48 protein-coding genes are annotated in these 54,423 nt (G+C 70.9%); 21 read left to right on the forward strand and 27 right to left on the reverse strand.

The genetic code is table 11. The annotated features are described in order from the left end of the window. Nucleotides 1-537: DUF3515 domain-containing protein (locus tag ACWPOB_RS26345; RefSeq protein WP_455402631.1), on the forward strand; the 537-nt coding region annotated here is incomplete at its 5' end. A 27-nt stretch (nt 538-564) separates the two neighbouring features. Here the strand turns inward: ACWPOB_RS26345 and ACWPOB_RS26350 are convergent. Beyond that, nucleotides 565-2,118 (reverse strand): acetyl-CoA hydrolase/transferase family protein, encoded by a 1,554-nt coding sequence (locus tag ACWPOB_RS26350; RefSeq protein WP_029543155.1) that lies wholly within the window; start codon nt 2,116-2,118, stop codon nt 565-567. A gap of 465 nt (nt 2,119-2,583) precedes the next feature. Between ACWPOB_RS26350 and ACWPOB_RS26355 the strand changes: the two genes are divergently transcribed. From ACWPOB_RS26355 to ACWPOB_RS26380, 6 genes are all read left to right on the forward strand, one after another. Then, nucleotides 2,584-4,686, forward strand: coding sequence for a RecQ family ATP-dependent DNA helicase (locus ACWPOB_RS26355; protein WP_455402632.1), 2,103 nt, complete (start codon nt 2,584-2,586; stop codon nt 4,684-4,686). A gap of 249 nt (nt 4,687-4,935) precedes the next feature. Continuing rightward, nucleotides 4,936-5,367, forward strand: a complete 432-nt coding sequence (gene ectA / locus ACWPOB_RS26360) for a diaminobutyrate acetyltransferase (RefSeq protein ID WP_455402654.1) — start codon at nt 4,936-4,938, stop codon at nt 5,365-5,367. A gap of 43 nt (nt 5,368-5,410) precedes the next feature. Then, nucleotides 5,411-6,691 carry a diaminobutyrate--2-oxoglutarate transaminase gene (gene ectB / locus ACWPOB_RS26365; protein ID WP_455402633.1) on the forward strand — a complete coding sequence of 427 codons (1,281 nt, stop codon included), beginning with the start codon at nt 5,411-5,413 and terminating at the stop codon, nt 6,689-6,691. Nucleotides 6,692-6,746: 55 nt separating this feature from the next. After that, nucleotides 6,747-7,142, forward strand: coding sequence for an ectoine synthase (locus ACWPOB_RS26370; RefSeq protein WP_006937217.1), 396 nt, complete (start codon nt 6,747-6,749; stop codon nt 7,140-7,142). 49 nt (nt 7,143-7,191) lie between these two features. Next, the gene (locus tag ACWPOB_RS26375; protein WP_455402634.1) at nt 7,192-8,127 is read left to right on the forward strand and encodes a D-isomer specific 2-hydroxyacid dehydrogenase family protein; all 936 of its coding nucleotides are present in this window, start codon (nt 7,192-7,194) and stop codon (nt 8,125-8,127) included. 21 nt (nt 8,128-8,148) lie between these two features. After that, entirely contained in the window at nt 8,149-8,982 is an 834-nt protein-coding gene (locus tag ACWPOB_RS26380; protein ID WP_455402635.1) for an NAD-dependent protein deacetylase, read from the forward strand. A gap of 10 nt (nt 8,983-8,992) precedes the next feature. On the opposite strand, the gene proB is transcribed toward ACWPOB_RS26380, so the two are convergent. From proB to ACWPOB_RS26425, 9 genes are all read right to left on the reverse strand, one after another. Beyond that, nucleotides 8,993-10,093: a glutamate 5-kinase gene (gene proB, locus ACWPOB_RS26385; RefSeq protein ID WP_072635052.1), complete on the reverse strand. Its 1,101-nt coding sequence runs from the start codon at nt 10,091-10,093 to the stop codon at nt 8,993-8,995. 32 nt (nt 10,094-10,125) lie between these two features. Beyond that, a complete protein-coding gene (gene obgE / locus ACWPOB_RS26390) occupies nt 10,126-11,583 on the reverse strand; it encodes a GTPase ObgE (RefSeq protein ID WP_100058654.1) in 1,458 nt (485 codons plus the stop codon). A 199-nt stretch (nt 11,584-11,782) separates the two neighbouring features. Continuing rightward, nucleotides 11,783-12,046, reverse strand: a complete 264-nt coding sequence (rpmA, locus tag ACWPOB_RS26395) for a 50S ribosomal protein L27 (protein ID WP_006937229.1) — start codon at nt 12,044-12,046, stop codon at nt 11,783-11,785. 36 nt (nt 12,047-12,082) lie between these two features. Then, nucleotides 12,083-12,394, reverse strand: a complete 312-nt coding sequence (rplU, locus tag ACWPOB_RS26400; protein WP_006937230.1) for a 50S ribosomal protein L21 — start codon at nt 12,392-12,394, stop codon at nt 12,083-12,085. Nucleotides 12,395-12,599: 205 nt separating this feature from the next. After that, nucleotides 12,600-15,698 (reverse strand): translation initiation factor IF-2 N-terminal domain-containing protein, encoded by a 3,099-nt coding sequence (locus tag ACWPOB_RS26405; RefSeq protein ID WP_455402636.1) that lies wholly within the window; start codon nt 15,696-15,698, stop codon nt 12,600-12,602. A 385-nt stretch (nt 15,699-16,083) separates the two neighbouring features. Further along, nucleotides 16,084-16,503, reverse strand: coding sequence for a nucleoside-diphosphate kinase (gene ndk, locus ACWPOB_RS26410; protein WP_006937234.1), 420 nt, complete (start codon nt 16,501-16,503; stop codon nt 16,084-16,086). Between the two features lie 16 nt (nt 16,504-16,519). Further along, nucleotides 16,520-16,945, reverse strand: coding sequence for a DUF4233 domain-containing protein (locus tag ACWPOB_RS26415; protein ID WP_100058973.1), 426 nt, complete (start codon nt 16,943-16,945; stop codon nt 16,520-16,522). Further along, entirely contained in the window at nt 16,942-18,375 is a 1,434-nt protein-coding gene (folC, locus tag ACWPOB_RS26420) for a bifunctional tetrahydrofolate synthase/dihydrofolate synthase (protein ID WP_455402637.1), read from the reverse strand. The genes ACWPOB_RS26415 and folC overlap by 4 nt, the downstream gene beginning before the upstream one ends. Continuing rightward, nucleotides 18,372-21,047, reverse strand: a complete 2,676-nt coding sequence (locus tag ACWPOB_RS26425) for a valine--tRNA ligase (RefSeq protein WP_455402638.1) — start codon at nt 21,045-21,047, stop codon at nt 18,372-18,374. The genes folC and ACWPOB_RS26425 overlap by 4 nt, the downstream gene beginning before the upstream one ends. 101 nt (nt 21,048-21,148) lie before the next feature. Here ACWPOB_RS26425 and ACWPOB_RS26430 point away from each other — a divergent pair, with 101 nt between their 5' ends. Further along, the gene (locus ACWPOB_RS26430; protein ID WP_455402639.1) at nt 21,149-22,099 is read left to right on the forward strand and encodes a TIGR03621 family F420-dependent LLM class oxidoreductase; all 951 of its coding nucleotides are present in this window, start codon (nt 21,149-21,151) and stop codon (nt 22,097-22,099) included. Nucleotides 22,100-22,158: 59 nt separating this feature from the next. On the opposite strand, the gene ACWPOB_RS26435 is transcribed toward ACWPOB_RS26430, so the two are convergent. Both ACWPOB_RS26435 and ACWPOB_RS26440 read right to left on the reverse strand, forming a co-directional pair. Continuing rightward, on the reverse strand, nt 22,159-24,162 hold the full coding sequence (locus ACWPOB_RS26435; RefSeq protein ID WP_455402640.1) for a prolyl oligopeptidase family serine peptidase: 2,004 nt from the start codon (nt 24,160-24,162) through the stop codon (nt 22,159-22,161). 94 nt (nt 24,163-24,256) lie between these two features. Further along, entirely contained in the window at nt 24,257-24,619 is a 363-nt protein-coding gene (locus ACWPOB_RS26440) for a MarR family transcriptional regulator (RefSeq protein ID WP_100057406.1), read from the reverse strand. Nucleotides 24,620-24,625: 6 nt separating this feature from the next. Between ACWPOB_RS26440 and ACWPOB_RS26445 the strand changes: the two genes are divergently transcribed. Then, nucleotides 24,626-24,964 (forward strand): hypothetical protein, encoded by a 339-nt coding sequence (locus ACWPOB_RS26445; RefSeq protein ID WP_455402641.1) that lies wholly within the window; start codon nt 24,626-24,628, stop codon nt 24,962-24,964. Nucleotides 24,965-25,064: 100 nt separating this feature from the next. On the opposite strand, the gene ACWPOB_RS26450 is transcribed toward ACWPOB_RS26445, so the two are convergent. Then, on the reverse strand, nt 25,065-25,679 hold the full coding sequence (locus ACWPOB_RS26450) for a GNAT family N-acetyltransferase (RefSeq protein WP_455402642.1): 615 nt from the start codon (nt 25,677-25,679) through the stop codon (nt 25,065-25,067). Between the two features lie 150 nt (nt 25,680-25,829). Between ACWPOB_RS26450 and ACWPOB_RS26455 the strand changes: the two genes are divergently transcribed. Beyond that, the gene (locus tag ACWPOB_RS26455; protein WP_100057403.1) at nt 25,830-27,020 is read left to right on the forward strand and encodes an NAD(P)/FAD-dependent oxidoreductase; all 1,191 of its coding nucleotides are present in this window, start codon (nt 25,830-25,832) and stop codon (nt 27,018-27,020) included. Nucleotides 27,021-27,116: 96 nt separating this feature from the next. Continuing rightward, nucleotides 27,117-29,129, forward strand: coding sequence for a SpoIIE family protein phosphatase (locus ACWPOB_RS26460; RefSeq protein ID WP_455402643.1), 2,013 nt, complete (start codon nt 27,117-27,119; stop codon nt 29,127-29,129). A gap of 42 nt (nt 29,130-29,171) precedes the next feature. On the opposite strand, the gene ACWPOB_RS26465 is transcribed toward ACWPOB_RS26460, so the two are convergent. The 8 genes from ACWPOB_RS26465 to ACWPOB_RS26500 all read right to left on the reverse strand — a co-directional run bounded on the left by ACWPOB_RS26465 (nt 29,172) and on the right by ACWPOB_RS26500 (nt 35,770). Beyond that, nucleotides 29,172-29,411 (reverse strand): WhiB family transcriptional regulator, encoded by a 240-nt coding sequence (locus ACWPOB_RS26465; protein ID WP_044476011.1) that lies wholly within the window; start codon nt 29,409-29,411, stop codon nt 29,172-29,174. 723 nt (nt 29,412-30,134) lie between these two features. Next, on the reverse strand, nt 30,135-31,295 hold the full coding sequence (locus ACWPOB_RS26470; RefSeq protein ID WP_455402644.1) for a lycopene cyclase family protein: 1,161 nt from the start codon (nt 31,293-31,295) through the stop codon (nt 30,135-30,137). A gap of 70 nt (nt 31,296-31,365) precedes the next feature. Continuing rightward, nucleotides 31,366-32,373, reverse strand: a complete 1,008-nt coding sequence (locus ACWPOB_RS26475) for a heme-dependent oxidative N-demethylase family protein (RefSeq protein ID WP_100057405.1) — start codon at nt 32,371-32,373, stop codon at nt 31,366-31,368. A 24-nt stretch (nt 32,374-32,397) separates the two neighbouring features. Beyond that, nucleotides 32,398-32,874 (reverse strand): dimethylamine monooxygenase subunit DmmA family protein, encoded by a 477-nt coding sequence (locus tag ACWPOB_RS26480; protein WP_455402645.1) that lies wholly within the window; start codon nt 32,872-32,874, stop codon nt 32,398-32,400. Beyond that, a complete protein-coding gene (locus ACWPOB_RS26485) occupies nt 32,871-33,878 on the reverse strand; it encodes a heme-dependent oxidative N-demethylase family protein (RefSeq protein WP_100056513.1) in 1,008 nt (335 codons plus the stop codon). The genes ACWPOB_RS26480 and ACWPOB_RS26485 overlap by 4 nt, the downstream gene beginning before the upstream one ends. After that, entirely contained in the window at nt 33,875-34,870 is a 996-nt protein-coding gene (locus tag ACWPOB_RS26490; RefSeq protein ID WP_100056512.1) for a PDR/VanB family oxidoreductase, read from the reverse strand. Before ACWPOB_RS26490 ends, ACWPOB_RS26485 begins: the two co-directional genes overlap by 4 nt. Continuing rightward, nucleotides 34,870-35,382, reverse strand: coding sequence for a 50S ribosomal protein L32 (locus ACWPOB_RS26495; protein ID WP_455402646.1), 513 nt, complete (start codon nt 35,380-35,382; stop codon nt 34,870-34,872). Before ACWPOB_RS26495 ends, ACWPOB_RS26490 begins: the two co-directional genes overlap by 1 nt. Nucleotides 35,383-35,392: 10 nt before the next feature. Continuing rightward, the gene (locus ACWPOB_RS26500; protein ID WP_100056510.1) at nt 35,393-35,770 is read right to left on the reverse strand and encodes a cupin domain-containing protein; all 378 of its coding nucleotides are present in this window, start codon (nt 35,768-35,770) and stop codon (nt 35,393-35,395) included. Between the two features lie 301 nt (nt 35,771-36,071). Here ACWPOB_RS26500 and glnT point away from each other — a divergent pair, with 301 nt between their 5' ends. The 5 genes from glnT (at nt 36,072) to ACWPOB_RS26525 (ending at nt 41,307) form a co-directional block, all read left to right on the forward strand. Then, complete coding sequence (gene glnT, locus ACWPOB_RS26505; RefSeq protein ID WP_455402647.1) at nt 36,072-37,448, forward strand: type III glutamate--ammonia ligase; 1,377 nt, start codon at nt 36,072-36,074, stop codon at nt 37,446-37,448. Between the two features lie 56 nt (nt 37,449-37,504). Next, complete coding sequence (locus ACWPOB_RS26510; RefSeq protein WP_455402648.1) at nt 37,505-38,392, forward strand: glutamine amidotransferase; 888 nt, start codon at nt 37,505-37,507, stop codon at nt 38,390-38,392. A 44-nt stretch (nt 38,393-38,436) separates the two neighbouring features. Continuing rightward, entirely contained in the window at nt 38,437-39,165 is a 729-nt protein-coding gene (locus tag ACWPOB_RS26515) for a GltB/FmdC/FwdC-like GXGXG domain-containing protein (protein ID WP_100056514.1), read from the forward strand. 34 nt (nt 39,166-39,199) lie between these two features. Continuing rightward, the gene (locus ACWPOB_RS26520; protein ID WP_100056508.1) at nt 39,200-40,525 is read left to right on the forward strand and encodes an FMN-binding glutamate synthase family protein; all 1,326 of its coding nucleotides are present in this window, start codon (nt 39,200-39,202) and stop codon (nt 40,523-40,525) included. A 134-nt stretch (nt 40,526-40,659) separates the two neighbouring features. Beyond that, a complete protein-coding gene (locus ACWPOB_RS26525; protein ID WP_054374234.1) occupies nt 40,660-41,307 on the forward strand; it encodes a helix-turn-helix domain-containing protein in 648 nt (215 codons plus the stop codon). A gap of 166 nt (nt 41,308-41,473) precedes the next feature. Here the strand turns inward: ACWPOB_RS26525 and ACWPOB_RS26530 are convergent, their stop codons facing one another. Then, entirely contained in the window at nt 41,474-42,826 is a 1,353-nt protein-coding gene (locus ACWPOB_RS26530) for an ammonium transporter (RefSeq protein ID WP_455402649.1), read from the reverse strand. A gap of 239 nt (nt 42,827-43,065) precedes the next feature. Here ACWPOB_RS26530 and ACWPOB_RS26535 point away from each other — a divergent pair, with 239 nt between their 5' ends. Beyond that, nucleotides 43,066-45,375: an FdhF/YdeP family oxidoreductase gene (locus ACWPOB_RS26535; protein WP_100056507.1), complete on the forward strand. Its 2,310-nt coding sequence runs from the start codon at nt 43,066-43,068 to the stop codon at nt 45,373-45,375. Next, nucleotides 45,375-46,187 carry a formate dehydrogenase accessory sulfurtransferase FdhD gene (gene fdhD, locus ACWPOB_RS26540; RefSeq protein ID WP_100056506.1) on the forward strand — a complete coding sequence of 271 codons (813 nt, stop codon included), beginning with the start codon at nt 45,375-45,377 and terminating at the stop codon, nt 46,185-46,187. The genes ACWPOB_RS26535 and fdhD overlap by 1 nt, the downstream gene beginning before the upstream one ends. A gap of 19 nt (nt 46,188-46,206) precedes the next feature. On the opposite strand, the gene ACWPOB_RS26545 is transcribed toward fdhD, so the two are convergent. Beyond that, nucleotides 46,207-47,385, reverse strand: a complete 1,179-nt coding sequence (locus ACWPOB_RS26545; RefSeq protein WP_455402650.1) for an alpha/beta hydrolase family protein — start codon at nt 47,383-47,385, stop codon at nt 46,207-46,209. 62 nt (nt 47,386-47,447) lie between these two features. Here ACWPOB_RS26545 and ACWPOB_RS26550 point away from each other — a divergent pair, with 62 nt between their 5' ends. Next, on the forward strand, nt 47,448-48,089 hold the full coding sequence (locus tag ACWPOB_RS26550; protein WP_455402651.1) for a TetR/AcrR family transcriptional regulator: 642 nt from the start codon (nt 47,448-47,450) through the stop codon (nt 48,087-48,089). A gap of 83 nt (nt 48,090-48,172) precedes the next feature. Here the strand turns inward: ACWPOB_RS26550 and ACWPOB_RS26555 are convergent, their stop codons facing one another. Next, complete coding sequence (locus ACWPOB_RS26555) at nt 48,173-49,045, reverse strand: shikimate dehydrogenase (protein ID WP_455402652.1); 873 nt, start codon at nt 49,043-49,045, stop codon at nt 48,173-48,175. A 102-nt stretch (nt 49,046-49,147) separates the two neighbouring features. Here ACWPOB_RS26555 and ACWPOB_RS26560 point away from each other — a divergent pair, with 102 nt between their 5' ends. Further along, entirely contained in the window at nt 49,148-49,798 is a 651-nt protein-coding gene (locus ACWPOB_RS26560; RefSeq protein ID WP_100056229.1) for a TetR family transcriptional regulator, read from the forward strand. Nucleotides 49,799-49,964: 166 nt separating this feature from the next. After that, on the forward strand, nt 49,965-51,308 hold the full coding sequence (locus ACWPOB_RS26565) for an MFS transporter (RefSeq protein ID WP_455402653.1): 1,344 nt from the start codon (nt 49,965-49,967) through the stop codon (nt 51,306-51,308). Between the two features lie 200 nt (nt 51,309-51,508). On the opposite strand, the gene clpX is transcribed toward ACWPOB_RS26565, so the two are convergent. The 3 genes from clpX to ACWPOB_RS26580 all read right to left on the reverse strand — a co-directional run bounded on the left by clpX (nt 51,509) and on the right by ACWPOB_RS26580 (nt 54,353). Further along, on the reverse strand, nt 51,509-52,786 hold the full coding sequence (clpX, locus tag ACWPOB_RS26570; RefSeq protein WP_003938129.1) for an ATP-dependent Clp protease ATP-binding subunit ClpX: 1,278 nt from the start codon (nt 52,784-52,786) through the stop codon (nt 51,509-51,511). Nucleotides 52,787-53,014: 228 nt separating this feature from the next. Then, nucleotides 53,015-53,677 carry an ATP-dependent Clp protease proteolytic subunit gene (locus ACWPOB_RS26575; protein WP_100056228.1) on the reverse strand — a complete coding sequence of 221 codons (663 nt, stop codon included), beginning with the start codon at nt 53,675-53,677 and terminating at the stop codon, nt 53,015-53,017. 49 nt (nt 53,678-53,726) lie between these two features. Next, nucleotides 53,727-54,353: an ATP-dependent Clp protease proteolytic subunit gene (locus ACWPOB_RS26580; protein WP_003938127.1), complete on the reverse strand. Its 627-nt coding sequence runs from the start codon at nt 54,351-54,353 to the stop codon at nt 53,727-53,729. Between the last annotated feature and the right edge of the window lie 70 nt (nt 54,354-54,423).

The following is a 54,423-nucleotide window of genomic DNA, read 5'->3' on the forward strand; positions in this document are numbered from 1 at the left end:
CACCACCGCAGTCCCGCGCTGATCGCCACGGCCGTCGCGCTGCCGGTGGCGTTGCTGATCGGCATCGTGGTGGCGGCGGTGCTGGCGAACCGCACCCCGGAGCTGGCGCCCGTGGCGCTGGGGCCGGTGGTGGCGCCGCAGGCCGAGTCCCCGGAGTGCGCGGCGCTGCTGGGTGCGCTGCCCGAGGAGGTCGGCGACCTCCGCCGCGCGGAGCTGGCCGACCCGGCCCCGGTGGGGGCCGCGGCATGGCAGCCCGTCGAGGGTGAGCCGGTGGTGCTGCGGTGCGGGCTCGAGCGGCCGGCGGAGTTCGATCAGGCGGCGGCGCTGCAGGTGGTCGACGGCGTCCAGTGGTTCGAGGTGTCCGGCGCCGCGGAGGGCATCGATGCGAGCACCTGGTTCGTCGTGGACCGCCCGGTGTACGTGGCGCTGACAGTGCCGAACGGCTCGGGTCCGACTCCGCTGCAGACGATGTCGGCGGCGGTCACGCAGTCGCTCCCGCAGCAGCCGATCGACCCCGCGCCGGTCGCCGGCGGCTGACGGCGCCGGCCGGCGGCCCCTCGGAACTTACTGTGCCAGCATGGATCCCGACTCCAGGAAACGCTGGTGGAAGGACAGGGACTCGCCGAGCAGGTGCGGGGTGTGCCCGGCGTCGGGCACGGCCTCGGCCCGGTCGACGTAGTCGTGCAGCATGTCCCGGTAGTCCGGATGGGCGCAGTTGTCGACGACGACCCGGGACCGGCGCCGCGGCGACAACCCGCGCAGGTCCGCAAGTCCCTGCTCGGTGACGAGGACCTGCACGTCGTGCTCGGTGTGGTCCACGTGCGGCACCATCGGCACGATCGACGAGATGCTGCCGCCCTTCGCGGTGGACGGGCTCAGGAACATCGACAGGTAGCCGTTGCGGGCGAAGTCGCCGGATCCGCCGATCCCGTTCATGATCTTGGTGCCCATGACGTGAGTGGAGTTGACGTTGCCGTAGATGTCGGCCTCGAGCATGCCGTTCATCGCGATGATGCCGAGGCGGCGCACGATCTCGGGATGGTTGCTGATCTCCTGAGGGCGCAGCACGATGTGCTCGCGGTAGAAGTCGATGTTCGACACCAGCTCGTCGATTCCGGCCTCGCTCAGCGCCAGCGACGTGGCGGACGCGAAGCGGACCGTGCCGTGCTTGATCAGGTGCAGCATGCCGTCCTGGATGACCTCGGAGTAGCAGGTCAGACCCTTGTGGGGACCGGCATCGAGACCCTGGAGGACGGCGTTGGCCACGTTGCCGATGCCGGACTGCAGCGGCAGGAGCGTGTCCGCGGGCAGCCGGCCGCGGGAGATCTCGTGCTCGAAGAAGTCGAGCACGTGCGCGGCGATCGCCTGGCTCACCGCGTCCGGCGGGGTCAGCGGGCTGGCGCTGTCGCGGGCGTGGGTCTCGACGACGGCGACGACCTTGTCCGGGTCGACCCGGAACGTGCTCTGGCCGATGCGGTCCTCGACGTCCGTGAGCATGATCGGCTTGCGGTGCGGCGGCAGCGCGGTGCCGTAGTACACGTCGTGGATGCCCGTCATCGCGGCCGGAATCCACGAGTTGACCTCGAGGATCACCTTCTCGGCGACGTCGAGCCAGGTCTTGTTGTTGCCGATCGACGCGGACGGGATCAGTTCACCGGTCTCGGTGACGCCGGAGACCTCGACGACCGCGACGTCGACGTGCCCGTAGTAGCCCTCCCAGACCTGCTGGGCGACGTGGGACAGGTGGATGTCCACGTAGTCCATGCGGCCGTTGTTGATGTTGCGGCGGGCGGTGGGCTCGGCCTGGTACGGCATCCGCAGGGAGATGCCGGCCACCTCCGACAGCATCCGCTCGGTCTCGGCGGAGACCGACGCGCCCGTGAGGAGGTTGACCGTGAAGTCGGTGCCGGCGGCGCGCGCGGCCCCGATGCGTTCCGCGAGCGCCGGGGTGATCGCCTTCGGCGTGCCGGCACTGGCGAAACCGCTGATGGCGACGGTGTGGCCGGGCTGGATCCAGCGGACGGCTTCCTCCGCCGACACGACCTTCTGCCGGAACGCCGGATGGTCGATTCGGCTCGGAGAGGAGTCGGATGCGGGGCGGAGGAACTGCGTCTGCATAACGAACAGGGTACGAGCATGCCCGGCGGCCGACGACGCCTCCGTCACAGCGGCGGACCGGATGGGGCGCGGACCACTTCCCACGCCCGTGCCGCCCCCACGACCCCGGCCGAACGAACCGCCGTCCCCACCGGTCCTCGAAAGCGACTGCCTCGCAGGCGGTTCGGTCGCAACGAGCGCAGCGGACCCGGGCCGGTGCGACCCTGGCGCCGACGACCCCGGCGCGACCGGCGTGCCGCGTCGCCGCCGGGCCGGGCGGCGACGGCCCGACGGGACCGACGGGTCGTTCGCCGATGGAACGACCCCGTTCGTCGCGCAACACGGCACGTTCGTCCCCGAAGCGAACGCCACGGCCGGCGCGGGCGCCCCTCGCGGCGGCGCGACGGTGTCGTCGTCGTCCGGCACGGACGGTGTCGTCGTCGTCCGGTACGGACGGTGTCGTCGCCGTCCGGCACGATGGGTCCCATGAGCACCGCCACCACGGATCTGCGCGACGAAGCCGAACGACTGCTCCGCGACCTCGCGGGGCCCGGCGCCCGGTTGCGCGAGGACCAGTGGAGCGCCATCGAGGCACTGGTGGTGCATCGCCGGCGAGCGCTGGTCGTGCAGCGCACGGGCTGGGGCAAGTCGGCCGTCTACTTCATCTCCGCCAAGCTGCTCCGCGCCCACGGGCACGGGCCGACCGTGATCGTCTCCCCGCTGCTGGCCCTGATGCGCAATCAGGTCGAGTCGGCGCAGCGCGCGGGCGTCCGCGCGGCCACGATCAATTCCGGCAACGTCACCGAGTGGGAGGAGATCCACCGGCAGGTCGCCGACGGCGCGGTGGACGTCCTGCTCGTCAGCCCGGAGCGGCTCAACAACCCGGACTTCCGCGACCAGGTGCTGCCGGCGCTCGCCCGCGACGCCGGACTGGTGGTGGTCGACGAGGCGCACTGCGTCTCGGACTGGGGACACGACTTCCGGCCGGACTACCGGCGCATCCGCACCCTCGTCACCGAGATCGGCGAGGGCATCCCGGTCCTCGCGACCACCGCGACCGCGAACGACCGGGTCGTGGCGGACGTGGCCGCGCAGCTCGGCGTCGGGGAGGGCACGGGCGAGACCCTGGTGCTGCGCGGCGGTCTGGACCGGCCGTCGCTGCACCTGTCGGTGCTGCGGATCGACGAGCCCGCGCGCCGGGCGGCGTGGCTCGCCCAGCACCTCGACGAGCTGCCCGGTTCCGGGATCGTCTACACCCTCACCGTGTCGGCCGCGCACGACCTGGCCGCGTTGCTCTCCGAGCACGGTCACACCGTCGCGGCGTACACGGGGCAGTCCGATCCGGCCGAGCGGGAGCAGCTGGAGGCGGACCTGCTCGCCAACCGGGTCAAGGCCCTGATCGCCACCTCGGCCCTGGGCATGGGTTTCGACAAGCCGGACCTCGGGTTCGTGGTGCACCTGGGAGCACCGTCCTCACCCATCTCCTACTACCAGCAGGTCGGTCGCGCGGGCCGTGCGACCGAGCGGGCGGAGGTGATCCTGCTTCCGGGTCCCGAGGACCGGCAGATCTGGAGCTGGTTCGCGTCGGTGGCCTTCCCGGGGGAGGAGGTGGTGCGGCGGGTGATCGAGGTGCTCGAGCCGGAGCGGCCGCAGTCCACGCAGGCCCTCGAGCCGTTGGTCGACCTCAACCGGTCCCGGCTGGAGATGGTGCTCAAGGTGCTCGACGTGGACGGTGCGGTACGCCGGGTGAAGGGCGGCTGGATCGCCACCGGCGTGCCCTGGGAGTACGACGCCGCCCGGTACGCGAAGCTCGAGCGGGCCCGCGAGGCCGAGCAGGAGGCGATGCTCGAGTACGAGCGGACCACCCGGTGCCGGATGGTGTTCCTGCGCACCCAGCTCGACGATCCCGACCTGACGCCCGACACCCCGGGCTGCGGGCGGTGCGACAACTGCTGCGGGGCACGGTGGCCGGCGGACGTCGACGACGCCGAGCTGGGCCGGGTGCGGGCCCGGCTGGACCGGCCGGGGGTGGACCTGCCGCCGCGGCGGCAGTGGCCGACGGGAATGGCCAAGCTCGGCGTGACACTGTCCGGGAAGATCACCGACGGGCCCGAGCCGGGCCGGGTACTCGGCCGGCTGTCGGACCTCGGATGGGGACCGCGGCTGCGGGCGCTGCTGGACGGCCCCGACGCGCCGGTGCCCGACGCGGTGGTGCAGGCCGCCGTGGCGGTGCTCAAGGCGTGGGACTGGTCGGATCGCCCGACCGCGGTGATGGCCGTGGAGTCGGCAACCCATCCTCGCCTGGTCGGTTCCCTGGCGGCGCGGCTGGCGCAGCTCGGCCGGCTCGAGGATCTCGGCGTGCTGCGCGCCCGGCCCGGCCGGCCCCCGGTGACGGCAGCGAACTCGGCGTACCGGATCGCCGGCCTCGTGGACGCATGGGAGAGCCCCGACCTCCGCGGAACCCGGGGACCGATCCTGCTCGTCGACGCGGTCACCGACACCGGCTGGACGATGACGATGGCGGCGCGGACCCTGATCCGGGCCGGGGCCTCCGCGGTGCTGCCGCTGGCGCTGGCGAGCCCGAAATAATCGCCGCGCTCGGCCCGGGCGCTACACGAAGTGACTCTTCTCACATGGGCGTCTCACCTGCGCGGAGCCGGGGTACTCGGCGACGGATCCCGACAAGGCGGGTGAATCCCGCCCACGAAGTTGTTAGGTTCGAGACCGCTTATGACGCCTGTGACGCAGAGAAGTACCCCGCCCCGTGAGCCCGCCGAAACGGCGAGCGCGCCGACCGAGCCGAATTTCCGCGCACCGCGCATTTCCGACGGAATTCGCATGTGGCAGATCGCGCGCGATTCGAAAGTGCTCGACGTCAATTCCAGTTATGCATACGTGCTCTGGTGCCGCGATTTCGCGGCGACCTCGGTCGTCGCCACCGGCGGTGACGACGAGGCGGTGGGTTTCGTCAGCGGCTATCGCCGCCCCGAGTCGCCGAACACGCTGTTCGTCTGGCAGGTGGCCGTCGACCAGGCCCAACGTGGCCGCGGCATCGCGGGCCGGATGCTCGACAGCCTGTGGGACCGGCTCGCCGACGCCGGCGTGAACCGGCTCGAGACGACCGTCAGCCCGGACAACGAGGCGTCCGTCGCGCTGTTCACCGCGCTCGCCCGGCGACGCGGACTACGCATCACCCGGAGCGAATTGTTCACCCCTTCGGATTTTCCCGATTCCCACATGGCCGAGGATCTCTACACGATCGGCGAATGAATACACGACCGGCGAAAACGAATTCGCCGCAGGAGGACGACGAATGACCATCCTGGAGCACCCCGAAACCCCCGCCAAGCACAGCGTTTTCGATTACCTCGAATCCGAGGTGCGCAGCTACAGCCGCGGCTGGCCGACCGTGTTCGAAACGGCGTCCGGATCGTGGCTCCGCGACGAGAACGGCAAGGACTACCTCGACTTCTTCGCCGGCGCGGGAGCCCTCAACTACGGGCACAACAACCCGGTCCTGAAGACCGCGCTCGTGGACTACATCATGGGTGACGGCATCACCCACGGCCTCGACATGTCCACCGTCGCCAAGCGGGAGCTGCTCGAGTCGTTCGAGAGCCACATCCTGGCCCCCCGCGGCCTCGACTACAAGGTCCAGTTCCCCGGCCCGACGGGCACCAACTCGGTCGAGGCGGCGCTCAAGCTCGCCCGCAAGGTCACCGGCCGCGAGTCGATCATCAACTTCACCAACGCGTTCCACGGGATGACCCTGGGTGCGCTGTCGGTGACGGGCAACTCGATGAAGCGGGCCGGGGCCGGCGTGCCACTGGTGCACGCCACCCCGATGCCGTTCGACAACTACTTCGACGGCGTCACCGAGGACTTCCACTGGTTCTCCCGCGTGCTGGACGACTCCGGCAGCGGTCTGAACCGCCCGGCGGCGGTCATCGTGGAGACCGTGCAGGGCGAGGGCGGCGTGAACGTCGCCCGCCCCGAGTGGCTGCGTGCCCTCGCGGATCTGTGCGCCGAGCGCGACATCCTGCTCATCGTCGACGACGTGCAGATGGGCTGCGGCCGCACCGGCCCGTTCTTCTCGTTCGAGGTCGCCGGGATCACCCCGGACATCGTGACCCTGTCGAAGTCGATCGGCGGGTACGGCCTGCCGCTGGCGCTCACGCTGTTCAAGCGCGACCTCGACGTGTGGGGCCCGGGCGAGCACAACGGCACGTTCCGCGGCAACAACCCGGCGTTCGTCACCGCGGCGAAGGCGCTGCAGCACTACTGGGCCGACGACCGCCTCGAGCGCGAGACGCTGCGCAAGGGCGAGCGGATCCGGCAGACCTTCATGAACCTGTCCGACATGTTCGACGGCGTCTCCACCCGCGGTCGCGGCATGGTGCAGGGCCTCGTGTTCGACGAGCCGAACGACGCACAGAAGGTGTGCGCTCTCGCGTTCGAGCAGGGCCTGCTCGCGGAGACCTCCGGCCCCTCCGACGAGGTCGTCAAGCTGCTTCCGCCGCTGACGATCAGCGACGACGAACTCGAGCACGGTCTGAACATCCTGTGCGAGGCCACCTCGGTGGTCCGGGCCTGACCCCCGGCCGCCGTCGAACCACGCACGAAAAGACTAGCTTGAGAAGGACTTACGTATGATCGTCCGTACCACCGAGGAAATCACCGGCACCGAGCGCGACATCACGTCGGACAACGGCAACTGGCGCAGCAAGCGCATCGTGCTCGGCGGCGACAAGGTCGGGTTCTCGTTCCACGAGACCACGATCGAGGCCGGCACCGTCAACGAGTTCCACTACGCGAACCACATCGAGGCGGTGTGGCTCATCGAGGGCACCGGCACCCTCACCGACCTCGAGACCGGCACCGTGTACCCGCTCGCGCCCGGCACGATGTACCTGCTCAACGGCCATGAGCGGCACCGCGTCGAGCCGGACACCCGGATGCGCATGTTCTGCGTGTTCAACCCGCCGGTCACCGGCCGGGAGGTCCACGACGAGAACGGCGTGTACCCCCTCGTCGAGGTCGTCTGAGTGCCCGCAGCGAGTGACCGGCCGGGCGTTCGCGCCTAGAGTCGGAGCCATGACCTACGAGCGACAGCCGCGCATCGCCGTCGGCCCCGCCCCGGACATCGTGTTCGACCGGGCGATCGGGGCCGGCGGCGGTCGCGTGTGCGGGTTCGACGACCGCCCGGACGCCGTGGTCTGGACCGCCGGACCGGACGAGTTCCCCGCGGTGCTGCCGGCGTCGGTGCGGTGGGTTCAGCTGCCCGCCGCCGGCGTGGAGGACTGGCTCGACGCCGGCGTCATCCGCGCTCACCCCCAGGTGACGTGGACGTCGGCCGCCGGGGCGTTCGCCGCGACGGTCGCCGAACACGCGCTCATGCTGCTGCTCGCCGGCGTGCGGGCGCTGCCCGACCACCTGGCGGCCACGTCGTGGACGCCGAGCGTGTTCTACCCCCAGCTGGGCACCCTGCGCGGCGCCACCGTCGGGATCATCGGGGCGGGTGGCATCGGCCGGGCCCTGATCCCCATGCTCGGTGCGCTCGGCGCCCAGGCGCTCGCGGTCACCCGCAGCGGCCGCCCCGTCCCGGGCGCCGTGGAGACCGTCCCCGTCGCGCGGATCGACGAAGTGTGGCCCCGCGCAGACCATTTCGTGATCGCCGCCCCCGCCACGGCCGAGACCGAGCAACTGGTGGGCGCCGACGAGCTGGCCGCGATGAAGCCCACCGCCTGGGTGATCAACGTTGCCCGCGGCAGCCTCGTCGACACCGACGCGCTGGTGGATGCCCTGAGCCGCCGCGTCATCGCGGGCGCCGGCCTGGACGTCACGGACCCGGAACCGCTGCCGGACGGGCACCCGCTGTGGTCGCTGCGCAACGCCATGATCACCCCGCACGACTCCAATCCCCCGGCGCTGCGCATCCCCGCGTTCGCCGAGCACGTGACCGAGAACGTCACGCGCTTCGCGGCCGGCCTCGATCTCGCCGCGGTCGTCGACCCGAGCGCCGGGTACTGACACGCCGCTACCCTGGACGGGGTGATCGAACCGCTGCACCACCTGCTCGACGGCCGGCGGTTGTGCGTGCTCACCGGCGCGGGCATCTCCACCGACTCCGGCATCCCGGACTACCGCAGCCCCGGCGCGCCACCCCGCAACCCGATGACCTATCAGCAGTTCGTCGGGGATCCGGAGTTCCGGCGCCGCTACTGGGCGCGCAACCATGTCGGGTGGCGGCACATGGACTCCGCACGGCCGAACGCCGGGCACCGCGCCCTCGCCGCGCTCGAACGCCGCGGCACCGTCCTGGGCGTCCTGACCCAGAACGTGGATCTGCTGCACACCAAGGCCGGTAGCCGGCGAGTGATCGACCTGCACGGCTGCTACGCGCAGGTGCGGTGCCTGGCGTGCGACCGCCGGATCTCACGCTTCACCCTCGCCGAGCGGCTCACCGCCGCCAATCCGGGCTTCCTCGAACGGGTTCGGGGGACGACGGGTCTCGAGGTGGCGCCGGACGCCGACGCGGTCGTCGACGACACCGGCAGCTTCCGCATGGTGGACTGCGAGCGCTGCGGGGGGATGCTCAAGCCGGACATCGTCTACTTCGGCGAATCGGTGCCACGCGAGCGCGTGGAACGCGCCTTCGCGCTCGTCGACGAGGCGGATGCCCTGCTCGTGGTCGGCAGCTCCCTGACGGTGATGTCCGGGCTGCGGTTCGTGCGGCACGCCGCCAAGCGCCGCATGCCCGTGGCCGTGGTCAACCGTGGCGTCACGCGCGGCGATCCCCTCGCCACCGTGAAGGTCGACGCGGGCTGCTCGGAGGTGCTCACGGCCCTGGTCACCGCGGCACCGGCGGCGGCGTCCGGCCGGTGACCGCCCGCGCCTACAGCGTCACGAGATCGTCCGCGTGCACCACCGGCCGCTGCAGGTCCGCCGGTAGCTGCCGCGTGGAGAACCCGATCATCCAGTCCAGCTCGGCGGCGTCGTAGGCCACCACGCCGCGCCCCACCGTGCGGCCGTCGGGACCGACCAGCGCCACCACGTCCCCACCGTGGAAGCGTCCGCTCATTCCCGTGATGCCCGCCGCGAGCAGCGAGCGGCGCCGTTCCACCACCGCCCGTACCGCGCCCGCGTCCAGGTGCAGGGTGCCGTGGGTGTCGGCGGCGTGCCGCACCCAGAAACGCCGCGCCGACATCCGGTCGGGCCGGGCCGCGAACGCGGTGCCCACGTCCGCGGCACCGAGGGCACGGTCGGCCTGCGACGCGGCGGTGAGCAGCACCGGCACACCCGAATCCGCGGCCAGGCGCGCGGCGGACAGCTTCGACGCCATCCCGCCCGTGCCGAGGGCGCCCCCGGACCCGGCGACGACGCCGTCGAGGTCCTCCGGGCTCGTCACCTCCGCGATGAGGTGGGCGTCGCCCTTACGGGGATCGCCGTCGTAGAGGCCGTCGACGTCGGAGAGCAGGATCAGCGCGTCGGCGCCGACGAGGTGCGCGACGAGCGCGGCGAGGCGATCGTTGTCGCCGAACCGCAGCTCGGCGGTCGCGACGGTGTCGTTCTCGTTGACCACGGGCACGGCGTGCAGCGCGCGCAGCCGGTCGAGGGTGCGCTGGGCATTGCGGTGCTGGGTGCGCCGCGCGATGTCGTCGGCCGTGAGCAGCACCTGCCCGACGGTGCGGCCGTACCGGGCGAACGAGGTGCCCCACGCGTGGGCCAGGGCAAGCTGTCCGACGCTGGCCGCGGCCTGCTTGGTGGCCAGGTCGCGGGGCCGGACGGTCAGGCCCAGCGGGGCGAGGCCGGCGCCGACCGCGCCGGAGGACACCACCACCACGTCCGAGCCGGAGCGCATGCGCTCTTCGAGAGCGTCGACCAGGCAGTCGAGGCGGTCCCGGTCGAGGCCGCCGACCAGGCTGGTGATGGCGGACGAGCCGATCTTCACCACGACGCGGCGCGCGCCGGCGACCGCCTCCCGGGTATCGCTCACGATCTCCTGCTTCTGGGCTCGATGTGCGGTGGTCAGAACTCGTCGTCGTCGGTCGCGAGACCGCGGCGGACCCGCTTGGCGTGGCGACGTTCGGCGGCGCCGACCCGATCGACCTGGTCGAGGCGGGCGTCGGTGCCGCGGCCGGTGGGCACGACGTCCACGCCGGCCTGGGTCTGCGGCTCCCACTCGAACGAGACGTCGCCGATGGTGACGGAGGCACCCGGTTCGGCGCCCTGCTTGACGAGTTCGTCCTCGACACCGAGGCGGGCGAGCCGATCCGCGAGGTAGCCGACGGCCTCGTCGTTATCGAACGCCGTCTGACGCACCCAGCGCTCGGGCCGGGTGCCGCGCACGATGAAGCCGCCCGGCGTCTCGGGGTCGGCGACGACGCTGAAGCCGGTCTCGTCGACGGCGACGGGCCGGATGACCGGCCGCCGCGGCGCGGCCGGCGGATGCGCCTGCCGGTACTCCTCCACCATCCGCGCCAACGCGAAGGTCAGCGGCCGCAGCCCTTCCCGGCTGACCGCGGAGATACGGAACACCGGCCAGCCCCGCTCCTCGAGCTCGGCGGTGACGAAATCGGCGAGTTCGGCGGCGTCCGGCACGTCGACCTTGTTGAGGATGACGATGCGGGGTCGATCGGCGAGGTCGCCCAGGCTGCTGTCGCCGGACAACGCCGGCTGGTAGGCGGCCAGCTCGGCCTCGAGTGCGTCGATGTCGGAGACGGGATCGCGCCCCGGCTCGAGCGTCGCGCAGTCGACGACGTGCGCGAGCACGGCGCAGCGCTCGAGGTGACGCAGGAAGTCCAGGCCGAGACCGCGGCCCTGGCTGGCGCCGGGGATCAGGCCCGGCACGTCGGCGACGGTGAACGTGGTGTCGCCCGACTGCACGACCCCGAGGTTGGGGACGAGTGTGGTGAACGGGTAGTCGGCGATCTTCGGCTTGGCCGCGGAGAGCACCGACACCAGGGAGGACTTGCCGGCGGACGGGAACCCGACCAGCCCGACGTCGGCGACGGACTTGAGTTCGAGGACGAGGTCGCGCTCCTCCCCCTCCTCGCCGAGCAGGGCGAAGCCGGGGGCCTTGCGGGCCTTCGACGCCAGGGCCGCGTTGCCGAGGCCGCCGCGGCCGCCGTGGGCGGCGACGAAGCGGGTGCCGGCGCCGACCATGTCGGCCAGGATCCGGCCGTCCTTGTCGAGCACGACGGTGCCGTCGGGCACCTTGAGCACGAGGTCGCCGCCGTTGGCGCCGTCGCGGTTGCTGCCCGCGCCCTGCGTGCCGTTCGTGGCCTTCGCGTGCTGGTGGAAGTGGAAGTCGAGGAGGGTGTGGACCCCCTCGTCCACCTCGAGCACGACGTTGCCGCCGTTGCCGCCGTTACCGCCGTCGGGACCACCGAGCGGCTTGAACTTCTCGCGATGGACGGAGGCGCAGCCGTTGCCACCCTTGCCGGCGGTGACGTGCAGCACCACCCGGTCGATGAAGCGGGACATGGGTGGACCTCCGTCGAATGGTGGAACTGTTGTGTCGACCGGTAGCCCCACTGTGCCGGGACTACCGGAGTTGTGCCGGAACGACCACTACCGGTCGCCCCGAAAACAGTAGGGGCGGACCCGGGTGTGCGACCCTGGTCCGCCCCTACTGGGAGTATGTGCGAAGGGAACCTCCGCGGTGTCCGATTCGGACGGCAGATCAGGCGTCTGCCGCGACCGGAACGATGTTGACCGTCTTGCGACCACGCTTGGTGCCGAACTCGACGGCACCGGCAGCGAGGGCGAACAGCGTGTCGTCGCCGCCACGGCCGACGTTCACGCCGGGGTGGAAGTGGGTGCCGCGCTGGCGCACCAGGATCTCACCGGCGTTGACGGCCTGGCCGCCGAAGCGCTTGACGCCGAGACGCTGGGCGTTCGAATCGCGACCGTTACGGGAGCTGGATGCGCCCTTCTTGTGTGCCATGACGAACCCTCCTGGGGTTTGAAGCGGAAGCCCGAATTACTTGATGCCGGTGACCTTCAGGACCGTCAGCTTCTGACGGTGACCCTGGCGCTTGTGGTAGCCGGTCTTGTTCTTGAACTTGTGGATGCGGATCTTCGGGCCCTTGGTGTGCTCGACGATCTCGCCGGTGACCGTGACCTTCGCCAGCTTGTCGGCGTCGGTGGTCAGCTCGGCTCCGTCGACGACGAGGACCGGAGCAAGCGAGACAGCAGTGCCGGGCTCACCCTCGATCTTCTCGACCTTGACGAGATCGCCCTCAGCGACCTTGTACTGCTTACCGCCGGTCTTGACGATCGCGTACGTTGCCATCGGACGGCTACCCCTTGCTAGTTCGAACGTGCTCGCGCCACGGTGTGCAACGCGACTGGTCTGGTGTGGTTGCTGACTCGGGGCCCGCCACCTTCCCGCATCGGGCGCAGCAGGGCCGTATCGCCGAGTAGCGACTGACCAAGATTACGGGAAGGTGACTGCCAGGGTCAAACCGGGCCCGCGCGGAGTCGGGCCCGGTCGGACCTCATGCCTGTGCTTCGACCGGCGGGCCGGCGGGCCGGCCCGCGGCCCGGCGACGACGCGGCCGTCGAACGACCACCGGCTCGGCGTTCTCCCCGTCCGGGACCGGCGCGGTGGCCACCGCCGCAGGCTCCGGTGTGTGGGCCGGTGTGGGCACCACGAAGACGGTGCCGGCGCCGGTGCCGTCGCCCGTCGGGGCCGCGGCGGCCCGTGAGACCCGGCGACGGCGACGGGCCGCCGGCTCCGCAGCCTGCTTTTCGGCCTCCGGCGTTTCGGCCGGCCGCGCCTCGCGCGTGTCGGCGGGCTCAGCCTCGCGCGTTTCGGCCGGCTGGGCCTGCGCGGCCGGCGTCTCCGCCGGCGCTGCCTGCGCCTGCTCGGCGCCGGATTCCGGCGGGTTCTCGTCGTGGTTGCCGTGGTGCGCGGCCATCGCCAGGGCCACCGGGTGGGCACGCTTGACGGTCGCGTCCACTGTCGCCACCTCGGGTACCGGCTGGGGCGCGGCCGTCTCGGTCGTCGCCGCCTCCGGCTGGGCGCCGCGGTCGCGGCCCCGGCGGCGCCGGGAGCCGCTCTCGGCGCGGGCGGGCCGCCCACCGTCCTCGGCCGCGCCGGCCTCGACGGGTTCGCTGTGCACGACGATGCCGCGGCCGTGGCAGTGCTCGCACGTGGTGGAGAAGGCCTCCACCAGCCCCGTGCCGAGCCGCTTGCGCGTCATCTGCACGAGCCCCAGTGAGGTCACCTCCGAGACCTGGTGGCGGGTGCGGTCCCGGCCGAGCGCCTCGGTGAGGCGTCGCAGCACCAGGTCGCGGTTCGACTCGAGCACCATGTCGATGAAGTCGACGACGATCATGCCGCCGATGTCGCGCAGCCGCATCTGCCGCACGATCTCCTCGGCCGCCTCGAGGTTGTTGCGGGTGACGGTCTCTTCGAGGTTGCCGCCGGCCCCGGTGAACTTGCCGGTGTTGACGTCGACGACGGTCATCGCCTCGGTGCGATCGATGACGAGCGTGCCACCGGACGGCAGCCACACCTTGCGGTCGAGCGCCTTGGCGAGCTGCTCGTCGATGCGGTGGGCGGCGAACACGTCGCGTCCCCCCGACTCGGGATCGTGCCGCTCCACGCGGGGCACCATGTCCGGTGCGACGGTGCGGATGTAGCTCTCGACGGTGGTCCAGGCGTTCTCGCCCTCGATGACGAGTTTGGAGAAGTCCTCGTTGAACAGGTCGCGAATCACCTTGACCAGCAGGTCGGGCTCTTCGTAGAGGGTCTTCGGCTGCCCCGAGCCGTCGGACTCGAGCTTGGCGGCCTGCTCCTCGATGGACGCCCACTGCGTCTGCAGGCGCTGCACGTCGCGGGCGAGCTCGTCTTCGCTCACGCCCTCCGCCGCGGTGCGGATGATCACGCCGGCCTCGGCCGGGACGATCTCGCGCAGGATCTCCTTGAGCCGCTTGCGCTCGGTGTCGGGCAGCTTGCGGCTGATGCCGGTGGACGAGCCGCCCGGCACGTACACCAGGAACCGGCCCGCGAGGCTGATCTGCGTGGTCAGGCGGGCGCCCTTGTGCCCGACCGGGTCCTTGCTGACCTGCACGAGCACCCGGTCACCCGGCTTGAGAGCCTGCTCGATCTTGCGGGAGTTGCCGCCGAGCCCGGCGGCCTCCCAGTTGACCTCGCCGGCGTAGAGGACGCCGTTGCGGCCCCTGCCGATGTCGATGAATGCCGCCTCCATCGAGGGAAGCACGTTCTGGACACGGCCGAGAAAGATGTTGCCGACCATCGAACCGGATCCGGCGCTGGTCACGAAGTGTTCGACCAGGACGCCGTCCTCGAGGACCGCGACCTGCGTGATGTTCCCGGGGTGCGCACCGTCACCGGTCCTGTCCCGCACCACCATGACGCGGTCGACGGACTCGCGACGGGCGAGGAACTCCGACTCGGTGAGGATCGGGGGCCGACGGCGGCCCGCGTCCCGGCCGTCGCGGCGGCGCTGGCGCTTGGCCTCGAGCCGGGTGGAACCGGTGATGCCCTGCACCTCGTCCTTGGCGGCGCGGGCCTTGGGCCGCGGCTCGCGCTCGTGGACGACGGTGGGGACCGAGTCGTCCTCGGCGACGGTCTCGGCGCCGTCCGCGCTGCCCTTGCGACGACGACGGCGGCGACGGCGACGCGAGGGACCTTCCGCGGACTCTTCCTCGGCCTCGGCCTCCCCGCCTTCGGCCTGCCCGGCCTCCGGCTCGGCGGTCGCGGCTTCCGCCGTCGTCGGCTCCTCGACCTCCGTCGGCTCCTCGACCTCCGTCGGCTCCTCGGCCTCCGCCGCCGGTTCCTCGGCCTCCTCCGCAGCAGTCCCCTCCTCGGCGGTGGTCTCGTCCTGCGTCTCGGGCTGTTCGCCGCGGCCACGGCCACGGCCACGGCGGCCACGACGGCGCCGGCGCGGCTCCTCCTCCTCAGCGGTCTCCTCGGCCGGTTCCTCCACCGCGGCGGTCTCCTCGGTGACCTCCTCGGCAACGGCGGGCTCGGGTGCCTCGGCCGCGCGCCGGGAACGGCGTCGACGGGGCGTGGCCTCGGCGGGAGCGGTGACCTCCGGCTGCAGGAACAGCGGCGCGCTGACGACGGGCTCGGCGGTGCTCGGCTCCGGCGCGGCGAACACCGGGGTCTCCTGTTCCACGCCGGTGAACAGGGCCGGGGCCGCCGGTGCCTCGACGGACTCCGCGGCGGGTTCCTGAGCGGTGGTGTCCCGGACCGCGGCCGCCTCCGCGGCGGCCGGCTCCTCCGTGGGGACCTCGGCGGCCCCCTCGGCGGCGGGCACCGCGACGACGGCTTCTCCGGCGGGCACCTCGGGCGCCTCACCCACCGGTTCCGGTGCGGCTTCCGCGGCAGGCACCGGTCCGGTCTCGGCCGGTGCGCCGAGCGCGGCGCGGATCTGTTCGGCGAGGTCGCGCTGCAGGCTCGAGTGGGCACTGCGCAGCTCGGTGCCGAGGTCGGCGGCCTTGGCCATGACCTGTTTGCTGGTCAGGCCGAGCAGCTTGGCAAGGGCGTGCACGCGCATCTTCGGCGGCAGCACCACGGTGCCCTCTTCGTTGGAATTGTCGTTCGGCGGCGCTTGTTCGGCCACGTAGGTCTCCTCGGGCCCCCGGGCGCGTCCATCCTCGTCTCGAGCGATGTGACGCGGCCACGCGAGGGCGCTGTCTGTGTGTGCTCGCACCGGGAGGCGCGAGATGTACGGTCTCGCATCGCACGGTCGTCCGGTGCCCGTTTTCACTGCACGGCCGAGCGGTGCCTGGCTGGATCGCGGATCGAGCGCCGGTGCATCCAGCGTGCAACCGAGCGAGGTGTCTCCTGCGTCCCCGGTCACAGCGATGTCGGGCATCGATCCGTGATGTCGTTCGGTCGTTCCGCAACACTCGAAGCGGAGCGACCTACCTCAGTATCCCACACAGAGGTCCGTAGATACGCCAACGGCGCCCCGGAGGGCGCCGTGGCGGGGCAGTCGATACGGATCAGGACCCGGCGAGGGCGGGGAACCAGAGGGCGATCTCGCGCTCGGCGGACTCCACCGAATCGGAGCCGTGCACCAGGTTCTCCCCGGCGTCGAGCCCGAGATCACCGCGGATGGAGCCGGGGACGGCCTTCTCCACCGGATCGGTGCCGCCCGCGAGCTGACGGAACGCGGCGATGGCCCGGGGACCCTCGAGCACGGCCGCGACCAGCGGGCGCGAGGTGATGAACTCGATCAGGCCGGGGTAGAAGGGTTTGCCCTCGTGCTCGGCGTAGTGGGCGGCGGCCACCTCCTCGGTGGCGGTGCGCAGCTCGAGTGCCACGATGTCGAGTCCCTTGCGCTCGATGCGCGAGAGGATCTCTCCGACATGACGACGGGCCACGCCGTCGGGCTTGATCAGTACCAGGGTCCGCTCAGTCACGCGCACAGCGTAGTGGTCAGCCCCGCTGCCCCGGCAGCAGACCCCGCGCCTCGCGGTCCTTCATGTCCTTGCGCAGGTACAGGATGTAGCCCCAGACCACACTGAAGAGCACGCCGACGATGCCGAGCGACAGGTCCACCACGAAGCCCAGCAGGGTCAGCACCTGCAGCGCGAGGTTGTACCAGAGCGCCCACGGCCGGCCCTGCAGCCCGGCACCCGCGATCATCGCGACGGCGAGGAACACGATGTAGCCGCCCGAGAACCACGTCAGCCCCCCGCCGATGACCGCGACGACCGGCAGCACGAGCAGGACCACGATGGCTTCGAGGACGAGCGTGCCGGCCATGACGCCGCGCAGTCCCTTCCACGGGTCCTTCGCCGGGGGCCGGACGGCGGAGTCCCGAGCCGGCGATTCGCCGGAGTTGTCAGCTGCCTCGCTCACGCGGGGTCCTTTCCGAAGAGAGTGCGGGCGGCGCCGGCGGTCACCACCGAACCGGTGACCACGACACCCGCCCCCGATACTGCCTCACCGGGCTCGGCGACCTCCTCGGCGATGGCGATGGCCGTCTCGAGGGCGTCGGGCAGTGTCTGCGCGACCACCACGCGTTCGTCGCCGAACCGAGCCACGGCCAGGTCGGCGAGCTCGTCGACGTCCATGGCCCGCGGCGAACCGTTGTGGGTGACGACGATCTCGTCGAACACCGGCTCGAGCGCGTCGAGCAGGCCGGGCACATCCTTGTCGGCCATCACCGACACCACTCCGACCAGCTTGCGGAAGTCGAACTCGTCGGCCAGGGCCGCGGCGAGCGCCTTCGCCCCGTGGGGGTTGTGGGCGGCGTCGAGGAAGACCGTCGGGGCGCTGCGCACCCGTTCGAGCCGGCCCGGGTTGAGCACCGACGCGAACGCCGCGCGCACCGCGTCGCCGTCGAGCTGCCGGTCGGCGCCGGCGCCGAAGAACGCCTCCACGGCGGCGAGCGCGAGCGACGCGTTGCGGGCCTGGTGCTCGCCGTGCAGCGGCAGGAAGATGTCGGTGTACACCCCGCCCAGGCCCTGCAGCTCGAGCTGCTGACCCCCCACGGCGATGCGCCGGGCCAGGACCTTGAACTCGGAGCCCTCGCGCGCCACGGCGGCATCCGCCTCGACGGCCCGCCGCAGCAGCACCTCCATCACCTCGGGCTCCTGCTGGGCCAGGACGGCGACGGTGTCGCGGGGCACCAGCCCGTCGTCGGGAGCCTTCTTGATGATCCCGGCCTTCTCCCCCGCGATCGTCGGGAGGTCGGGGCCGAGGTACTCGGTGTGGTCGAGCCCGATCGGGGTGATCACCGCAACCTGCGCGTCGACGACGTTGGTGGCGTCCCAGGTGCCACCGAGCCCCACCTCGACGACGGCGACGTCGACGGGAGCCTCGGCGAACGCGGCGAAGGCCATCGCCGTGGTCACCTCGAACTTGCTCATCGCCGGGCCCCCCGCAGCCTGCGACTGCGCGTCGATCATCGCGACGTACGGCTCGAGTTCGCGGTAGGTGTCGACGTAGGTGCGCGGCGAGACCGGCGCCCCGTCGATGCTGATCCGCTCGGTGGCCAGCTGCAGGTGCGGGCTCGTGGTGCGGCCGGTCCGCCGGTGCAACCGGGTCAGCAGGGCGTCGATCATCCGGCTCACCGACGTCTTGCCGTTGGTGCCGGCGATCTGGATGGCCGGATAGCTGCGCTGCGGGGATCCGAGCAGATCCATCAGCGCCGCGATCCGGGTGAGCGACGGCTCGATCTTCGTTTCGGGCCAGCGCTTGTCGAGTTCGGCCTCGACGAGGGTCAGCTCGGCCAGGTCGACCGGCGAAGGCTGCGCCGGCGTCGCCGCGGACCGGTCCTCGCTCACGCCGACCCCAGCTCCTGGAGTCGGGCGGTGATCCGGGCGATCTCCTCCTCCGCGATCTGCTTGCGGGCGGTGATCTTCTCGACGACCGCCGCGGGCGCCTTGGCGAGGAACGCCTCGTTGCCGAGCTTGGCGGACGTGCCCGCGAGCTCCTTCTCGGCGACCGCGAGATCCTTGCCCAGACGGGCACGCTCGGCCGCCACGTCGACGGTGCCGGAGGTGTCCAGCTCGACGGTGACGGTGGCGCGGGACAGGCGCACCTCGATGGAGGCGGTGGCGGAGAACCCGTCCGCCGGCTCGGTCAGTCGCGCCAGCGACCGCACGGCCGGCACCTGGGCGGCCAGGTCGGCGGCGTCGATCTCGGTGAGCCGCGCGGCGACCTTCTGCGACGGCTTGAGGCCCTGGTCGCTGCGGAAGCGGCGGACCTCGGTGACGAGCCTCTGCAGATCCTCGACGCGGCGCGCGGAGTCGGCGTCGGCCGCGACCCCGCTGGTGCCCGGCCACGACGCGACGACCACGGACTCGCCGCCGGTGAGCACCTTCCAGAGGGTTTCGGTGACGAACGGGATCACCGGGTGCAGCAGGCGCAGCAGCTGGTCGAGGACGTTGCCGAGGACCGCCTTGGTCCCCTCCGCGTACTCGCTGCCGTCGGCGAGCTGCACCTTGGCGAGCTCGAGGTACCAGTCACACACCTCGTCCCACGCGAAGTGGTAGAGCGCCTCGCACGCCTTGGAGAACTCGAACCGTTCGAACGCCTCGTCGACCTCGGCGCGGACCTGCTCGAGCCGGTCGAGGATCCACCGGTCCGCGTCGGTGAGCGCAGCCCGCGCCGGCAGCTCGGTGACGACGGCGCCGTTCATGAGGGCGAACTTGGTCGCGTTGAACAGCTTGTTGGCGAAGTTGCGGGAGGACTGCGCGTGGTCCTCGCCCACGGCGAGGTCGCTCCCGGGGTTGGCGCCGCGGGCCAGGGTGAAGCGCAGTGCGTCGGCGCCGTACCGCTCCACCCAGTCCAGCGGATCGATGCCGTTGCCGCGCGACTTGGACATCTTCTTGCCGTACTGGTCGCGCACGAGGCCGTGCAGGAACAGGTCCTTGAACGGCACCTGGACGCCGGACTTCCCGCCGGCGGTGATCGCGTCGTCGTTCGCGACGTACAGGCCGAACATCATCATCCGGGCCACCCAGAAGAACAGGATGTCGTAACCTGTGACGAGCACGCTTGTGGGATAGAACTTTTCGAGCTCCGGCGTCGTGTCGGGCCAGCCCATCGTGGAGAACGGCCACAGGCCCGAGGAGAACCAGGTGTCGAGCACGTCGGGGTCCTGCTCCCACCCCTCGGGGGCGGTCTGGTCCGGACCGAAGCACTCGACCTCGCCGTCGGGGCCGTACCAGATCGGGATGCGGTGCCCCCACCACAACTGCCGCGAGATGCACCAGTCGTGCATGTTGTCGACCCAGGCGAACCAGCGCGGCTCCTGACTGGCCGGGTGAATCACGGTGTGGCCGTTGCGGACCGCGTCGCCCGCCGCCTTGGCGAGGGCATCGACCTTGACCCACCACTGCATCGACAGCCGGGGCTCGATGGTCTCGCCACTGCGCTCGGAGTGACCGACGCTGTGCAGGTAGGGACGCTTCTCGGCGACGACCCGCCCCTGCTCGGCCAGCGCCTCGCGCACCTTGACCCGCGCCTCGAACCGGTCCATGCCGTCGAATTGCGTTCCGGTGTCGGCGATCTTGCCGGCCTTGTCCATGATGGTGGGCATCGGCAGGTTGTGCCGCAGGCCCATCTCGAAGTCGTTGGGGTCGTGCGCGGGCGTGATCTTCACGGCGCCGGTGCCGAATTCGGGGTCGACGTACTCGTCGGCGAATACGGGGATCCGCCGGCCGGTGAGGGGGTGCTCGAGGGTGGTGCCGACCAGGTGCTTGTAGCGCTCGTCGTCCGGGTGCACCGCGACGGCCGTGTCGCCCAGCATCGTCTCCACACGGGTGGTGGCGACGATCACGTGCGGCTCGTCGTCGTTGAGGGAGCCGTAGCGCAGCGACACGAGTTCGCCCTCGACCTCCTCGAACTTGACCTCGATGTCGGAGATCGCGGTCTGCAGCACGGGCGACCAGTTCACCAGTCGCTCGGCCCGGTAGATCAATCCGTCGTCGTAGAGCCGCTTGAACATCGTCTGCACGGCCCGCGAGAGGCCCTCGTCCATGGTGAACCGGTCGCGGGACCAGTCGACGCCGTCCCCGATGCGGCGCATCTGGCCCTGGATGGTGCCGCCGGATTCGCGCTTCCAGTCCCAGACCTTGTCGACGAACAGTTCGCGGCCGAAGTCCTCCTTGGCCTTCCCGTCCACCGCGAGCTGCTTCTCGACGACGGTCTGGGTGGCGATGCCGGCGTGGTCCATGCCGGGCAGCCAGAGCACCTCGTAGCCCTGCATGCGTTTGCGGCGCGACAGCGCGTCCATCAGGGTGTGGTCGAGGGCGTGCCCCATGTGCAGGCTGCCGGTGACGTTCGGCGGCGGCAGCACGATCGAGTAGCCGGGCTTGTCGCTGGACGGATCGGCGACGAAGTAACCGGCGTCCACCCAGCCCTGGTACAGCTCGTCCTCTACGGCGCTGGGGTCCCAGCTCTTGGGGAGGGCGTCGGCGGGGTTCTGGTGGTTCTCTGGCGCACTGGTCACCCCGCAATCGTAGTCAGCGGAGGCAAACCGCCTGCACACGCCCCACGGACCCGGAGCGGGCCTGCTGGACTGCGGATCACGGGTACGGCACCGTGACAGATGTGAACGAGTTCCGCTTCGCCACGAACGTCTTCGCCCTGGAGTCGGCCGGCGCGTTCGCCGGCTGGTGCCGCCGCGTCGAGGCCCTCGGGTACGACACGCTGTTCGCCGCGGACCACCTGGGGGTCCCCGCGCCGTTTCCCACGCTCGTCGCCGCGGCGCAGGCGACCGAGCGGCTGCGAGTGGGCACGCTCGTCCTCAACGCTCCGTTCTGGAACGCGGAGCTGCTGGCCCGCGACGTCGCGACCACCGACGTCCTCACGGGCGGCCGGCTCGAGCTCGGCCTCGGCGCCGGGCACATGAAGTGGGAATTCGACGAGGCCGGCATCGGCTGGGAGCCGATCGGGCGCCGCGTCGATCGGCTCGAGGCCCTGATCGACGGTCTGGGGCGCCGCTTCGCGGAGGGCGGGTACCCGCAGCAGGCCGAGCTGCGCGCCGGCATGGGTCTGGCACCGCTGCAGCCGGTCCAGCGGCGCGGGTTCGACGGCACCGGTCCCCCGCTGCTGATCGGCGGCACCGGGGAGCGGGTGCTGCGGCTGGCGGCCGAGCGCGCCGACATCGTGGGGGTGGCCGGTGCCGTGCAGGTGCCCGGACAGGCACCCGGGGTGCTGCGCATCGCGACGGCCGCCGAGGCCGACGAGCGCGTGCGGTTCGCCCGCGAGTGCGCCGGCGGCCGCGCGGACCGCCTCGAGTGGCAGGTGCTGGTCCAGGCGGTCGTGGTGACCGGCGACCGCGAGGGCGCGGCGCGGGCACTGCTCGAGCGCTACGGTCCGATGATGGGCGTCGAGGAGCTGCTGGACACGCCGTTCGCACTGATCGGCACGGTGGAACGGATGGCCGATCAGGTCCTGCGCAACCGCGACCGCTACGGCTTCACCTACTACACCGTCCACGGGCCGTACCTCGAGGCCTTCGCCCCGGTGCTGGAGCGGGTGCGGACGCTGGGCGGGTGAGCGTCGCCCCCGGCGGAGGTGCTGCTCGAATCCCGAGCCGCGCACCGGCGCGATCCGCGTCAGCCGAGCACCTCGGGCAGTTCCCGGGGGCGCGCGAGCACGTGCTCCGAGAGGAACGCCTCGACCACCTCGTACCAGATCTTCGCGTGCTGGGGGCTGAGCACCCAGTGGTTCTCGTCGGGGAAGTAGAGGAAGCGGTGCACGGTGGAGCCGTCGGCGGCGGCGGGTATTCCCGACTCGGACAGCAGCTCGTACCACAGCCGCAGTCCCTCCCCGATCGGCACGCGATAGTCCTTGTCGCCGTGGATCACCAGCATGGGGGTGACGATGTCGGCGACGTACAGGTGCGGCGAGTTCTCCACCGCCATCTCGGGAGTCATCTCCCGGGCCCAGTACCAGGCCGAGTCCGTGGTGGGCCCGAACTGGTCCAGGGCCCACAGGCTCGCGTGGGTGACGATCGCGTGGAACCGGTCGGTGTGCCCGGCGATCCAGTTGGCCATGTAGCCGCCGAAGGATCCACCCATCGCGGCGGTGCGCTCGGCGTCGATCTCGGGTAGCTCGATCGCCGCGTCGGTCAGGGCCATCAGGTCGGTGTAGGGCTCCTTGCCCCAGCGGCCCCACCCGCGTTGGACGAAGTCCTGCCCGTAACCGGAGGACAGCGCGGGGTCCGGGAGCAGCACGGCGTAGCCGCGGGCGACGAGCAGCCACGGGTTCCACCGCCACGACCAGGTGTTCCAGGAGCCGAGCGGGCCGCCGTGGATCCACAGCAGCAGCGGCGCGGGTGCGTCGGGATCGGCGGTGGCCGGTAGGGCCAGCCAGGCCCGCAGCGGGGTGCCGTCGGCGGCGGCGGTGGTGATCTCCGTGAGGCGGCCGGGCAGTTCGGGCAGCTCCGCGGGGGCGCGCAGCGCGGTGACGGTGCCGGGGCCGTCGAGCGCGATCCGCACCGGGTGCGGCGGTGTGTCGTAGGCGGCGCGCAGGGCGTAGACGCACGTTCCGTCGGGCGCGACGCGCAGGTCGGTGTAGGCGGCGGCGTCGGTGGTCAACGGCGTGGGGACGTCGGCCCACAGCGCCACCTGGAAGATCGGGGCGCGGCCGTGTTCGTCGGCGGTCACGAGCAGGGCCCCGGAGTCGGGCCGCCAGACGACCGACGTCGGCCACCGGTCCCACCCGGGCACCAGCTGCGTCGTCTCACCCGAGCGAAGGTCGAACAGCCGCAGAGTGATTCGCGGCGCCGTCTCGGGGTCGGAGTGCGTTTCGTGCAGGAACGCCACCCGGGTGCCGTCCGGCGCGATCGCGGGGGCGAACACGTCCGCGGTCTCGTCGTCGACGAGGACCGTGCGCAGTCCGGTGTCGGTGTCGATGCGCACCAGGGCGATGCGGCGGGACGCGAGCGGCCCGGGCACCGACCAGGTGGTGACGACGAAGCTGCCGTCGGCGGCGAGGTCGAGGGACGCCTCACGCAGGGCGCCTCCGGGTCCGGGGGTCAGGTCCGACAGGGGCGCGTGCGGGCCGTCCGCGAGGGCGAGCAGGTGCGGTTCGGCCGGTCCGAGGTCGTGATCCCAGTGGCGCACCGGGTATCCGGTGTGCAGCACGGCGGAGACCTTGCGCTTCTTGCGGGCGTCCCGGATCCGTTCGTCGTCGCCGTCGGTGCGGCCGAGCACGTCCGCCGTCACCACGATCCGGTCCGCCGCCTCGGCCGCCCACACGCGGCGCACGCCTCCCTTGCGGGAGACCACCCGCTGCGCTTCGCCGCCGGCGGCGGGCAGCCGCCACAGCGCGGCGGGGGCGTCATCGCCGTCCGTCCCGTCGGCCCGGGCGGCGGTGAACAGCAGGTCGCCGGCGGCGGTGAAGACGGGATTCGACTCGCCCTTCGCGCCCCACGTGAGCCGCCGGGCGGGCGCGTGTCCCTGCGGGTCGACCTCCCACAGCGCCCCGACGTACCCGGTCCCCTCCTCGTCCAGGGTGGACTGGGCGATCACGACGCGGGTCCCGTCCGGCGACAGCGCGAGAGCGGTGACGCGAGGGAGAGCGAGATAGTCGTCGAGGTCGTCGAATGCGGTCATGGTGCCCGAGGGTAGTGCTCGCCGGAGGCGTCACCGGGGAGCCGACACGGCCCGGTCGGGATACGCCGCCGGCCCTCCGCACGGGAGCGAGCGGTCAGCCCACGGGCGGGTGGTCTGCGGACAGCGCGGCCAGGCGCTCGAGCAGCGGGGCAACGGCGACGAGGGCGGCCGCGTCGTCCGGCTCCATCTCGGCCAGCAGGCGCTCCACACCGGTGGCCCACATCCGACGGATCAGGTGGCCGTTGTGCTCCGCCAAGGGTGTCCGGTGCAGGTGGTGGGACCGTCCGTCCCGGGGGTTGGACGTGCGGGCCACCAGTCCCCGCTGGACCAGGCTGCGCACCGTCGCGCTGACGTTGCTGCTCTGCAGTCCGAGCACACGAGCGAGATCGGACACGGTCGCGCCGGGACGGTCGGACAACACCCGCAGGACTTCGATCTCGGACTGGGGCAATCGCACCGCCTGTTGACCGTCGGCCTGGTCCTCCTGACCGCACTGTCCGCGTTGCTGCTGGTCAACGCCCTGCTCGGCCCGGCACTCCCGGCCACGGTGGTGGTGCTGTGGTTCGCGGTCTCGAGCCTCGGCCTGGTGATCGCGAACGCCGCGACCAGCGCTCTGGAGCAGGTCCGTCACGCCGCCGGCACCGGCTCCGCGCTCCTCGGCGCCCTGCAGTTCCTCCTCGCGGCCCTCGTGGCCCCGCTCGTGGGGATCGCGGGCGAGGACACCGCCGTCCCCATGGCCCTGGCCATGCTTCTCGGCGCCGCGCTCGGCCTCGGCGCACTCGCACTGACCGGACGCCGTTGATCGGAGACACGTCCGATCAGGGGCTGCGCAGCGGCCGCCCCTCAGCGGTGGCCGCTGGGCGGGGACGGCATCGTAGTGCCACCGCGGGACGCGCGCCGGGTCACCGCGGCACGGGCTCGCGCCACATCTTCCACAGGGTGGGGCCGCCGTTCGGGACGGCGATCTCGCCGGTGACCCGGAAGCCGAACCGCTCGTAGTAGGAGATGTTCTTCTCCTTGCTCGATTCGAGGTAGGCGGGCACGCCTTCGGCGTCACAGCGGTCCAGCCGGGACCGCAACAGCGCCTTCCCGAATCCCCCTCCGCGCGTGGCGTTTCCAGTCCCGATGGCGGAGAGGTACCAGTGCGGCTCGGCCGGATGCGCATCCTCGAGTGCGCCGTCGACCTCGGCGCCGACGCGGGCGCGGGCGCCGAGCGCGTGGATCATTCCCGCGGTGACCAGCACCGACCGCCAGCCGGTGACCTTCCATCGACCCGGCGGCGCCCACATGGTCGCGCCCCCGGTGGCACCGTCCGGACCCTCGGCGATCTCGAGTCCGCCGTGCGCCAGCAGGTGGTGGCGCGCCTCCGCGGCGAACATGCGTGGCAGACCTCGGCGCCGGCGCTCGTCGTCGGGCCACATCCACATCATCACCGGATCGTCGAAGAACGCGTCGGCGAGGGTACGGGCGAAGACCGGAATGTCCCGTCTGGTGACCGGGCGGACGGCGGGGGTCATGCGGACGAGGCTACCGGCGTCGGCAATGGAACGTTGCCGCCCAGAGGTTTTACGTCGTTGTCACACGGGGGCGGGCACAGCTGTTTCATTTCGTGCAACACTGTTTCTCAGTACGAAACCACCCCCTGTTGCGAGTTGTGAGGAAGCACGATGACCGAAACCGCGAACATCGTCATCGTCGGCGGCGGACTCGAGGGCCTGGCTGCGGCCTGGTGCCTCGCCGAGCGCGGCGAAACCGACGTTCTCGTCCTGGAACGCGGGACCCTGTGTTCCGGCATGACCGGCAAGTCGAGCGGCATCGCCCGCTGCCATTACGGCGTTCCGTCGCTGGCGGCGATGGCCTGGCACGGCGTGCAGGTCTTCTCCGAGGCCGAGCAGATCTTCGGCACCGACACCGGCTTCCGGCAGACCGGATACGTCGTCGGCGTCGGGCCCGACAACACCGCCCCGCTCGCCGCCAACGTCGAGATGCACCGCTCCCTCGGTGTGCCCGTCGAGACGATCGACGCCGACGAGGTCCGCCGGCTGCTGCCCGGAATCGCCCTCGATCCCTTCGCGGCCTTCGCGTACGAACCCCTCGGCGGCCACGGCGACGCCTACATGACCGGAATGGCCTACGGCACCCGCGCCCGCGCCCTCGGCGTGCGAGTGCGCCAGAGCACCACCGTCACCTCGCTCCTGCAGCGCGACGGCGGCGAGGTCTACGGCGTGCGCCTCGCGGACGGCTCCGAGATCCACGCGGGCACCGTCGTGCTCGCGACCGGCGTGTGGTCGCCGGCGCTCGGCGCGACCGCCGGGGTGGACATCCCGATCCGGGCCCAGCGGGAACAACTCCTGCTGGTCGACCAGGGCGAACCCACCCCGGACATCCCCACCTTCTCCGACCTGGTGAACCTGCAGTACATCCGGCGCGAGCCCAACGGGGACCTGCTGGTGGGCAACAGCGACCACTCCACCCCGGAATGGGCGGACCCGGACGACTACGTCAATCGCGCCGACGACCCGTTCGTGGAAACCGCCATCGCGAAGCTCGACCGGCTGCTGCCGGCCATGCCCGATCCGCGGCTCGCCTCGTCGTACGCGGGGTGCTACGACACCACCCCCGACTACAACCCGATCATCGGGCCGTCCCCCGCCCCGGGGCTGTTCCTGCTCGTGGGCTTCAGCGGCCACGGCTACAAGATCTCCCCGGCCGTGGGCCGTCTCGCCGCCGACCTCCTGCTCGACGGCATCAGCAGCGACGCCGCCGTCGACGGCGCCGACTTCCGCTACTCCCGTTTCGCCGAGGGCAAACCGCTCGCCAGCCTCAATCCGTACGTCGGAGCCGGAGAGATGCGCTGACGAACCGGGCCGGCCGGCACGCCGCTGTACCGAAGCCCCGGCGGGGTATAGAACTGAAGGTGACGCTTCACCGCGGAACCGGAGAAGGTACACGTCATGCCGGAAGGCGAGGACCTGTTCTCGGCCACGGGAGAGCCGGACACGGTTCTCCGCGTATTCGAGGCACTGCCGTTCGCCCTCGGCGCGTGGCAGGGACCCGATCACGTGTACGTCGCGACCAACGCCGCCTACCGGGCGCTGCTCGGGCGGGACGACCTCCTCGGCCGGCCTGTGCGCGAGGTCGTACCGGAACTCGAGGGCCAGCAGTTCTTCGAGCTGCTCGACCGGGTGGCGGCGACCGGCGTCGCCGAGACCGCCAAGGAGTGGCGCCTGCAGATCGATACCGACGGTAGCGGCGTGGTCCGGGAGCGCTACTTCGACTTCACCATCGCCCCCCGCCGCGACCCCGACCGCGGTGTCGCCGGACTGCTCTTCTTCGCCTCCGACGTGACCGACAGTGTCCTGGCCCGGCGCGGCGCCGAGGCACGGGCCCAGCTGATGTCGGAGAAGTACGAGCAGGCCCGCGACGCGGTGACGGTGATACAGCAGGCATTGCTGGCGCCGTCCGTCCCGGTCGTGCCGGGGGCCGAGGTGGCGGCCGCCTACCTGGTCGCCGCCGAGGACACGGCCGCCGGCGGCGACTGGTTCGACGCACTCGCACTGCCGGACGGCAGACTCGCACTGATCACCGGGGACGTCGTCGGACACGGCATCGAGGCCGCCGCCGTGATGGGGCAGCTCCGTGCGGTGTTGCGCCAGCAGATCCTCGCGGGCGCAGACGTCGCCGCCGCCCTGTCCACCCTCGACGCCTTCTCGGCGCACGTCCCCGGCGCCCGCACCGCGACGGTCTGTGTCGTCGTCCTCGACACCGCCACCGGCCGAGTCCGCTACTGCACAGCCGGGCACCCCCCGCCGCTGGTGGCGAGCCCGGCCGGGGCGGTCCGATACCTCCCACCCTCGGGCGCGACGCCGATCGGTACCGGCTCGACGTTCCCCGTCGCCACCGACGCCCTCGCCGCCGGCGACGTCGTGCTGCTCTACACCGACGGACTGATCGAGCGCCCCGGCCGGCCCCCGCCGGCGAGCACCGCCGAACTCGCGGAGCGGGCGGCCCTGAGCGTGGCCGGCCGGTCGTTCCCGATTCCGGACACGCGCGCCCGCACGGTGGATCGGGTGTGCGCGGAGATCCTCGAATTCCTGCTCCGGGAAACCGGATACAACGACGACGTGACCATCGTCGCCGCTCAGCGCACGGCCATGCCGGATCCCCTGCGGCTTCGGCTCCACGCCGACCGGGAGGCGCCGAAGTCGGCACGGACGTCGTTGCGGCGATGGCTCGTGCGCATCGGTGCCGACCATGCCGGAACTGTGGCCGTCGAGCACGCGGTCTCCGAACTCGTGTCCAACGTCGTCGAGCACGCCTATTCCGGCACCGACGCCGAGCATGCCCCGGTCGACGTCGACGGAACGCTCGACGGCGACGGCTGCCTGCGGGTCCGCGTGCGGGACCGGGGCCGCTGGAAGACCCCCGCGAAAACCCCGGAGCCACATCGGTTACCGAACAGCCGTGGCCGCGGGCTCACGATGGTCCGGATCTTCGCCGACGACCTCGTCGTCGACAGCGACGACACGGGCACGACCGCGACGGTCACGTTCCGGCTCACCCGCAGTGCCCGCGTCGTCACCGAGTTCACGGAAGGCGCGATCGTCGGCCGTCCCGAGGTCTCGCCCGAATTCGCCGTCGCCGAAACCGAACCCGGTCGTCTCGCGGTGCGGGGGGACATCGACATCGACACCGCGCCCATCCTCAAGGGGTGCCTCGATGCCGTATCCCGCAGCGGAACACTGTCGGTGACAGTGGATCTGAGCGAAGTCACCAGCCTCGGCTCCGCCGGGGTCTCGTTGCTCTCGACGGCCCGGGACCGTGCGGCCAAGCAGCACACCACCGTCACGTTGGTGGCGCCACCCGGCAGCACCGCCCACCACGTGCTGAGCCTGGTCGGACTCCACGGCCGGGCCGACCCCGGCGCCGGCGGCGTCCCGGAGCCGTCAGGGGATCCGGAGACGTGAACCCGGCACCGACCGGGGGGTCGGTGCCGGGCGAAATCCGGCTCAGCTTGCGATCTTCCGTCTCCGGGACTGCACGTACTTCTCCCGCTCGGAGACCGACATCCCGCCCCACACCCCGTAGGGTTCGCCCATGGTGAGCGCGTGCTCGCGGCACTGCTCGATGACCGGGCACCGATGGCACATCTCCTTGGCCTTCGACTCTCGCTGGTACCGCGCTCGGCCCCGTTCGCCGTCGGGCGAGAAGAACACCGACGAGTCGACGCCGCGGCACAAGCCCTGCATCTGCCAGTTCCAGACATCGACGGTCGGCCGGAGCGGGTGAGGTGACAATGGCACGGGGCTCTCCTTGACAGCAGGCTCGCACGCAGTGCGAGCGGACCGGACGAAAGTCTGCGACCTTTCGCTCACTTCGATCCACGCGCCGGGACCGCCCCGAAGGGCCGATTCTCGGTTCGTCGATCTCATGGACCGGGGAGTACCCCGCGCCACCGAAATTCATGCCAACAAAGAGTGAGATTTGTCGAAGGTCCGCGAGAGCGTGAGCGCCGACGCCGGCCGGACTGTTCCCCCGGAGGACATACCGCCTGGTCGGGGGACGACGCGGCCGCGTCGCCCCGCGCGAGGGCGACCGTCGCGGCCACCATCACCGCCGCCGCGGTGACCAGAACCACACTCGAGGCGCGGTCCGCGTCGAGGTACTCGCCCGGGACCACGAAACCGAGCAGCGACGCCTTGCGCGCGCCGCGCACCCGTCGGGCGGTGATCAGGCCGGCCACCACCAGCAGCGCTGCCCCCACCGGGTCCGACACGTGCCCAGCCCTAGGGCGAAGCGCGGTACCTCGCCCATCGAACGAGCCGGGCCCGACCGGGTCGCCCGCGGCCCCCGGAACAAGATCGCCGGGTTCCTCGGGGTCCTCGTCGCGACGCGGGCATCGGCCTCGTCATGGCGATCGCCCCGGGCCGAGGCCGCACCCGCGGCCGGTCGCGCGGTACCACCGGGGACGGTCAGCGACCGGCCATCGCCCTGAGCAGCGGGGCCGCGGGCAGCGACGCGAACAGCGCCGCCTCGTCGCGCCACGTCGACTCCTCGTCGAGGAACCGCAGGATCGGCTCCGCGGAGGAGCGGTCGAACAGGCCCGCGAAGGCGCGCTCGAGCACCGCGGGCCGCTCGACGACGGCCCGCAGCAGCCCCTGGTCGTACCGGGCGAACCGGGACGGAGCAGGCCGCACGTCGAAGGGATGCCCGTGCCGGGCGAGCGACTGCGCGATCGCCTCACTGTCGCGCTGGATCCGCTGGTACGCATATCCGCTGCTGCCCTTGAGCATTCCGCCCGCGGCGCCGATGCGCACGATGTTGCCGCTGCGCCGCGCGGGCGGCCGCGACGCCAACGGCAGCCGCGCGGACTCCTCCGCCTCCACGACGTAGGTGTCCTCGTCCGCGCCGAGCACGGCCGCCAGGTACTCCCGGAGCGCCTCGTCGTGGGCGGCGGTGCCGACGGGCCCGCCGTCGGGGTGCGCGAAACTCGTGTGCTCGACGAGGGCGTGCCGGGTATCGGTGGGCAGCACGTACACGAAGGACGCCGCCCGGCGCTGATCGGTGCGGAAGTCGAACAGGGTGGGGACGTCGGGATCGAACAGGGGAGCTTCGGTGCGGATCCGCCACCCGCGGAAGTCCAGCCACGCATCGGGGCTCGTCCCCGGGTCGTCGGCGGCGGGGCCCCGGCCGTCGAAGACCCACTCGGGGTGCAGCTCCGTGCCGTCGGACAGGGCGACGCGCGGGCGGGCCCCGTCGTGCACCTGCGTCACCCGGCCGGTGCGGAGCCCGATGTCGTCGACCCCGTCCGTGACCTCGCCGACCACCGTCGCCAGGTCGGCTCCGCGGACGGCGCAGTACCGGTATCGGCCGAGGCCGAGCGTGCGGGCCCGTCCGCCCGCATGGACCCGGATCCGGGCGAACCGCGCGGAGACGGCCGCGTCGAGCAGCCCGGACCGGCGGGACCAGAACGCCCAGCCGGCGTCACGGATGTCGCGGGCGCCGTCGTCGACGAGCACCACCGGACCGGGTCGCGCCGGGACGACGGCGAGACGGGCCGCGAGCGACAGTCCGCTCAGGCCCGCTCCCAGGACGGCGATGCCGCCGTCGACCGGTCCGCTCCACGCTCGCACGCTCGCCTCTCCCCTCGCCGGAGACCCTCCCTCCGTCACCGTACCGGCCGCCGGTGAATCCGGTGCGCCACTACGCGGCCCGGGCGCGCGTCCGCTCGCGCAGCCAGGCCATCGCCGGCATGCGGTAGGAGTCGATGCCCTTGTACGCGGCGATCTCGGCGGGCAGTTCCTCGACGATGTCGGCGAGTTGCTCCGCCCATGCCGGGACCTGCGCGATCTCCTCGAGCGGTGCCATGTAGGTGCGGATGTTGAACACCAGCGCCCCCGTCATCGGCAGGCGGATCAGGTGCTCGAGTTCGATGCGCAGCTGGATGCGGCCCCAGTCGCGTTCGGCGATCAGGCTCGGCATGTCGTCCATCCACTCGGGCATCGTCTCGAGGCTGGTGTCCCGGCGCCGCGAGCCGACCGCGGAGAAGGTCCAGTTCACCCGCCGGTACGGCCGCTCGGTGGTGAGGCGCCGCATGAACTGCTCGGCGCGGTCGGTCACCCCGTTCGGGGTCAGGCCGGGAACGGGCCGGTGGATCTCGTGCAGGCTCATGCCGATGTCGAACTTGACGGACCAGTCGGCGGACGACGTGACCAGCGCCGCGTCGAACCACAGGTGCCCGTCGCGCTCGGTCACCAGCAGCACGTCGTCGGGCAGCTGACACCCGATGAACACCAGCGGATGTTCCGGCAGGGTGCCCGAATCACCGGGCACGAACCATTGATCGATTCCGAGAAGGTCGTTGCGCCAGCGGTACCCGCCGTTCTCGACGTCGAGGTGCATGACGTCGGGAAACGAGGCCGCCATGTCGCGCATGTAGTAGAGCATCAGGTCCCAGCACGCCGGCGTCATGTGCGGCAGCATCTGCACGCGCCCGGGGTCGGCCTCGACGATCGAGCGGCGCAACCGCATCATCTCGACGTACTCGTCGTGGCTCTTGCCCAGGTCGACGATGTGCTCGCCCCAGGCCCCGGCGGCGGTCTCGGTGCGGCGCGGCGCCGGTTCGACGTTCACGGCGTAACGGAACGTGCTGTCGCCCTCGGGGAAAGGCCACGGCAGGCAGGACAGGTCGCTGGCGACGGAGGTGGTCACGAAGGTTCCTTTCCGGATGGCGGGTCAGGCCACGGCGCCGAGATAGGTGCCGTGATGTCCCGACAGATGAGGACGGATCTCGAGGTCCAGGCCGCACGAACCGCAGGCGACGACCGCCCCGGGAGCGGCGTCGACGGACTGGGTGGCGGCGCAGTGCGGACAGAACAGCGACACTCCGTCGGCGGCGGTGACGTAGGTGGTCATCTCGCACGGCAGCACGCCGGCGGTGCGCGCCGCAGCCGTCGCGGCCATCGCCTCACGCCGCGGGCCGGCGATCAGCACGCGGGCACCCGCGCGGGCCTCACGGACGAGCCGCGACACCTCGTCCGCGCCCGCGTTCGGCACCGTGGTCGCGACGCGGCCGAGGGCGAGTGCCTGCGCCGCCCAGGCCGTCACCGCGGCCCGCGCGTCGGCGCAGTCGCCGAGGCTGAACAGCAGGTGGATGCGCCCGCCCGGATCGATCGGGGGCACCGCACCGGTGACGAATCCCGAGTTCTTCACGGCCGCACACCTCCGAATTCGCGCAACCACTTCAGACCGGGTTCGCGGGTGCGCGTGATGCCCTTGTAGTCGGCCATGTCCTCGGGCAGTTCCTCGAGCACCCGGTAGAGCCGGTCGGCCCATTCCGGCACCAGCGCGATCTCCTCGAAGGGCAGCAGGTAGGTGCGGATGAGGAACATGATCGCGCCGGACGCGCCGAGCCGGATCAGGTGCTGCACCTCGACCCGCAGGTGCAGGCGACGGCCGACGTCCTCGAGCGGGCCCTCGGCGAGCAGGCGCCGATCGCGTCCCCATTCGGGATACGTCTCGGTGGCCGTGTCGAGCCGGCGGTCCACGGTGAGGGTCCAGTTGGTGCGCCGATACCGTTGCCCGGCGTGCAGTCCCATGAGGAAGGACTGGGCGCGGGTGATCACCCCTTCGGTGTGGATGCGCGGCACGGGACCGTGGATCTGCAGGAAGCTCATCCCGACGTCGAAGCGCAGCGACCAGTCCGCCGCGAACGTCACCAGGCCCGCGTCACCCCACAGGGCGCCGTCGCGCTGGTCGAGCAGCACGACGTCCTCCTGGATCTGCCGGCCGATGTACAGCAGCGGCGGCTCGGGCAGGGTGGCGGACTGCCCGTAGACGAACGCCTGCTCGAGGTCGAGGGCGAGGTTGCTCCACCGCCAGACGGTTCCGTCGCGGTCGAGCGCGAACGTCTGCGGGTACGCCTCGGCCAGCATCTTCATGAGGGTGAGCATCGCGTCCCACTGCGCGACCTCCATGTGCCCGAGCGCCTGGAAGCGGCTCGGGTCGGCGTCGAGCACGCGCCGTCGTTCGGCGAGTTCGTCGAGGAGGAAGCCGTCCATGTCGACCGGGTGCTCACCCCAGCCGCCGGCCGCCGTGGCCGCGCGGGTCCCGGCCGGCTCGACGTTGGTGCTGTACCGGTAGGTGTCCCGAGGGAAGGGGAACGGGAACCGCGCGACGCGTTCCGGGAGCACCTCGAATTCGGTTGCGGCAGTCACAGGTCCAGCTCCAATCGCTCGCCGCCGGCGCGGGAGACGCACGGCATCATGCAGTCGCCGGCGTGCTTCTCCGCGTCGGTCAGGTACAGGTCGCGGTGCTCGATCGCGCCGTCCGCCACCGGGATCCGGCATTCGCCGCACACCCCCTGCCGGCACAGATTGGGCACCGGTACCCCGCGCGCCTCGAGCGCTTCGAGCAGGCTCACGCCGGAGTTCACGGCGATGTCGACCCCGGTGCGGCGCAGATGCGCGGTGAACGGGGTTCCGGGCTCGAGGTCGCCGACACCGAAGTGCTCGTAGTGGATGCGGGCGTCCGGCCAGCCCGCGCCACGGGCGCGACGGGTGAGTTCGTCGATGAGACCGGAGGGCCCGCACACGTACAGGTGGGTGCCGAGCGGCTGATCGAGCAGGGCCGGGCCGAGTGCGGCCCAGAACTCCTCGGGGGTGTGGTAGGTGTGCAGGCGGTCGCCGCACAGTTCGCGCAACTCGCCGAGGTGCGGGCCGTCGCCCTCGCGGAAGGTGTAGTGGACCTCGAAGGAGCGGCCCCACTGAGCGGCGGCGCGGGCGTGCGAGAGGATCGGTGTGACGCCGATACCGCCGGCCACGAGCATGTGGTGACGCGCGGTGAGGATCGGCGCGAAGGCACTTCGGGGCCTGCTGACCTCCACGACGTCCCCGACCTCGAGGGCGTGGATCCAGCGGGAGCCGCCCCGGCCGGTCTCGTCGAGCCGCACGGAGATCGAATAGCTCTGCGGCTCGAGCTCCGGACCGGTCAGGGAGTAGGAGTTGCGGCGGGGCCGGCCGTCGTCGTGGAAGCCGCACGAGAGCACGACGTGACTGCCCGGGGTGAACGACGGCAGCGGCGCACCTGTGGGGTCGACGAACCGCACGTGCCGCACTCCGGTGGCGACGGTGGCCACCTCGGCGACGGTGAGGGTCAGGGTCGCGTCGCTGCGCCGGACGGCCGCTCCGGCGTCGGATACGAGGGTCATCAGCTTTCCTCCGCGTCGAGCTGGTAGCCGAGATATGCGCCGTGGTGGCGCGAAACGTGGTGGTACACGACGAGTTCCGCCGAGCACGCGGGGCACGTGCTGGTCTGCCCGATCGCGGCGGTGGCGTCGTGGGTGTGTCGGCAGTGGGCGCAGTACACCGTGCGCGTGTCCGTGGTCAGCACCTCGGGCAGGATCTCCTCGTCGAGCGCCCCCGCGGCGACGGCCACGGCCCGGGCGGCGAGGACGGCGGCCTCGTCGCCCACCAGCACGAGCCGCCAGCCGACGCGGGCCGCGGAGAGCTGGCGCTGCAGCACCTCCGCGGCCGCGTCGCCCCAGGTGGCGGGCGCCCGTAGCCAGCTCACTCGCCGGCCTTCGAAGGAGGTCACCAGGCGGCGGGCGTGGTCGGTGGCGGCGTCGCCGAACGACAGGACGGTGACCGTCCTGCCGCCGTCGGCCACGGTCCGCTCCTCGCCCCAGCGCGGCACGCTGGTCGTCTCCATACAGACGCTCATGGCCGGGTCCTTACGGCGCGAACGTGCGCTGGCCGACGTAGAAGGCCAGGGCGCCGTCGGGGGTGGTGAAGCGGATCCGCGAGCCCTTGGGGAAGAAGATCGCGTCCTTGGCGCGGGCGATCTCGACCTGGCCGGTGTCCAGGTTCTCCAGGCGGAACTCCCCTTCGAGGACGACCTTCATCTCGTCGTACTCGTACAGGTAGTCCAGCGGGGCGTCGGTGTGCTCGAGCTTGAAGTAGCCCGCGGCCATCTCCGACCCCTCGGGGTTGGGATAGACGTCGTCGATGAAGCCCTCGGTGCCCGGGAATTCCTCGGTGGACATCTGGGGCAGGTTCTTCCAGAAGTCGGCGGTGACGCGGAATGCGGGAACCGTGGTGGTCTCTGCCATGGGTGCTCCTAGGAACGAGGCCGGCTGAACCGGCGTGGGCGGGGAGGACGGAACGTCGATCGCTGACGTGAAACAGACAGTAATGAGATGAAACGCTCCGACGGTTGCCGACGCGTTAACGCGTGTAACCGAATCCTCTCAGCGTCAGGAACATTCGTTTCTCCGCCGGGAGGCGCGGGCCGAGCGGGACCGTCACCACAAACTCACGACCGCGTAACACGCCCGTCATGCATGCTATGTTTCATTGCATTCGACAGCGATTCACCTTATGAAACTTCGCAGCCGAACCCCAGGAGTCCCCATGACGCTCGAAGCCACCGACCTCCCCGTGATGCGTCTGCCCTCCACGGACGCCCCCGCCGATGCCGCCGGCTCCGCCGATCTCGCCGCACTCGCCCGCGCCACCGACACCCGCTTCATCCTCGCGGTGTTCACCAACCTCGCCGGCAAGCCCTGCGCCAAGCTCGTCCCGGTCGAGGCGGTCGACGAGCTGCAGTCCGACGGGGTCGGCTTCGCGGGCTACGCCGCCGGAGCCATGGGTCAGGTCCCCAAGGATCCCGACCTCGTCGCCATCCCGGATCCCACCTCCTTCACGCCGATCCCGTTCGTGCGCCCGGGCCTTGCGCTGGTGCACTGCGATCCCCACGTCGAGGGCGAGCCCTGGCCCTACGCCCCGCGGGTGATCCTGAAGGAGGTCCTCGGCAAGGCGGCCGAACGGGGCCTGTCCGTCAAGGTCGGCGCGGAGATCGAGTACTTCCTCGTCCAGCGCGACGAGGACGGGACGCTGCGCACCGCCGACGTGCTCGACACCTCCCGGCAGCCCTGCTACGACGCCCGCGACGTCACCCGCATGTACGAGCACCTGACCTCGATCTCCGCGGCGATGAACTCCCTCGGCTGGGGCAACTACGCCAACGACCACGAGGACGGCAACGGGCAGTTCGAGCAGAACTTCCAGTACGCCGACGCGATGACCACCGCCGACCGCGTCGTCACCCTGCGCTACCTGATCTCGGTGCTCGCCGAGCAGCGCGGCATGACCGCGACGTTCATGCCCAAGCCGTTCGCCGACCGCACCGGCTCGGGCATGCACATGCACCTGTCGCTGTGGCGGGAGGACGGCTCCGCCTTCCCCGACGCCGACGACCCGCGCGGTCTCGGCCTGTCCGAGACCGCCTACGCGTTCATCGCCGGCATCCTCGACCATGCCTGCGCCCTGCAGGGCGTGATCGCCCCGACCGTCAACTCCTACAAGCGGACCGGCGCCACCGCGACCAGCTCCGGCGCGACGTGGTCGCCGCGGCACGCCACGTACGGCGGCAACGACCGCACCCACTACCTGCGCGTTCCGGACGGCAACCGCGTCGAGCTGCGCGGCGGGGACGGCTCGGCCAACCCCTACCTCGCTGCCGCCGCGACCGTCGCGGCGGGCCTCGACGGCATCGACCGCAAGCTCGATCCCGGCGCACCCGGCGGCACCCCGAACTCGGAGACGCTGCCGATGACCCTGCTGCACGCGATGGACGCGCTCACCGCCGACCCCGTCGTCACCGGCGCCCTCGACGCCGCCGGCCCGGGCGTCGCCGAGTACTTCGCCTCCCTCAAGCGGGAGGAGTTCTTCCACTGGCACAACACCGTGACCTCGTGGGAGATCGACAGCTACCTGACCGCCTTCTGACCCGTTCGGTCCGAACGGGCCACCGCGAACGACGACCTGTAAAGGAGAGACGACCCATGTGCGGAATCGTCGGGCTTCACCTGCGTGACGCCTCCCTCGCCCCCCGGCTGGGTGGCCTGCTGACCGGCATGCTCGGCCAGATGGTCGACCGGGGACCGGATTCGGCCGGAGTCGCCCTCTACGGCGACCCCACCTTCTCCCCCGCCGGCCACGCGTCGGTGTCCCTGCTCGGCGCCGCCCCGGACGTCGCCGCCACCGCCGGTGCCGCACTCGGCGTGACCGTGACCGCGATCGACCTGGCCCCCACCACGGTGCTCCACGCGCCGGTCCCGGCGCAGTTGCTCGCCGACACCGTCCGCGCCGTCGATCCCGGCGCAACGATCATCGGCTTCGGCGACGACGTGACCGTCCTGAAGAGCATGGGCGATCCGGTGGCGCTGGCCGAGCGCTTCGGGATCCCGGCCGCCTCCGGCTGGCAGGGCGTCGGCCACACCCGCATGGCCACCGAATCGGCCGTCACCGCCGCCGGGTCGCATCCGTTCGCCGTCGGCCCGGACCAGTGCCTGGTGCACAACGGCTCGTTCTCCAACCACCTGTCGGTCAAGCGGGAGCTCGAGGCCGAGGGTGTGGCATTCGACAGCGAGAACGACACCGAGGTCGGGGCACGGTTCGTCGCCAAGCACCTCGCGGAGGGCGCCGACCTGGAGAAGGCCCTGCGCCTGCTCGGGGAGCGCTTCGACGGGTTCTACACCCTGCTCGTGTCGACGTCCGACTCGTTCGCCGTCGTGCGCGATCCGATCGCCTGCAAGCCGGCGATCGTCGCCGAGACCGACGCGTACGTCGCGATGGCCTCCGAGTTCCGGGCTCTCGCCGGCCTACCCGGCATCGCGGACGCCCACCTCTTCGAACCCGAGCCGGAGCGGGTCTACGTATGGCACCGCTGACCAGCACCGACGCTTCCCCCATCTCTTCGACGCCGGAGACGACCATGACCACCGAGACACTGCGCACCGAGACACTGCCCACCGACACGCTCCCCGCCACCACGACGTACGACCTGGACGTCACCACCACGCGCGAACTGAACGCCGCACTGCAGGCCACCGAGGCCCCGGCCGCGGTGACCGTGACCAATCCCCAGGGCAAGCACGCCCTCGCGTGTGGGCTCGACCGGCCGATCGACGTGCGCATCGAAGGCCACGTCGGCTACTACGCCGCCGGGATGAACAAGCATGCGACCGTCACCGTCGCGGGCAACGCCGGGGTCGGGGTCGCCGAGAACATGATGTCGGGCACCGTGCGTGTCACCGGGGACGCCTCCCAGTCCGCCGGCGCCACGGCCCACGGCGGGCTGCTGGTGATCGAGGGCAACGCCGCCGCCCGCTGCGGCATCTCCATGAAGGGCGTCGACATCGTCGTCGGCGGCAGCATCGGCCACATGAGCGCCTTCATGGGACAGGCCGGACGGCTCGTCGTCCTCGGCGACGCCGGCGAGGCCCTCGGAGATTCGTTGTACGAGACGCGCATCTACGTACGCGGCACCGTCGCCTCCCTCGGTGCGGACTGCGTCAAGAAGGAGATGCGGCCCGAGCACCTCGAGGAACTGCGCGAACTCCTCCGGGCGGCCGGCTTCGACGCCGACCCCGCCGAGTTCACCCGCTACGGCTCCGCCCGCGGGCTCTACCACTTCCACGTCGACAACGCCTCGGCGTACTGATCGCACCGCCCGCACCGCATCCCAGGAGACTCCCATGACCTTCCAGCCCGGACTTCGTGAGTCGGCCACCTTCGACCGCAACGTCATCCACGAGATCCAGCGTGCCGCCGAGACCGGCATCTACGACATCCGCGGATGGGGCGCCAAGCGCAAGCTTCCGCACTTCGACGACCTGCTGTTCCTCGGCGCGTCGATGTCGCGATACCCGCTCGAGGGTTACCGCGAGAAGTGCGAGACCGACGTGGTCCTCGGCGATCGGCACGCGAAGTACCCGCTGCACCTCGACATCCCGGTCACCATCGCCGGCATGAGCTTCGGGGCGCTGTCCGGGCGGGCGAAGGAGGCTCTCGGGCGCGGCGCGAGCGAGGTCGGCACCTCCACCACCACCGGCGACGGCGGCATGACGCCGGAGGAACGCGGTCAGTCCAAGCACCTCGTCTACCAGTACCTGCCGTCGCGCTACGGAATGAACCCCGACGACCTGCGCAAGGCCGACGCAATCGAGGTCGTCCTCGGCCAGGGCGCCAAGCCCGGCGGCGGCGGCATGCTGCTCGGGCAGAAGATCACCGAGCGCGTCGCCGGAATGCGCACCCTGCCCGTCGGTATCGACCAGCGCAGCGCGTGCCGGCACCCCGACTGGACCGGCCCGGACGACCTCGCCGTCAAGATCATCGAGCTGCGCGAGATCACCGGGTGGGAGAAGCCGATCTACGTCAAGGTCGGCGCGACCCGCACCTACTACGACGTCAAGCTCGCCGTGAAGGCCGGTGCCGACGTCGTCGTGGTCGACGGCATGCAGGGTGGCACGGCCGCCACGCAGGACGTGTTCATCGAGCACGTCGGCATTCCCACGCTCGCCGCGATCCCGCAGGCCGTGCAGGCGTTGCAGGAGATGGGGATGCACCGCACCGCCGGTGGCGTGCAGCTCGTCGTCTCCGGCGGCATCCGGTCCGGCGCCGACGTCGCCAAGGCCATGGCCCTCGGCGCGGACGCCGTCGCCATCGGCACCGCGGCGCTGATCGCGTTGGGCGACAACAACCCCCGGTACCAGGCGGAGTACGAGAAGCTCGGCTCGGCCGCCGGGTTCTACGACGACTTCCAGGACGGCAAGGACCCCGCCGGCATCACCACGCAGGATCCCGACCTGCAGGCCCGGTTCGATCCGGTCGAGGGCGGCCGCCGCCTCGCCAACTACCTGCGCGTGCTCACCATGGAGGCCCAGACCATCGCGCGCGCCTGCGGCAAGTCGCACCTGCGCAACCTCGAGCCGCAGGACCTCGTGGCCCTGACCATCGAGTCGGCCGCCATGGCGCGGGTGCCACTGGCCGGCACCAACTGGGTTCCCGGCCAGGGCTTCTGAGCCGCTGCCCGCTTTCCACCGAGCGAATGTGCCTTACTGTCGGCCTGTCCGACGGTAAGGCACATTCGCTCGTTCCGTGTGCCCACCCCTCGCACGATCGTCCACTGTCGGGAAACAGCACGTACAGTGAGGACATGAGCAGCCCCGAGCGCCCCGTACTGCACGACGCGCCGGGCCGGGAGGTCCCGCGGGACACCCCGACCGGGGTGGACCTGGAACGCGCCATCGCACGGGAGGTCCGCAAGCTGCGGATCGCCAGCGGGCTCTCCGTGGGCGACATGGCCGCGAAGGTGGGCATCTCCAAGGCGATGCTGTCGAAGATCGAGAACGCCCAGACCTCGTGCAGCCTCTCGACCCTCGCCCGCCTGGCCGCAGGTCTCGACGTACCGGTGACGTCGCTGTTCCGGGGCGCCGACGCGCAACGCGAGGCAGTGTTCGTCAAGGCCGGCCAGGGCGCGGAGATCGTCGGCCGCGGCACCCGCGTCGGGCACCACTACGAGTTGCTCGGCACGCTGCGGGGCCAGCACAAGCGGCTCGAGCCCGTGCTGGTGACGCTCACCGACGCGAGCGAGGTCTTCCCGCTGTTCCAGCATCCGGGGACCGAGCTGCTCTACATGCTCGAGGGCGAAATGGTCTACGGGCACGGCGAATCCGAGTACCGGCTCCAGCCCGGCGACGCCCTGCTGCTCGACGGCGAGGGCATCCACGGGCCGAACGAGCTCGTCACCCTGCCCATCCGGTTCCTTGCGGTCACCGCGTACCCGGACAAACACCAGGACTGATCCTGCCCTCCACCACGAGCGGGGGGTTTCCGCGTCGAGCGGGAGACCGCCGCGGTGAATCGCGGGTGCAGGCACCGGTAACCGCCCCCTCGTCGCGAGCATCTCCCGCTCGACGACGAACGAGGCCCCCGCCGTAGCGGGGGCCTCACCCGTAGTCGGTCCTCGGTCACAGCTTCTCGGCTGCCGCCTTCGACGTGAGTGCCGTCGCCGCCTCGGCGACCGACGCCGCCTCCGTACGGGACGTGCCGGTGAAGCCCACCGCGTCGAGCACGTAGGCGGTCTCGCCGTGCACGACGACGTCGAGACCCTCGTACTCGGCCTCCGGATCGACGCGCAGGCCCATCGCCAGGTCGAGACCCTTGGCGATGATCCAGGTGACGACGAAGGAGTAGGCCAGCACCGCGAGCACCGCGACGGTCTGGGTGCCGAGCAGGCCGATTCCGCCGCCGTAGAACAGCCCGGCCGCGCCGCTGGGAGCCTCCGGCACCGCCAGGAAACCGATGAGCAGCGTGCCGAGGACGCCACCGACGAGGTGGATGCCGACGACGTCGAGAGCGTCGTCGTAGCCCAGCCGGAACTTCAGCGAGATCGCGAAGCAGCACAGCGCGCCGGCCAGGGCGCCGACGACCAGTGCGCCGATCGGCGAGACGGCACCGCAGGCCGGGGTGATCGCGACGAGCGCGGCGATGAGGCCGGACGCGGCGCCGAGGGTCGTGGCGTGCCCCTCCCGCAGCTTCTCGACGATCAGCCAGCCACAGATGCCGGCGCACGACGCGGCGATGGTGTTGAGCACGACGACCGAGGCGTTGTTGTCCGCGGCGAGCGCGGAACCGCCGTTGAACCCGAACCAGCCGAAGAACAGGATGCCGGCACCGAGAACGGTCAGCGGAAGGCTGTGCGGGCGGGGCGGATTCAGGAACGAGCGCCGCTTGCCCAGGACGATGATGACCGCGAGGGCCGCGATGCCGGCGTTGATGTGGACGGCGGTGCCGCCGGCGAAGTCGACCGCGCCGAGGGTGTTGGCGATCCAGCCGCCGACGACGGACCCGTCCTCGGAGTCGAACGCGAAGACCCAGTGCGCGACGGGGAAGTACACCAGCACGGCCCACAGCCCGGCGAACACCATCCAGGCCGAGAACTTCATGCGGTCGGCAAGGGCGCCGCACACGAGGGCGACCGTGATGCCCGCGAACAAGAGCTGGAATCCGGCTATCAGCGCCGGCGGGAGTCCCGGTTCGGCCGGCGCCTCGAGCAGCTGGCCGAGCCCGAGATACTCGAGGGGGTTGCCGAGCAGTCCGGCACCGCCGAGCGAGTTTCCGAGCACCGCCGAGTAGCCGAACAGAACCCACAGAACTCCGACGAGCGCGAAGCCTGCGAACGTCATCATGATCATGTTGAGCGTGCTGCGGACGCTCACCATGCCGCCGTAGAACAGCGCCAGCCCGGGAACCATCAGCGAGACCGCCGTGAAGGCCGCGAGGATCCAGGCGGTGTCGGCGGCAGCGATTGCCTCTTCCATAGGTGTCCACCTTGTTCAGTCCCGAGGGATCGCCCCTCGTACGTGTCGCGGTGACTGTCTTATGTTGTTAATCACCGTCACCTGAGAGTGAACCCAGTGTGTAATCTGCGTGGGAGCCGCCGGTGAACTTCGTGTAACGGCGGCTCACCCCCGGCACTGCCCACCGCCGAGCGCTCGCTCGGGGGCGACCGGTAGCGTTCGAACTGGTATGCGCATCGCTCGCGGGTGAGGATGGACACATGACTCGACACGGTCCGCTGCACGACATCGTGGAATCCGACCTCGAGGTCACCGGACCCAAGGACCACGCCGCCGGTGTCCCGGCGGTCCTGGTGTCGCTGAAACGCGCCTACGAGCAGATGGGCGTGGCCCGCACGGCGGCCACGCTGCCGCGGCTCAACCAGCGGCACGGATTCGACTGCCCGGGGTGCGCCTGGCCCGAGACGCCCGGTCACCGCAAGCCCGCGGAGTTCTGCGAGAACGGCGCCAAGGCCGTCGCCGAGGAAGCCACCCTGCGGACGGTCACGCCCGAGTTCTTCGCCCGTCACTCCGTCGCGGAACTGTCGGAGAAGACCGGCTACTGGCTCGGGCAGCAGGGCCGGCTGACCCATCCGATGGTGCTCCGCCCCGGCGCGACCCACTACACCCCCATCGACTGGGACGACGCGTACCGGCTGATCGCCGACCACCTGCGTGCGCTCCCCACCCCGGACCACGCCGTCTTCTACACGTCGGGCCGCACCAGCAACGAGGCCGCGTTCCTCTACCAGCTGCTGATCCGCAGCTACGGCACCAACAACATGCCGGACTGCTCCAACATGTGCCACGAGTCCTCCGGCAGCGCACTCGTCGAGACCATCGGAATCGGCAAGGGCTCGGTGTCGGTGCCGGACCTCGAGCACGCGGACCTCATCCTCGTCGCCGGTCAGAACCCGGGCACCAACCATCCGCGCATGCTCTCCACCCTGGTGAAGGCCAAGGAGAACGGGGCCAGGATCATCGCGATCAACCCGCTCCCCGAGGCGGGGCTGCTCCGGTTCAAGGACCCGCAGCGCGTCGACGGCGTGCTCGGCCACGGCACGGACATCGCCGACGAGTTCCTGCAGATCCGCCTCGGTGGCGACATGGCGCTGTTCCAGGGGCTCGGCAGGCTGTTGTTCGAGGCGGAGGACGCCGCGCCCGGCACCGTGATCGACCGGGCCTTCGTCGAGGCCCACTGCGCCGGCTTCGACGACTACGAGCGGCACGTCCGCGCGGTCGACCTCGGCACCGTCCTCGAGGCCACCGGGCTGAGCGAGGCGCAGCTGCGGTCCACCGCCCGGGACCTGGCCACCTCGCAACGCACCGTGACGTGCTGGGCGATGGGCCTGACTCAGCACACCCATGCCGTCGCCACCATCGCCGAGGCGGTCAACCTGCTGCTGCTGCGCGGGATGATCGGCAAGCCCGGGGCCGGGGTCTGCCCGGTGCGGGGGCATTCGAACGTGCAGGGTGACCGGACGATGGGCATCTGGGAGAAGATGCCCGAGTCCTTCCTCGCCGCGCTGGACCTCGAGTTCGGGATCACCAGCCCGCGCAGGCACGGGTACGACACCGTCGAGGCCATCCGCGCGATGCGCGACGGCCGGGCGAGTTTCTTCATGGCGATGGGCGGCAACTTCGTCGCCGCGACTCCCGACACCCACGCCACCGAGGAGGCGCTGCGCCGCTGCGAGCTGACCGTGCAGATCTCGACCAAGCTCAACCGCAGCCATCTCGTGCACGGGCGCACAGCGCTGATCCTGCCCACCCTCGGACGCACCGACCTCGACATCCAGGAGAGCGGTAAACAGCTGGTTTCCGTGGAGGATTCGATGTCCATGGTGCACCTGTCGCGGGGCCGGTTGCAGCCGGTCGGCGACCAGCTGCGCAGCGAGGTCGCGATCGTCTGCCGGCTCGCCCGCGAGCTGTTCGGCCCCGACCATCCGGTCCGCTGGTCGGCGTTCGAGGGCAACTACGACCTGATCCGCGACTCGATCGGGCGGGTCGTGCCCGGCTGCGAGGACTACAACACCAAGGTCCGCCGGCGCGACGGGTTCCAGTTGCCGCACCCGCCCCGCGACAACCGCGAATTCCGCACGCACACCGGCAAGGCCAATTTCAGCGTCAACGACCTGGTGTGGGTGCCCACTCCCCCGGGCCGGCTCGTGCTCCAGACGCTGCGCAGCCACGATCAGTACAACACCACCATCTACGGGCTCGACGACCGCTACCGCGGCGTGAAGAACGGCCGCAAGGTCGTGTTCGTCCACCCGGACGACATCGCCGAACTCGGATTCGCCGACGGCGACCTCGTCGACATCGTGTCCGAGTGGCCCGCCGACGGCGCGGTGCAGGAGCGTCGCGTCCGCGACTTCCGGATCGTCGCGTACCGCACCCCGCGCGGCAACGCGGCCGCCTACTACCCGGAGACCAATCCGCTGGTCCCCCTCGACCACGTCGCGAAGAAGTCGAACACCCCGGTCTCCAAGGCGATCGTCGTGCGACTCGAGCGGGCCGGGGCCGACTGATGGGGCGGGTCACCGCGCGCCGGCCCGTCCTGCGGATCACCGCGGACGGGCAGGCACGCCGACCGGACAGCCTCGCGGTGGAGGAACCGCTGGAGATCCGCCTGAACGGCCGCGCCCTGACGGTCACGATGCGCACCCCGGGCCACGACGTGGAACTCGCCCACGGATTCCTGCTCGCCGAGGGGATCGTCGGCAGCCGCGAGGACGTCTCCGTGGTGCGCTACTGCGACGGCGTCGACGACAGCGGCGCCAACACCTACAACGTGCTCGACGTCCACCTCGCGCCGGGGATCTCCGTTCCCGACGGTGCGGGCGCCCGCAACTTCCTCACCAGCTCCGCGTGCGGGGTGTGCGGGAAGGAGTCCCTCGACCGGATCCGCGGGCGCACCCGGTTCCCGCTGACCGACGGCTTCGTGGTCTCCGCCCGCGCCCTGACCTCGATGCCCCCACGGATGCGGCAGCGGCAGAAGGTCTTCCAGAGCACGGGGGGCCTGCACGCCGCAGCGCTGTTCACCCCCGAGGGCACCCTGCTGGCGTTGCGGGAGGACGTGGGCCGACACAACGCGGTCGACAAGGTGCTCGGCTGGGCACTGACCGAGAACCGGGTCCCGTTGTCGGACACCGTCCTCGTCGTCAGCGGGCGGGCCTCCTTCGAGCTGGCGCAGAAGGCCGTGATGGCCGGCGTCCCGGCGCTCGGGGCGGTGTCCGCCCCCTCGTCGCTGGCGGTCGATCTCGCCGCGGAGTCCGGCCTGACCCTGGTCGGTTTCCTCCGCGGCGACTCGATGAACGTCTACACCGGATCCGTCGTATGAGCCGGGGTCCGGGAGCGGCTCAGCTGCAGGCCTGTTCGGGCGCGTCGCCCGAGCGGACCCCGTCGACGAAGGCCCGCACGTCGTCGTGGGAGGCCTCGAGCACGCCGCGGTGGTCGGCACCGTCGTAGACCCGGTAGGCAAGGGGGGAACCGTTGTCGCACAGGGCCTTCGTCACCTCGTCGGTGACCTGCCGGGACACGAGCACATCCGCGGTTCCCTGCACGACGAGGGTCGGCACCGCGAGGGCGAGCTGCTCGAGTTCCTGCGTGGCGAAGTACTCGGTCAGGCGCCCGACGTCCGCACCGGGCGCGAACACCTGGTCCACGGGAACGGTCGCAGCCACCTTGCGCACGTCGTCCATGCACCCGGTGCGCGCCGCCGCGAGCAGCGGACGGGACGCGTCCGTGAGCATCGCGTCGGCGGACATCTCGGGGTCGGCGGCCTCGGCGCCGAGCAACAGGACGGGCAGGAAGGTCAGGGCCTGCGCGATCCCCGGGCCCCCGGTTGCGAAGTAGGCGGCGGTCTCGCTCGTCCGGCTTCCCGGCGCGAACGCGACCGCGCCCTGCAGTTCCAGTTCGGGGGCGCGCTCCGCGCCCTGGGCGGCGGTGAACAGGGCCGCATGCCCGCCCTGGCTGTGCCCCATCACCGTCCACCGGTTCCCGATGCCGGGCTCGGCTTCGCGTGCGGCACGCACGATGTCGACGACCGTGTTCGCGGCGCTGTCGCCGTTCATGTAGGGATGTCCGCCCGGCGTTCCGAGGCCCTCGTAGTCGGCCTGGACCACGGCGTAGCCGTCGGCGACCCACCGATCGAGCATCGCGGTGGTCCGCGAGAGGTAGCTGTGGGCGGGTCCGCCGACCGTGTCGGCCGAGGGCGCGCAGGCATCTCCGACACCCGTCGTGCCGTGCGCCCAGCTGATCACCGGCCATCCTCCGCCGGGGGCGTCGCCGCGCGGGATCGCGACGGTGCCCGACACGAGGATCGGGCGTCCCGTGGCGTCCTCCGAGAGGTAGGTGATCAGTTCCGTGCGCGCCGCGCTGGGCAGCGCCGCCGCGCTCGTCAGTGGGCGGGTGCTGATCAGCGCGCCGGGAGGACGCTCGGCAGCGGAGGACGGTTCGGAATCCGCGCAGGCCGTGGCGGCCAGCACCGAGGTGACCGCGAGCGCCACGAGGACGCGGCGGGAGGAGAGATGACCCATGGAATCCTCCATTAAGAAGTTCATATTAATTGGGAAGTCGAACTTCTTAGTACAGTGGACGCATGGCAGTGTCAACAGGACGTCTCGCTCTGCTGGATGCCGCGGAGGAACTCATCGCCCGTCGCGGCATCCACGGCGTCTCGGCGCGCGAGGTGGTCAAAGCCGCCGGTCAGCGCAACAATTCGGCGATCGCCTATCACTTCGGCTCGTGGCACGGACTGCTCGACGCGGTCTGGAGCCGGCACGCGCCGCGCGTCAACGCCCAGCGGGCGGCACTGACGGACGCAGCCCACCTCGACGGCTCCCCGGCACTCGAACGGCTCGTCTATGCCTACGTCCATCCGCTCGTCACCGAGATCGCCCGCGGGAGGCCCAGCTATTGGGCTCGCTTCAACGAGCAGTGGCTCGCCACCGCCCCCCTGGTGTTCCTGGCGGTCCCCCAGCCGGGGGCCGTCCAGGCCGACTACTACCCGTCCGACGAGTCGCTCACCGTCCTCGCCTCCCTGCTGGAGACGATCGCGCAGTGTCTCGACCTCCCCGAAGCCGACACCCGTCGGCGCGTGGGGCTGACGGTGCGCTTCGTCATCGGCTCGTTCGCCTCGTGGGAGCGCGCCCACGAGGCCGGGGACGCGACCGACCTGTCCACCTTCGAGTCGGAGATCGTCGAACTCGCCTGCGCGATGTTGCGCGCGCCGGGACGGTAACACTGCGCCGTCGTCCCCACCGCGGGGACACTGCGCCGTCGTCCCGACAGCGGGGACACTGCGCCGTCGTCCCCACGGACAGATCAGGCCGGCACCCGCTCCGCCTCGATCAGCGCCGTCATGTGGTCGAGCATGCGGTCGGCGTCGGGCTCCACCCCGGTGAAGATGCGGAATGCGTCGACGGCCTGGAAGACGGCCATGCCCGCGCCGGTGAGGGTCGGGGCGCCGAGTGCGCGGGCACGCAGGACGAGTTCGGTCTCGATGGGCCGGTAGACGACCTCGGCGACCCACAGGTCGGGGCGCAGCAGTGCCGGGTCGAAGGCCGTTCCGGGATGCGCGGCCATGCCGACGGGCGTCGCGTGGATCAGGCCGTCCGCGGCGGCCAGCAGCCGCGGCAGCTCGGCCGGCGTCGCGGACGAGACGGCGACGTCCGGGAACAGCACGGTGAGCGTGTCGCGCAGCGCGGTGGCGCGCGCGAGGTCGGGATCGACGACGGTGAACGCGCGCACTCCGCGGGTGAGCGCGGCGTACGCGACCGCCGCTCCCGCCCCACCGGCTCCGAGCTGGACGACCGCGTCGAGCGCGACGCCGGGGAGCCCGCGGTCGAAGTTGCGGCCGAAGCCGGACCAGTCGGTGTTGTGGCCGATCGCGCGCCCGCCGTCGAACAGCACGGTGTTGACGGCGCCGAGGCGGCTCGCCTCGGGCGACAGGTCGTCGAGGTGTTCGATGACGGCCTGCTTGCAGGGATGGGTGATGTTCAGGCCCCGGAAGCCCAGCTCGCGAGCGGTGCGCAGCAGCCGCGGTAGGTCGGCGACCGAGAGGCCCAGCTCGTCCAGGTCGATGATCTTGTAGACGTAGCGCAGGCCCTGCCGCGCGCCCTCCTCCTCGTGCATCGGGGGGGTCAGCGAGGCACCGATGCCGGTTCCGATGAGGCCGCAGAGAATCGAGTCGGTCATGGCGGGCCTTTCACGTCATAATGTACGAACTAGTGAGTTACAAGGCATAGCGTACGGCCACGGGCGGCACGGAGACAAGACCCCGCTCGATAGGGTGGCGCCATGGCACCCGAGCAGACGACCGGCCGACGACGCCGCAACAGCGACCTCACCAGGGAGAACATCCTCGAGGTGGCCACCGCGGAGTTCGCCGACAAGGGCCTGTCGGGAGCCCGGGTGGACGAGATCGCCGAGCGCACGCAGACCACCAAGCGGATGATCTACTACTACTTCGGCGACAAGGAGGGGCTCTACCGAGCCGTCCTCGAGAGCTCCTACGGGACGATCCGCGCCCAGGAGCGCGAGCTGGACCTCGAAGACCTCGGCCCCGTCGACGCCATCCGCGTGCTGGCCGAGGCCACGTTCGACCACCACGACCAGCATCCCGACTTCATCCGCATCGTCGCCAACGAGAACATGCTCCGGGGCGAGCACATCCGGCAGTCTCCCCATCTCGCCGGCCTAGGCGCCCCCGCCGTCGACGTGCTCACCGGCATCCTCGAACGCGGCCGGGCCGACGGCCTCTTCCGCGACGGTGTCGACGCCCTCGACGTCCACCTGGTGATCAGCAGTTTCTGCGTCTTCCGCACCGCCAACCGGTACACCTGGCAAGCCCTGTTCGACCAGGACCTCGCCGCGGACGAGCTGCGGACCAGGCACCGGAGGATGCTGGGCGATCTCCTCGTCGCGTTCCTGACGACCCTGCCCGACTGAGGGACCTCAGGGGAATGCGCACGGACACGCGTTCCGAAATTTTATGAACTATCTAGTTCATACATCTTGCGTTCACGGTGTGATGGCGCCTACATTCGAGACAACGCAGTACGAACCCGAGTTCGTATCTCGAACATCCCCTCCCCTTTTCCGCACAGGAGACGCGATGACCGCGCACACCCTCGACACGCCGGAGAATTCCGGTATGACGACCGAAACCCGCCCGCACGACACCACCAAGGTCAAGCGCGCAGCGTCGTCGGCCTTCCTCGGCAGCATGCTCGAGTACTACGACTTCTACATCTACGCATCAGCCGCTGCCCTGATCTTCCCGACCGTGTTCTTCCCCGACAGCGGCCACGCGGCGCTGCTGTCCCTGTCGACCTTCGGTGTCGCCTACGTCGCGCGGCCGCTCGGCGCCGTGGTGCTCGGCCACTTCGGTGACCGGGTCGGACGCAAGAACGTCATGCTGTTCACGCTCATCCTCATGGGCGTCGCCACCTTCGGCATCGGCCTGATCCCCAGCGCCGAGTCGATCGGCGTACTCGCACCCGCGCTCCTCGTGTTGATGCGAATCTTCCAGGGCATCTCCGCCGCCGGCGAGCAGTCCGGCGCCAGCTCGCTGACTCTCGAGCACGCCCCGCAGAACCGTCGCGCGTTCTTCGCGAGCTGGACGCTCAACGGCACACAAGCCGGCTTCATCCTCGCCAGCCTGGTGTTCCTGCCCGTCGCGGCCATGCCCGACGACATCCTCTACAGCTGGGGCTGGCGCGTACCGTTCTGGGGCAGCCTGTTCGTGCTGGCCGCCGCGTACGTCATGCGGCTCACGCTCGAGGAGCCCGAGGAGTTCGCGGAGACCAAGAAGTCCCACGAGGTCGCCAAGCTGCCGGTCGCCGACCTGCTGCGCACCCATCCGGCCAACCTGACCCGGGTGATCTTCTGCGCCTTCGTCGCCGTCGTGAGCACCATCTTCTCCGTGTTCGGCCTGGCGTTCGCGACCAGCGCCGAGGTGGGCATCGCCAAGTCGACGATGCTGGGGGTCGCGATCGCCGCCAACGCCGTCGCCTTGCTCAGTCAGCCCGCCCTCGCCGCCTTGTCGGATCGCGTCGGCCGTAAGCCCGTCTTCATCACCGGCGTCCTCGGCTCGGCGGTGTTCATCTTCGTGTACTTCCAGGCCATCTCCACCGGCAACGTCGCGCTGATCTTCGCCGCCGGCATCGCCCTGATGGGCCTGCTCTACGCCGCGCCCAACGCGATCTGGCCGGCGTTCTACGCCGAGATGTTCAACACCAAGGTCCGCTACTCCGGCATGGCGATCGGCACCCAGCTCGGCTTCGCCATCGCCGGTTTCGCCCCCGCCATCGGCACCGCGCTCATGGGCGGCGATCCGACGAACTGGCTGCCCGTCGCCCTCCTGACGTCCGGCGCCTGCCTGGTGTGCGCCGTGTCCGCCCTGTCGGCGAAGGAAACCTTCCGCACCCCGCTGCGTGAACTCGGCAACCGCATCTGACCTCCGCTTACGTGGCCGAATGTCACACCACGTCGCTTCGAGTGACGTGGTGTGACATTCGGCCACTGCGGTGTCGCGGGCACTGCGGTGTCGCGGGCACTGCGGTGTCGCGGCCACTGGTGCGTCGCAGCCTCCGACGGAAGCACCCCACGCACGGCGAAGGCCCCGGCACGAATGCCGGGGCCTTTCACGCTGTCCAATCAGGCGGTCTTGTCGCGACGCTCCCGTTCGGGCTTGCGCGGCACGATCGTCGGCAGCACGTTGTCGTTGACGGTTTCGGCGGTGACGACCACCTTGGCGACGTCGTCGCGGCTCGGGATGTCGTACATCACCGGCAGCAGGACCTCTTCCATGATGGCGCGCAGGCCGCGGGCACCGGTACCACGCAGGATCGCCTGGTCGGCGACAGCTTCCAGCCCGTCCTGGGTGAACTCGAGCTCCACCCCGTCCATCTCGAAGAGCCGGACGTACTGCTTGACGAGCGCGTTCTTCGGCTCCGACAGGATCTGCACCAGCGAATCCTTGTCCAGGTTCGTCACCGAGGCGACGACCGGCAGGCGGCCGATGAACTCGGGAATGAGACCGAACTTGATCAGATCCTCGGGCATGACCTCGGCGAAATGGTCGGTGGTGTCGATCTCGGCCTTGGACTTCACCTCGGCGCCGAAGCCGATTCCGCGCTTGCCGACCCGGTCCGAGACGATCCTCTCGAGGCCGGCGAACGCACCGGCGACGATGAACAGCACGTTGGTGGTGTCGATCTGGATGAATTCCTGGTGCGGATGCTTGCGTCCGCCCTGTGGCGGCACCGACGCCTGGGTGCCCTCGAGGATCTTCAGCAGCGCCTGCTGGACGCCCTCGCCGGACACGTCGCGGGTGATCGACGGGTTCTCGCTCTTGCGGGCGATCTTGTCGACCTCATCGATGTAGATGATCCCGGTCTCGGCGCGCTTGACGTCGTAGTCGGCCGCCTGGATGAGCTTGAGGAGGATGTTCTCGACGTCCTCACCGACGTAGCCGGCCTCGGTCAGGGCGGTGGCGTCGGCGATCGCGAACGGCACGTTCAGCATCTTCGCCAGCGTCTGCGCCAGGTACGTCTTCCCGCAGCCGGTGGGCCCGAGCAGCAGGATGTTCGACTTGGCCAGCTCGACCGACTCACCCCGGGTGTCGCGGGCCTTCTCCCCCGCCTGGATCCGCTTGTAGTGGTTGTAGACCGCCACGGCCAGGGTCCGCTTCGCGGAATCCTGCCCGATGACGTAGTTGTCGAGGAACTCGCGGATCTCGGCCGGCTTGGGCAACTCGTCGAGCTTGACCTCGTTGGACTCGGCCAGTTCTTCCTCGATGATCTCGTTGCACAGGTCGATGCACTCGTCGCAGATGTAGACCCCTGGGCCCGCAATGAGCTTCTTCACCTGCTTCTGGCTCTTTCCGCAGAAAGAGCATTTCAACAGGTCGCCCCCGTCACCGATACGTGCCATCTGTCAGGTCCCTACTTCCTCGTAAGCGTGCAACCGATCCCGCGACCGCCGACAGCGCCGGTCCGGGGAGCGGGCCCTTGGAACGACCGTACCCGGAGACTGCGACGGCGGTCGACCGGTTCCGGGCGATTCGGGCCATATTTTGTGCGGGGCGGCGGTAATGCCACTCGAGCACACCGGCCCGGCCGCGAAGGCGCGCGGGGCGCGCTCCGGGCCGGGCCGAGGCGGTTACTTCTGAGCCGAGAGCTTGCGGTACTCGAGCACGTTGTCGATCAGACCGTATTCGACGGCCTCCGCGGCGGTGAGGATCTTGTCGCGGTCGGTGTCCTTGCGGATCTGCTCGGGGTCCTTCCCGGTGTGCTTGGCCAGCGTCGTCTCCATCAGGCGGCGCATGCGCTCGATCTCCGCGGCCTGGATCTCGAGGTCGGACACCTGGCCCTGGATGCCGCCGGTGGCGGGCTGGTGGATGAGCACGCGCGCGTTGGGCAGGGCGAGCCGCTTGCCGGGGCTACCGGCGGCGAGCAGCACCGCCGCCGCCGAGGCGGCCTGGCCGAGGCACACGGTCGTGATGTCGGCACGCACGTACTGCATGGTGTCGTAGATCGCCATCAGCGACGTGAACGAGCCACCGGGCGAGTTGATGTACATCGTGATGTCGCGGTCCGGGTCCAGCGACTCGAGCACGAGCAGCTGCGCCATGACGTCGTTGGCCGAGGCGTCGTCCACTTGCACGCCGAGGAAGATGATGCGCTCCTCGAACAGCTTGTTGTACGGGTTGGACTCCTTGACCCCGTAGCTCGAGTGCTCGATGAACGAGGGCAGGATGTAGCGGCTCGCGGGGGAAGCCGGAGCTTGGCCGCCGAGCTGGCGCGGATCGAACAGGTTGGTCATCGCTTCTCCAGGAATTCGTGGGGCGTAGAGCGGATCGGGGGGCTCGGAACTAGTTGCCGGTGCCGCCGGCCTGCTGCGCCCGCGAGACGACATGGTCGACGAAGCCGTACTCGAGTGCTTCCTTGGCGGTGAACCAGCGGTCGCGGTCCGAGTCCTTCGTGATCTGCTCGACGGTCTGGCCGGTGTGCTCGGCGATCAGTTCCGCCATCTCCCGCTTGGTGTGCGCGAACTGTTCCGCCATGATCGCGATGTCGCTGGCCGTGCCGCCGATACCGGCGGACGGCTGGTGCATCATGATCCGCGCGTGCGGCAGGGCGTACCGCTTGCCCCGCGTGCCGGCCGAGAGCAGGAACTGCCCCATGGAGGCGGCCAGGCCCATCGCGAAGGTCGCCACGTCGCACTCGACGAACTTCATGGTGTCGTAGATCGCCATGCCGGCGGTGACGGATCCACCCGGGGAGTTGATGTAGAGCGAGATGTCGCGCGTCGGGTCCTCCGCGGACAGCAGCAGGATCTGCGCGCAGAGCTTGTTCGCGATGTCGTCGTCGACCTGGGTACCGAGGAAGATGATCCGCTCGCGCAGCAGCCGCTCGTAGACCGAGTCGCTGAGGTTGAGCCCAGCGGTGGCCGAGGTCATCGTGGGACCGATGGATGTCGCCGGATTCTGAGGAGTCACGGTACCTGCCTTCTCGTCAATCGTGGATTGCTGACACTGACAGTAACGAAGTGGGGGGGGGACCAATGGC

The organism is Rhodococcus sp. 2H158 (genome assembly GCF_053764755.1).

Excerpts from the sequence above, each read along its gene's own strand:
- obgE (WP_100058654.1), bottom strand. The coding sequence starts at position 11,583 with ATGTCCCGCTTCATCGACCGGGTGGTGCTGCACGTCACCGCCGGCAAG.
- ACWPOB_RS26560 (WP_100056229.1), top strand. The coding sequence starts at position 49,148 with ATGGCACCCGAGCAGACGACCGGCCGACGACGCCGCAACAGCGACCTC.
- ACWPOB_RS26545 (WP_455402650.1), bottom strand. The coding sequence starts at position 47,385 with ATGGGTCATCTCTCCTCCCGCCGCGTCCTCGTGGCGCTCGCGGTCACC.
- ACWPOB_RS26460 (WP_455402643.1), top strand. The coding sequence starts at position 27,117 with ATGCCGGAAGGCGAGGACCTGTTCTCGGCCACGGGAGAGCCGGACACG.
- ACWPOB_RS26515 (WP_100056514.1), top strand. The coding sequence starts at position 38,437 with ATGACCACCGAGACACTGCGCACCGAGACACTGCCCACCGACACGCTC.
- fdhD (WP_100056506.1), top strand. The coding sequence starts at position 45,375 with ATGGGGCGGGTCACCGCGCGCCGGCCCGTCCTGCGGATCACCGCGGAC.
- ACWPOB_RS26435 (WP_455402640.1), bottom strand. The coding sequence starts at position 24,162 with ATGACCGCATTCGACGACCTCGACGACTATCTCGCTCTCCCTCGCGTC.
- rpmA (WP_006937229.1), bottom strand. The coding sequence starts at position 12,046 with ATGGCACACAAGAAGGGCGCATCCAGCTCCCGTAACGGTCGCGATTCG.
- rplU (WP_006937230.1), bottom strand. The coding sequence starts at position 12,394 with ATGGCAACGTACGCGATCGTCAAGACCGGCGGTAAGCAGTACAAGGTC.
- ACWPOB_RS26495 (WP_455402646.1), bottom strand. The coding sequence starts at position 35,382 with ATGAGCGTCTGTATGGAGACGACCAGCGTGCCGCGCTGGGGCGAGGAG.
- ACWPOB_RS26555 (WP_455402652.1), bottom strand. The coding sequence starts at position 49,045 with ATGACCGACTCGATTCTCTGCGGCCTCATCGGAACCGGCATCGGTGCC.
- ACWPOB_RS26450 (WP_455402642.1), bottom strand. The coding sequence starts at position 25,679 with ATGACCCCCGCCGTCCGCCCGGTCACCAGACGGGACATTCCGGTCTTC.
- ACWPOB_RS26370 (WP_006937217.1), top strand. The coding sequence starts at position 6,747 with ATGATCGTCCGTACCACCGAGGAAATCACCGGCACCGAGCGCGACATC.
- ACWPOB_RS26350 (WP_029543155.1), bottom strand. The coding sequence starts at position 2,118 with ATGCAGACGCAGTTCCTCCGCCCCGCATCCGACTCCTCTCCGAGCCGA.
- ACWPOB_RS26465 (WP_044476011.1), bottom strand. The coding sequence starts at position 29,411 with ATGCAGGGCTTGTGCCGCGGCGTCGACTCGTCGGTGTTCTTCTCGCCC.
- ACWPOB_RS26375 (WP_455402634.1), top strand. The coding sequence starts at position 7,192 with ATGACCTACGAGCGACAGCCGCGCATCGCCGTCGGCCCCGCCCCGGAC.
- glnT (WP_455402647.1), top strand. The coding sequence starts at position 36,072 with ATGACGCTCGAAGCCACCGACCTCCCCGTGATGCGTCTGCCCTCCACG.
- ACWPOB_RS26500 (WP_100056510.1), bottom strand. The coding sequence starts at position 35,770 with ATGGCAGAGACCACCACGGTTCCCGCATTCCGCGTCACCGCCGACTTC.
- ACWPOB_RS26520 (WP_100056508.1), top strand. The coding sequence starts at position 39,200 with ATGACCTTCCAGCCCGGACTTCGTGAGTCGGCCACCTTCGACCGCAAC.
- ACWPOB_RS26530 (WP_455402649.1), bottom strand. The coding sequence starts at position 42,826 with ATGGAAGAGGCAATCGCTGCCGCCGACACCGCCTGGATCCTCGCGGCC.
- ACWPOB_RS26535 (WP_100056507.1), top strand. The coding sequence starts at position 43,066 with ATGACTCGACACGGTCCGCTGCACGACATCGTGGAATCCGACCTCGAG.
- ACWPOB_RS26355 (WP_455402632.1), top strand. The coding sequence starts at position 2,584 with ATGAGCACCGCCACCACGGATCTGCGCGACGAAGCCGAACGACTGCTC.
- ACWPOB_RS26575 (WP_100056228.1), bottom strand. The coding sequence starts at position 53,677 with ATGACCAACCTGTTCGATCCGCGCCAGCTCGGCGGCCAAGCTCCGGCT.
- ACWPOB_RS26510 (WP_455402648.1), top strand. The coding sequence starts at position 37,505 with ATGTGCGGAATCGTCGGGCTTCACCTGCGTGACGCCTCCCTCGCCCCC.
- ACWPOB_RS26550 (WP_455402651.1), top strand. The coding sequence starts at position 47,448 with ATGGCAGTGTCAACAGGACGTCTCGCTCTGCTGGATGCCGCGGAGGAA.
- ACWPOB_RS26565 (WP_455402653.1), top strand. The coding sequence starts at position 49,965 with ATGACCGCGCACACCCTCGACACGCCGGAGAATTCCGGTATGACGACC.
- ectA (WP_455402654.1), top strand. The coding sequence starts at position 4,936 with ATGTGGCAGATCGCGCGCGATTCGAAAGTGCTCGACGTCAATTCCAGT.
- ACWPOB_RS26455 (WP_100057403.1), top strand. The coding sequence starts at position 25,830 with ATGACCGAAACCGCGAACATCGTCATCGTCGGCGGCGGACTCGAGGGC.
- ectB (WP_455402633.1), top strand. The coding sequence starts at position 5,411 with ATGACCATCCTGGAGCACCCCGAAACCCCCGCCAAGCACAGCGTTTTC.
- ACWPOB_RS26490 (WP_100056512.1), bottom strand. The coding sequence starts at position 34,870 with ATGACCCTCGTATCCGACGCCGGAGCGGCCGTCCGGCGCAGCGACGCG.
- clpX (WP_003938129.1), bottom strand. The coding sequence starts at position 52,786 with ATGGCACGTATCGGTGACGGGGGCGACCTGTTGAAATGCTCTTTCTGC.
- ACWPOB_RS26525 (WP_054374234.1), top strand. The coding sequence starts at position 40,660 with ATGAGCAGCCCCGAGCGCCCCGTACTGCACGACGCGCCGGGCCGGGAG.